This is a genomic window from Aeromonas sp. ASNIH7 (genome assembly GCF_002903485.1).
Taxonomy (GTDB): Bacteria; Pseudomonadota; Gammaproteobacteria; order Enterobacterales; family Aeromonadaceae; genus Aeromonas; species Aeromonas caviae.
Genome location: NZ_CP026226.1, coordinates 4,412,430 through 4,469,485, shown reverse-complemented (window position 1 = coordinate 4,469,485; position 57,056 = coordinate 4,412,430). Strand labels below are relative to the sequence as shown.

The window sequence follows — 57,056 nt, the reverse complement described above, 5'->3', positions numbered from 1 at the left end:
CTGGATCGGTCTCATCGGCCTGCTGGTGCTCTTTGTCACCAACGCCGGCATCATCCTGCTGCGCCAGCACACCCGGCTGCAGATGGCCGAACAGCTCCAGTACTCCCAGTCCCAGCGGCTGGAGGCGTTGCAACTGCTCTCCGCCATCGCCGACAGCTCGGAAGACGCCATCTTCGCCAAGAACAAGGAGGGCAGATACATCCTCTTCAACCGGGCCGCCAGCCAGTTTGTCGGCAAGCCGGTTGACGAGGTGCTGGGCCAGGATGATCTGACGCTCTTCCCGCCGCAGCAGGCGCAGATGCTGATGGCATCCGGGCGCCAGGTCATAGAGCGCAACCGGGTGCAGACCGAGGAGGAGTACCTGACCCTGCCCGATGGCGAGCATGTGTTTCTCGCAACCAAGGGTCCCTTGCAAGACAGCGAGGGGCAGGTGATCGGGATCTTCGGCATCTCTCGGGACATCACGAACTTCAAACGGGCCGAGGCCGACTTGCGAGAGCGGGAGGGGCTGTTCCGTGCCCTGGTGGAGCAATCCCTTGCCGGGATCTACATCATCCAGCAGGGTCGGCTCTGCTACATCAACCCCTGTTTTGCCCGACTGTTTGGCTATGACACCCCGGGGGCGCTGATCGCCGTTGGCCAGTTACACGCCCTTGCTGCTCCCAAGGACAGCACCCGGGTCGCCGAGCTGGTGCACGCGTGCGAGCAGGACGCGCGCGATATCCACACCCGCTTCAGTGCCCTGCATCAGCACGGGGAATCCCTGGAGGTCGAGCTGTACGGGCGGCGCGTCGACTACCTCGGCCAGCCCGCCATCATCGGCATTCTGCTCGATGTCACCGAACGGGAGCAGGTTGAACAGGCCCTGACCCGCCAGGCCAGCGAGCTGCGCCAGCAGAACCATGAGCTGGAGCGGTTCAACAAGGTGATGGTGGACAGGGAACTCGCCATGCTGGCCCTCAAGCACCAGATCAACGGGCTCTCCCGTCAGCTCGGAGTGCCGCCCCCCTATCCCCAGGCCCCCATGCCTCCGGAGGATCTCCCATGATGAGCTGGTCACCCCTGTGGCATGTGCGCCCCTCCACCCAGCGCTGGGGGATCTCCCTGCTGGCCGTGCTGCTGCCCGTTCTGATGTTGCAAATCCGGGTCCAGCTGCCCATCGCATTTGGCGAGCGACCGCAGCTGGTTCTCTTCATGCTGCCCATCATCGTTTGCGCCCTGTTGGGGGGCTTGTTGCCAGGTCTGCTCTGCACCCTGATCACCGCCCTGGTCACCAGCTATTTCATGCTCCCCCCCATTTATTCACTGAGTGTCGAGGCTGGCCAGGATCTGGTGCAATGGTGCCTGCTCATCGCCAACGGTCTGCTCATCAGCGTGCTCAGTGCCGCCTTTCATCGCGCCCGGGCCAGAGAGGTCCTGCGCTGGCAGGAGCTGATGAACACCCAGAACCAGTTGCAGCAGAGCGAGAACCGCTTCCAGGTCACCTTCGAACAGGCGGCGGTCGGCATCGCCCTGGTCTCCCCCGATGGACACTGGCTGCGTGTCAATCAGCGACTGTGCCACATCCTGGGCTACCGGGCCGACGAGCTCACCGGGATGACATTCCAGCAGTTGACCCACCCGGACGATCTCTACCTCGATGAGGTCCACATCGCCCGGGTGCTGGCGGGGACAATCCCCCACTACACCCTGGAGAAGCGCTACCTGCACAAGGGGGGCGAGATCATCTGGACCACTCTGACGGTGGCCCTGGTGCGCGACGCCGAAGGCAATCCCGACTACTTCATCTCCATCATCGAGGACAACCGGCAGAACAAGGAGACCGAGGAGGCGCTGCGCCGCAACGAAGCCATACTGCGCGAGTCCCAGCGTCTCGCCAAGATAGGGAACTGGCGCTGGCGCGTGGCCGATGACAGCCACTTCTGGTCACCGGAGATCTATCGCATCTATGGCCGGGATCCGGCCCTCCCCCCGCCGTCTATCCCGAGGTCAGAAAATACTTCACTCAGGAGGGGTGGCACACGGTGGCCCAGGCCGTCGAGCGCTGCAGGATGGACGGGCAGCCCTACGAGTGCGATGCCGAAGTGATCACGGAGCAGGGGGAGACCGCCTGGGTCATTGCCCGCGGGGCGGCGCTCAGGGACAGGGATGGCACCATACTCGAGCTCTACGGCACTGTGCAGGACATCACGGAGCGCAAGCTCGCGGAGCAGCGCCTGCAACACAATCAGCAGATGGCGCTCGATACCCAGCGTCGTGCTCGCCTCGCAGCCCTGAACCTGATGGACGACGCCATCAGTGCACGGGTGCGCGCCGAAACCGTCAGCAGCGCCCTGCGCGAGAGCGAACAGCGCCTGCTGATGGCCCAGGAAGGAGCCCATGTCGGCATCTGGGAATGGGACATGGTCAGCAACCGCCTCTTCTTCTCGCCGGAATGCGCCCGCCTCTATGGCCGCAGTGCCGAGGCGCTCGGCGAGCTGGCCGCCTGGCAAGCCTGCCTGCATCCGGATGACAGGCCCCGCATCGAGCAGTTGCTGGCGGAGCGGGCGGTCAGCGGCGCCCCCGTCGAGCTGGAGTTCAGGATCCTGCTGCCAGATGGCGGCATCCGCTGGCTGGTGAGCAAAGGGAGTGTCTACCGGGACGCCCAGCAGCGGCCCGTGCGCCTCCTTGGCATCCATCTGGACATCACCCAGAGCAAGCTGGCCGAGCAGCAGTTGCGCCAGTTGTCCCTGGCCCTCGAACAGAGCCCTGACGGCGTCTTCATCACCGACACCCGGGCGCGCATCGAATACGTCAACCCCGCCTTCCTCGCCGCCAGCGGTTACCAGCAGCACGAGGTGATAGGCCGGACCCCGTCCCTGCTGCGCTCTGGCCTCACCCCGGATGCCAGCTATGTCGCCCTGTGGGATGCCATCAACCACGGCCAGCGCTGGCATGGCGAATTCATCAACCAGCGCAAGGATGGCTCCCACTACCAGGTGCTGGCCACGGTGTCGCCGATCCGCCAGGAGAGCGGCGAAATCACCCACTACGTCACGGTCCAGGCCGACATCACCGAGAAGAAGCAGCTCGGCGAGGAGCTGGACCAGTATCGCTACCACCTGGAGGAGATGGTCAACGAGCGCACCCGGCAGCTGGCCCAGGCCCACCAGCGGGCCGAAAGCGCCAACCACGCCAAGAGCGCCTTCCTTGCCAATATGAGCCACGAGATCCGCACCCCCATGAACGCCATCCTGGGGCTCACCTATCTGCTCAAGCGCGACACCCGGGATCCCACCGACCTCGAACGGCTGACCAAGATAGACACTGCCGCCCAGCACCTGCTCAGCATCCTCAACGACATCCTGGATCTCTCCAAGATAGATGCGGGCAAGATGACGCTGGATCTGACCGATTTCTCCCTCACCGCCATGCTGGACAACGTCCGCACCCTGATGAGCGACCAGGCCAGGGCCAAGGGGCTCACCATAGTGACGGACATCGGCGATACCCCCGCCTGGGTGCACGGCGACATCACCCGCCTGCGCCAGGCCCTGCTCAACTATGCGGCCAACGCCATCAAGTTCACCGAGCAAGGAACCGTCACCCTGCGCGTCAAGCTGGCCCGCCCCCTCACCACCGGCTACCTGCTGCGCTTCGAGGTGGAAGACACCGGCATCGGCATCACCCCTGCACAGCGCGAGAAGCTGTTCCAGGCGTTCGAACAGGCGGATGTCTCCACCACTCGCAGATATGGCGGCACTGGCCTTGGCCTTGCAATCACCAGCCGGATCGCCGCCCTGATGGGGGGGGAGGTCGGAGTCACTAGCGAGCCTGGCCAGGGAAGCTGCTTCTGGTTTACCGCCAGGCTGTTCAAGGCAAAGGAGGACGCCCCTTCCCGGACCCCGTCCGAGCAGGGGAACCAACAGTCCTTCAGCTTCCCTCGCCACGCCCGAGTCCTGCTGGTGGAAGACAACGCCATCAACCGGGAAGTGGTGCTCGAGCTCCTGTGCCACAGCGGCCTCGTCATCGAGACGGCCGTCAACGGCCAGGAGGCCCTGACCCGCGTCAGCCAGCACCCCTTCGACCTCATCCTGATGGACATACAGATGCCGGTGATGGATGGCTACAGCGCCACCCGCGCCATCCGGGCCCTGCCCGGCATGGACAGGCTGCCCATTCTGGCGCTCACCGCCAGCGCCTTCGAGGAGGACAGAAAGGCGAGCGCATCGGCCGGCATGAACGATTTCATTGCCAAGCCCGTCACCCCCGCCAAGCTCTTTGACGCCCTGCAGCGCTGGTTGCCCCAGGGCAAGGTCCCCGAGCTTGCCCCTGACGACAGCACTCGTCATCCCGTGACAGACTCCCTTGCCCGCCTGCAGGCACACCCGGGTCTGGATCTCGACCAGGGGCTGGCGACCCTCAACGGCAATCAGGAGAAATACCTGGCCCTGCTTCGCTACTTCATCCATGAGCATGGCCAGGACATGGCCCGGCTGCACTGCCACTTGCAGGCCGGGGAGCACAGCGATGCGACCCGCATGGCCCACAGCCTGCGCGGCGTGGCGAGCACCCTGGGGGCACATGAGCTATCGCGCCACTGCCTGGCCCTGGAGCAGGCCATCGCGGGCGGCGACACTGAGCCCACCGGACTCATGTCATCCATCGATGAGGAGATTGCCACCCTTTGCGCTCTGCTCGGGGACGATCTCGCCGCCCCGACCACCGATCTGGTGCCCCTGGGAGATCAGTGGCGCCAGCAATTGCTGGGCCAGATGGAAGCCCTGCTGGTGCAAAGCGACACCGCCGTGATCCCCCTCTACGAGCAGTATGCCGGTCCCCTTCGCCTCATGCTGGGGTCTCGCAGCGACACCCTGACCAGGCAACTGAAGGCGTTTGATTTTGATGCCGCCCTGCTCACCCTGCGCCAGCATATGGCAACGGACGAGACCCACCCGGACGATCGGGCTCCCCTCCCCGAGGCGCCAGCCTGCCATCCGGGGCAGGTGAAGGGCGACAAAGGGTTGAATCACTGAATGAAGTCATGCATATAGTGGGGTGCCCAGAGGCGACTAGACGGCCTGCCGGGCCTGTCGTTTCCCCCGTCAGGGGCCCCCGTTCAAGGCATGCCAACCCTGTTCCCGTCCGCCGCCCGGGCCAACGCCGGCGGCAGAACGACGTTTCTTTAACCGTGCTTTACATGGAGCAATGAGCATGTTGTCAAAGCGTATTATCCCCTGCCTCGACGTCAAAGATGGCGTGGTGGTCAAGGGCGTGCAGTTTCGCAACCACGAGGTGATGGGCGGCATTGTCGACCTCGCCCGCCGCTACGCCGCCGAGGGCGCCGATGAGCTGGTCTTCTATGACATCACCGCCTCGAGCGACGAACGGGTAGTAGACAAGAGCTGGGTAAGCCGGGTGGCGGAAGTCATCGACATCCCCTTCTGCGTCGCCGGCGGCATCAAGAGCGTGGAGGATGCCCGCCAGATCCTGGAATTCGGTGCCGACAAGGTCTCCATCAACTCCCCCGCCCTGGCCGATCCCACCCTGATCACCCGGCTCGCCGAGCGCTTCGGCGTGCAGTGCGTGGTGGTGGGTATCGACTCCTACTTCGATGCCGCCCTCGGTCAATATCAGGTCAAACAGTTTACCGGCGACGAGAGCCGCACCCGCACCACCACCTGGACCACCCTGGAGTGGGTACAGGAAGTGCAGCGCCGGGGCGCGGGGGAGATAGTGCTCAACGTGATGAACCAGGACGGCATGCGTCAGGGATACGACCTTGAGCAGCTCAAGCTGGTGCGCGCCGTGTGCAAGGTGCCCCTCATCGCCTCCGGCGGCGCCGGGGCCATGGCGCACTTTCGCGATGCCTTTACCCTGGCCGACGTGGACGGGGCGCTGGCCGCCTCCGTGTTCCACAAGGGCCTCATTCCCATTCCCGAATTGAAACGCTGGCTGAAAAACGAAGGAGTCGCCATCCGTGAATAATCAAGCAGTAGACAATGCATTGCCGCTGGCCGAGCGCCTGGACTGGGCCAAGTGTGAGGGCATGATCCCCGCCATCGTCCAGCATTCCCTCAGCGGCGAAGTGCTGATGCAGGGCTTCATGACCCGCGAGGCGCTGGAAAAGACCCAGACCACCGGCCAGGTCACCTTCTTCAGCCGCAGCAAGCAGCGCCTGTGGACCAAGGGCGAGAGCTCGGGCCATGTGCTCAAGCTCGTCGCCATCACCACCGACTGTGATCAGGACTCCCTGCTCATTGCCGCCGACCCGGTCGGCCCCACCTGCCATCTGGGCAACCCCTCCTGCTTCGACGGCCACCCCGTGCCGCCGCTCGGCTTCCTGGCCGAGCTCGAACAGATCCTGGCATCACGCAAAGGGGCAGATCCCGCCACCAGCTACACCGCCAGCCTCTATGGCAAAGGCACCAAGCGCATCGCCCAGAAGGTGGGTGAAGAGGGGGTGGAAGTGGCCCTGGCCGCCATGGCGAAAGACAGAGAAGAGCTCATCAACGAATCCGCTGACCTGCTCTACCACCTGACCGTCTTGCTGCAAAACGAAGGCTTGGGTTTGAAGGATGTGGTGCAGCGCCTGCATGAGCGCCACACCAAGTGATCTGATAATAAAGCCGGGATTTCCCGGCTTTATTTAGTCAAGGTGTACTGCCAGCTCTACTAAATTCTTATACGTTGCTAAACGTCGCTCCAACTGTGACAGCTCTTTTTCGGCCAATATAGTATTTTCTTCTACAGTCAAATTTCGCATTCGCTTAGCACAATCTTTTGCCAACGTGATTAAACGATAAGAACATTCATCATCTGAACCCGGTTTGAATAGGTTTTCATAAGACATGAGCAAAACGTTCTTTAATGAAACCATATATTCACCATCTCTAAATGGATTTAAATATCGTTCATAATCGACATCCTCAACATAACTTCCTATGGCACTTCCTGCTTTTATAAAGCATTGAAAGTATTGCTCTCCATACTCATTCATTAGTGTATTGAAACCTTTTAGCTTTGGATGGTTATCTGTCGTAGGCATTTTGCCATCCGCTACAGCGCGATAATCTTCATTGTTTTTCTCGCACAGAGAGAACAAGTAAACAAGAAAAATTAGATTTAATGTGCATCCTTGATAATTCACGATGGAAGCAAACGTTCTATCCAACACTTGCTCTGTTTTTCTTAAGCTCAATAAAAAATGATCACTGACAGCTGTCAATATATTTACCAATACTTGGGTATCAGTTATCTCCGGCCATACCTTGACATGCTCAAAATGCAATTCTTTATCTGCTATTGTCTGTTGAATAAACTCTCGCCGAGAGATACTGCCTAACGTAAATCGTCTATGAAAAAATCGTCCAAGATAGCTCTCCGCATCAAAGCCTTCACCATAAATTACCTTGATAGCATGCTGAAGTTGTTCGGTATCCGTTGCGAGCACAAACACCACACCAGAGATATCGAAGATATGCTTGATGGTTTCCAGCATTTCTACCGCATAGGAGGGACGACAGCGATCCAGCTCATCAATCAAAATAAAGGCGGGATAATCCAAACGACCTTTGTCATCCAATTGATCCAAGTTAGCAGAAACAGCGGCCTCAACCCATTGCCGGATCTCTTTTTTAAGATACTGGATAGATTCATAACGCTCTCTATGATTACTACAGAGAGTGGCGTTGTTGCCCAAATCGATGCAGCTTGAATGGAACTAACTGAGGACTTGGTGATCTGATCACCACCATCTCCTTCAAGTCTGCATCATGAGCACGTCGCTTCACCCCATCACCAACTGGCCTACATACAACAAATCTTTGATTAACCGTGGTTCACTCACCTTCTGGGTTGATGCCGAGGCCATGAACAACTGGTTTCACCACGGCCATCATGGGCGGCGGGGCCGCAGCCAACTATACACTGACCAGACCATCTGCACCTTCCTGATGCTCAAGGGGATTTTCAACCTCACTCTGCGGGCCACCCAGGGACTACTCGACTCCCTGTTCGAGTTGATGAACGTACCGCTTTGTGCCCCCGATTACAGCTGTGTCAGCAAGCGAGCACGCACGGTGGCGGTGGCTTATCGACAGCCCTCTAAGGGGCGCATCACTGACTTGGTTATCGATTCGACGGGCCTGAAGGTATTTGGTGAAGGCGAGTGGAAGGTCAGAAAACACGGCGCCGAGAAGCGGCGAGTGTGGCGCAAGTTGCATCTGGCGGTAGACCCGGTGACCCACGATATCGTGGCGGCGGAAGTCTCGCTGGAAAATGTCCATGATGCCGAGGTGTTGCCGACCTTGCTCAACCCACTGCGGCGCAAGCTGGGACGTGTTTATGCGGATGGCGCCTATGACAGCAAAGCCAGCCATCAGCTAATCTCGCGCAAAGGGGCGACAGCCTGTATCCCGCCTCGCAAGAACGCTGGGCTATGGGAAAAAGGACATCCAAGAAATGAGGCTGTGCTGGTGATGCGCAAGGAAGGGCTGGCGCACTGGAAGAAGATATCGGGGTATCACCGTCGCTCGCTGGCGGAAACGGCGATGTATCGGTTCAAGCAGTTGCTGGCAGGGAGAATCAGTCTGCGTAACTACAATGGCCAAGTGGGAGAAGTCATGGCGTATGTCAGTGCCATAAACAAACTGAATACCCTTGGTCTGCCTGTCAGAAAGCCCCGAGTGTAACGGTCACTTGGGGCTGGGGCAGTTGTGGCTTGATGGTTGATTTGGGAAACAGCGCCACAGAGAGTATCAACTAACTGATCTGCATCTTCACTTTCCAAAGAGAAATCACCATCCTCCAGCCCAGCCTTTTTAATGGCTGACTTGATCACCAATTTTCCGCCGACCTTAAGCAACCCCAATAGCCTGGACTTGATGCCATCAGGTACGGCAACATTATTTCCGGTGGCGTCTCTCAATTGTTCAATAATCGACGAGATCACCGTCAACAAGGGATCATCGGAAAAGTCCTGCTGCCAGGCGTCGATATAAACGGTGGGATAGCACTCTTTAAGTTCCATATACCAGCGCTTGATAAACCAGGTCTTGCCTGCACCCCATTCGGCATTGAGGTTCAGCACATAGTTGCGCTGCTTGCCCTCTGCCGCCAGATAGTTGCTCAAAAACTCGGCATAGCGAGCGCGGCCCAGCCTGTCACCTGCCAAATCCTCCACCACTCCGTCGATGGCTCCCGGGCCAGCCCATGGAAGTGGCTCACTCCAATCAAATGCTGCAACCGTCATAGTGTTTTCCTGTTCCGATACTGAGCAGGATATTACCAGAGTGAGATCCAAAAGAGTTTGATGAACATAGGAATTGGCGCCATATCACCCCGAGGCAATATGGCGCCAGCTTAAACCTTCACATGACTGTGACTTCCCGTTCTACTCCAGCTGCTTGCGCAGCATAAATTTCTGCACCTTGCCGGTGGAGGTCTTGGGCAGCGGGGTGAAGATGATGCGCTTGGGGGCCTTGAAGTGGGCCATCTGCTCGCGGCAGAACGCAATGAGCTCGGCCTGGGTAAGCTCGCGCCCCTCCTTGAGCTTGACGAAGGCGCAGGGCACCTCCCCCCAGGTCTCGTCCGGCATGGCAATCACCGCGGCTTCTTCCACATCGGGGTGGCGATAGAGCACATCCTCCACCTCCAGGCTGGAGATGTTCTCCCCGCCGGAGATGATGATGTCCTTGGATCTGTCCTTGATCTCCACATAGCCGTCCGGGTGCCAGACCGCGAGATCCCCGCTTCGAAACCATCCCTGTGCCATCTCCTCTTCGCTCGCCGCCGGGTTCTTGAGGTAGCCCTTCATGACGATGTTGCCCCGCAGCACTATCTCTCCCAGGGTCTTGCCATCCATGGGAACCGGCTCGCCGCTGACGGGGTTGATGACCCGCATCTCCCCTTGCAGGGGGGAGGCCACCCCCTGGCGCGCCTTGAGACGGGAGAGGGTGGCGGCATCCTGCCCCTGCCAGCGTCTTTGCGGCTCGCACACCACGCAGGGGCCATAGGTTTCGGTGAGGCCATAGACATGGGTCACGGCGATCCCCATGGCCTCCATGCCGGCGATCACGGTGGCGGGTGGCGCTGCCCCCGCCGTCATCGCCTTGACGGGGTGGTCGAGTCCCTGTTTGAGGGCCGGATCGGCATTGTTGAGCATATTGAGCACGATGGGGGCGGCGCAGAAATGGCTCACCTTGTGTTCGCGCAGCGCCCCGTAGATGGCCGCCGCCTGCACGTGGCGCAGACAGACGCTCACCCCGGCGGTGGCCGCCAGGGTCCAGGGGAAGCACCAGCCGTTGCAGTGGAACATCGGCAGGGTCCAGAGGTAGACCGGGTGCTTGGGCAGCTCCCAGGAGAGGGCATTGTTGATCGCATTGAGGTGGGCGCCGCGATGGTGATAGACCACCCCCTTGGGGTTCCCCGTGGTGCCGGAGGTGTAGTTGAGGGAAATGGCCTGCCACTCGTCCGCCGGCAGCCAGCCGGGTTCGTCCCCGTCCCCCAGGGCGATGAACCCCTCGTAGTCGAGCTCGCCGACCAGCTCCCCTTCCCGGTAGAGGGGATCGTCGATGGCGATCACCAAGGGCTGGCTGTCAATGAGAGAGAGCGCCTTTCGCACCACGGCGCCGAACTCCCGGTCCACCAGCACCACCTTGCTCTGGGCGTGCTGGAAGATGAAGGCCATGGCGTCCGCATCGAGCCGGGTGTTGATGGTGTTGAGCACGGCGCCGCTCATGGGTACCCCGAAGTGCGCCTCGAACATGGCCGGCACATTGGGGGCGACGATGGAGACTGTGTCCCCCTCGCCAATGCCGCGACGGCGCAGGGCCGAGGCGAGCTGGCGGCAGCGCCGCTCGGTCTGGGCCCAGCTCTGGCGCAGGGTGCCGTGGATCAGCGCCGGATAGTCGGGATAGACCCGGGCGGCCCGCCCCAGAAAGCTCAAGGGGGTCAGCGCCTCGAAATTGGCGGGCGTCTTGCCAAGGCCGGCGTCGTACATGTTCTGCTCTGTCATCGGATCCTTCCTCACAGGGACACAAAACGGGGTGGCTCTCGCGGTTCACCACGACCGGCATTGCGCCCTGATGCGGGGCCAGGATGCCGGCTGGAACCGGATGAAAGGGTATCAAGGGGGGCAGATCCCAGGTATTAGCGAAACGTCTTAGGGGCCCTCGGCCCTGCTCCCCCTGTCGCCAATCGCCGACGCTATTTTTGCGCGGTCACTTTTTGCGCAGTCAGCCCCTGTCGCGATCCCGTGGCCCTTGCCTTGAGCCTGCGGCGCAAAATGCCAAGAATGATCCCAAGCCCTCAACGGGTATGAGTACGAGGAGAAGAGTGATGAACAAATCCATGTTGGCAGGTGTCGGGATCGGTGTGGCCTCTGCGCTGGCATTGTCGGCGGTCGCCAGCGGATCCCTGTTTTCATCAGAGCCCCAGTTTGCCGAGGTGCTGGCCAGCAAGCCGGTGACCGAGACCATCAAGACGCCGCGTCAGGAGTGCCGCAACGTCACCCTGACCCACCGCAAGCCGGTGCAGGACGAGCACAAGATCCTGGGTACCGTGGTTGGCGCGGCCCTGGGCGGCGTGGTCGGCCACCAGTTTGGCGGTGGCAGCGGCAAGAAGGTGGCCACCGCCGCCGGTGCCGTGGCAGGGGGTTATGCCGGGAATCAGGTGCAGGGCAACATGCAGGCGGGTGATACCTACACCACCACGGAGCAGCGCTGCAAGACGGTGCAGGAGAGCAGCACCCGCACCATCGGCTATGACGTCACCTACCGCCTCGCCGGCCAGGAAGGGGTGGTACGCATGGAGAAGCAACCCGGCCCCACCATTCCGGTCAAGGATGGCAAGCTGGTACTGAGCAACGCGCAGGGTTGATACTCCGTTAGGAGCGCCCTGCCATGAAGAAGGCCCACCACGATGGTGGGCCTTTTTCATCTTCGCAACCCAACCTGTCTGCAACAGGTCTTCCCAACAAAAGTTTTCTCAACAGAAAGGGGCCCGCAGGCCCCTTTCTTGTTGCTCAATCATCCTCAGTGGCGACCGAAGGGCCACCAGGACTTGTCGTTGTCCAGAATGTCGACCCGGGTCTGCTGGACGGCGCCCGGCTGGGCCCCTTTCAGCTTCTCGAGGCTCACGCTGAACTGCTCGGTGGGCTCGACGAACCAGTCATCGATGACCAGCACCTTGACCGACTTGCTTCCCCCCTCGCCCGCGGCCCAGCTCACCGACTGGCCGAGCCAGGGCAGGAAGTCCAGCCCCCAGCGCGCCGTGATCCCCTCAAGGCTCACCCTGGCACGGGCGGGCTTGCTGAGATCGCCGGTGCGCACCAGGGGGATCTCGGCAAACCACTGCTCCTCGTTCACCGTCATGGTGGGGTGAGCCAGCGCAATGGTGGACGGCGCCAGCTTGTCCTTGATGGTCACCAGGGTCTGGTGCTGATCCCCCAGGGCCGCGCCGCTCGCATCATAGAGCTCCAGGGTGAAGGTCTCGTCCCCCTCGCGCAGGGTGTCGCTCTTCACCGGGATGCTGATGGTCTGGCTGTCGCTCTGCCCGGCGGCCCAGTGCAGGGTGCCGGTAAGCGGCGCCACGTCGTTGGCATCGGCGCTGCCGTAGGCGATGCGATAACTCACGCTGGCCTCCCCATGGCTGCCATCGCTGCGGCTGACGGTCAGGGACAGGGTGTTGCCCTCCTCCACGCTGGCGGCGGCGCTCTCGAGGCTCAACACCCCGGCGGGGGGCAGCGGATACTGGATGGCCACCAGCACGGGGTCGTGATCCGAGGCGCTGAAGGGCCCCTCGGATTTCGCCAGCTGGCCGCTGTACTTGCTGCCGTACTCGAAGAAGTTGCTCTCGGCGGAGTTGATGTGCCAATCCTCGATGCCGATCACCTTGGCCGCGAGGCTCGGATTGGCCAGGGCGTGATCTAGGTTGCCGAGCTCTCCCTCATAGCTGTAGGAGTAGGTGTCGGTGCCGTGGAAGCGGGTGTTGAGGTTGATAAGGCCATATCCCTTGCCCAGGGCGCTGCCGCTCTCTTCGAAGGGCTGACCCGCCAATGTGGTGAAGGAGGCGCTCATGATCTGGCGCGACTGGGCGGCCGGATCATAGTCGGTCAGCACCCGGATGGGGTCCTCCATGCCGTAGGCGTTCATGTCGCCGATAAGCAGCAGATCCCCGGCCAAATCCTTGAGGGTCTCCCCCAGCACCTTGGCGGCGGAGACCCGCAGCGCGTTGCAGTGGCCCTGGCCATCGAGGGGATCGGCTGTGGCGTAGTCGGGGTAATCCTCGAAGCAGGCGGAGCCCTTGGACTTGAGGTGGTTGACCACCAGGGTCAGGGGCGCATCCCCCTTGGGCGAGCTGAAGCGCTGTACCAGCGACTCGCGCATCCCCTGGTTGATGGTCACCGGCTTGCCGCTGGCGTCCTGCGCCTCGGCCTGCTGCACCGGCAGCGCGATGAGGCTGGCGGCCCCCTCCGGGGTCACCTTGGCGGGCCGGTAGATGAGGCCCACCGTGATGGCGTCGGTGCCGATGGGCTTGCCATCCGGCGAGGCAATCCAGCGGTAGTGATCCGCCTCGTCCGGCTGGGCGGCGTTGAGGGCCCCCACCAGGTTGGCGATGGCGGAGTTGTCGCCATAGCCGTTGTTCTCGATCTCCATCAGCCCCACCACGTCGGCATTGAGGCGGGTAATGGCGCTGACTATCTTGGTGCGCTGCAGCTCGAACTCCGCCACCGTGAGGGCGCCCCGGTTGCTGCCGGTGGGGTTGGCATCCCCTCCCACGACAGTGGTGAAGAAGTTGAGCACGTTGAAGCTCGCGACCCGCAGATCCCCCGCCTCGGCGAGCTCGGGGGTTTCCACCCGATCCCAGCCGCTGTGATCTATCTGGCTTGCGTCGATGCGATTGTTCGCCACCAGCCTGAACAGGTTGTAGGAGTAACCGAGGGCCCCCTCCAGCCCGTTGAGCCTGTCGCCGATGCGCAGGTAACCGTCCTCGGCATTGAAGCCGGGGAACCAGGGCAGCACGCCATCCGGCGCCTTGGCGTCGGTCTCCACCACCAGCTGGTTCTGCTGGTTGCGCAGGGCCCAGTTGCTTGCCTCCTCGCTTTGGGCCGCAAATTTCTGGGTCGACTTGATAAGCGGCGCACCATAAGAGAGCACCAGGTTGTTGCGCTTGCCGTCGTAATCGAAGCTGAAGTTGCGGGTCACCACCAGGCTGGATTCGGGCACCAGCCTCACCTGCATTCCCTCGTGACGCTCCAGCAGCTGGCTCAGGCTCTCCCCCGCCACCGGCACCAGATCCACCGCCGCCGGCACGGCGCCGGCAGGCTGGGTCACCGCCAGTTCGTCGGCACTGAGCTGGGTCTGGTTGAAATACTCCTTCACCTTGCCCGAGACGCACACCTCGGCCCCCGGCACGACGGCAGCGTTGGCCTTGGTGCTGTAGACGAAGAGACCGTCGGAGGTGGCCGGCTCCCCGTCCCCCTGCACGTCCTGAATGAAGAAGCCCTTGTAGAGGCCGCTCACCACCTGGGTCACCACGCCGCGGGTGGCATAGGCCTGTTCGGACTCAAACTTGCCGGCCGGCACCAGCGGGCTGCTGCTGCCGGGGCCCTGAATGGCGGGCACGGGCACCAACTGATCCACCGGGCAGACGAAGGCGGGCGGCTGGGTGCCATCGCAGGGACCATCGCCGCTGCAACCCAGACCGCTGGCGTCATCCTTGGGAGCAGCCACATATTCGAGCGCCGGATCGAAAGGGGCGGTCGCATCGACCCGGCCCGTGGTGACGGTGGCCTTGCGGCGCAGGGTCATGTCCAGGGTCGAGACGCCGCCCGAGACCCAGGCCGTGCCCGGATCCACCCCCACCTGGCCGAAGCTGTCCACAAGCTCGCTGCCGCGATAGAGCACCAGGGCGTCGTCACCGTTGAACACCAGGTTGCCGCTGGTCTGATTGGCCTTGGCCAGGATCTCGCTGCTGGCGGAGGGATTGGCCAGCACCAGGCTGGCCCCCGGCGCCAGGGTGCCCTGCAGCGCCAGGCTGTTGGTGGGGGCCTCGGTGAGGGGTTTGCCGTTGGCATAGAGCGCCAGCCGGTATTGGGAGAGATCGACGGCGTCGCTGCCGAGGTTGCTCAGCTCCAGCGCCTTGTTGTTGCCGGACCCTTCCAGGTATTCGGTGATAAGCAGTTGCGCCTGCGCCTGTCCAGCGAGCGCCAGCCCGACGGCCAGCGCCACGAGAGAATGTCTTCCTGACATGGTCAGTTTCCTTTTTTTATTTGCAGTTCGTGTTATTGGCGCCCCGCGCAAGGCGGGCCGCAGCACCTTGTTGCCGGCGAGATCATGACGATTCGGTGCCATGATCCCGCGGCGGGCCTACTCTGCCCCTTTGACGGCGGAGCCGCTGGGAGCTGGCTAACAATGACAACAAAATGTTGCGTGCAGGTGACGGGCAATACCCGAATGGACAGTGTCCGTCATCGGTGCGCAGGAAATCGTCGCCACCTCTGGCGGTGCCATGCCAGGGAGACTAGACATCGGACAGACTCCAGGGTTGAGAGCGCGAGAGGTGCGGCGGCCAGTACCCTGCTCCACACGCGGCAAGATGGGCACCACGGGCCACCCTTTTTCCATGCAAACAGAGAGAGGGCTTCTATTGGAGCAGGGTGTTGTGCCGCGGTGGCATGGGTTCCAGTAGTGACATAAATAACAAGAGAGGGGATGGCACAAAGGTTTGTTGCTTTTGCGCTCGCGAATGGCAATAGTTCTCACTTTCTTTTTTTGACCGTCTCTATTCCCGAGGTGCTACAAGATGTTTCGTCACCCCCTGGCAAAGTTGCTGCTGCTCGGCCAGCTCGTCCTGGCGAGCTGGATGGCGCAGGCCGCCCCCCCCGTTGAAGTGGAAGATGTGATGGGCCGCAAGGTCTCCCTGAGCCTTCCGGCCAGCCGCATCGTGCTCGGTTTCTATCCCGAAGATTACCTGGCCGTGGCCGGTGAAGGCGGCGCCGAGCGCCTGGTGGGCATGTCCCTGAGCTGGTTCATGAAGTCCCGTCCCGCCATCTGGTCTCTCTACGTGGCCAGCCAGCCACAACTGGCCAAAGTGCCGGACCTTGGCAACGTGCAGGATCAGAGCTTCTCCATCGAGAAGACCCTGGCGGTCAAGCCCGATCTGGTGATCCTGGCGAAGTGGCAATACGAGGCCCTGGCCGCGGACCTGCCGCGCCTCGAGCAGGCGGGGATCCCGGTGGTGGTCATCGACTACAACGCCCAGACCCTGGCACAGCACATGGCGAGCACCCTGCTGCTTGGCAAGCTGACCGGCCAGGAGGCCCGTGCCCGGAAGATGGCCGACGAGTACAAGGCCAAGATTGACACCATCACCTCGCGCATCGCCGCCGCGAAGCGCAAGCCGCCCCGGGTCTACATCGAGCTGGGTGACAAGGGCCCGGCCGAGTACAGCTACACCTATGGCAAGGACATGTGGGGCGCTATGGCCCTGCTGGCGGGCGGTGAGAACGTGGCCGCCCCCTTCGTCGATCGCTGGGGCCCCATCCACCCGGAACAACTGCTGGCGAGCAAGCCCGAGGTGATCCTGATGGCGGGCTACGAGAGCGTGAGCAGTGCTGTCGCCATGCAGGTGGGCCAGGATGTGTCGGCCAAGACCGTGCGCCAGCGCCTGCAGGGCTTTGCCGCCCGTCCGGGCTGGCGCGAGTTGCCTGCGGTGAAGCAGGGTCGCCTCTACGCGGTCTATCACGGCGCCACCCGCAGCATCATGGATGCCGCCCTCATCGAGTTCATGGCCAAGGCCCTCTATCCGGACCTCTTCCAGGATCTCGACCCCCTGGCCACCTATCAGGCGTTCTACCAGCACTACCTGCCCATCCGTCCCCAGGGCACCTTCATGCTGGGCATCAAGCAGGATGACGCAAGCTAATCCCGGCACTTCGGGTGCGGCCCACCTCGGCCACCCCCTCTTCAGCAACCCTCTTGGATTGTGTGGGCGCCTCTTGCAGCGCCCGTTTCAGGATTGACATCATGAATGATTTGGCTGCCCTGCAGCAGACCCTCGCCCGGCAGCGGCAACGGGAGCGCCGTCGCTGGCACTGGCTCCTGCTGCTCGCCCTGGTCCTGTGCATTACCCTGGTGCTCGACATCGCCACCGGCCCCTCCCTGCTGGCCCTGCACGACGTGATCGATGCCCTGGTTTCCCCCGCCCAGGCCGATCCCATGACCCGCACCATCGTCCACGACATGCGCCTGCCCATCGCCCTCATGGCCCTGGTGGTCGGCGCCTCCCTCGGTCTTGGCGGCGTGCAGATGCAGACCCTGCTGGACAACCCCCTCGCCAGTCCCTATACCCTCGGGCTCGCGGCGGCGGCGGGCCTGGGCGCGGCGCTGGCCCTCTACACCGGCGGCCTCGGGCTTCCTCCCCTGGTGGCCATCCCGGCCGGTGCCTTCATTGTGTGCATGTTTGCCGCCTGCCTGCTGTTTGGTCTGGCCATGATGCGCCATGTCAGCAGCCAGACCCTGATCCTGGCGGGCATCGCCCTGCTGTTCCTGTTCCAGTCCCTGCTCTCCCTGCTGCAGTTCCTCTCCTCCCCCGAACTCAACCAGCAGATCCTGTTCTGGCTGTTTGGCAGCCTGATGCGCACCACCTGGGACTCCCTGATCATCACCGCCGTCGTCACCCTGATCTGCACCCTGCTCATCTACCGGGATGCCTGGGCCCTCACCAGCCTGCGCCTCGGGGAAGCCCGCGCCCGCAGCCTCGGGGTCAATGTCGACAGACTGCGCATGAAGACCCTGGTGCTGGTCGCCCTGCTCACCGCCACCGCCACCAGCTTCGTCGGCGTGATCGGCTTCGTCGGCCTGGTGGCCCCCCATATCGCCCGCATGCTGGTGGGGGAAGATCAGCGCTTTTTGATCCCCCTCTCCGCCCTGTGCGGCGCCTGCATGCTCTCGGCGGCCTCGGTGCTCTCCAAGTCCATCATTCCGGGGGCCCTCTTCCCCATCGGCATCGTCACCGCACTCATTGGCGTGCCCTTCTTCATCTGGTTGATCCTCGGCAGGGGGCGTAAACGTGCTTGAAATATCCCGACTCTCCCTCTCCCTCGGCCAGCAGACCTTGCTGCGGGATCTCAGCCTCACTCTGCATCCGGGTCAGGTCCATGTGATCATCGGCCCGAACGGGACCGGCAAGACCTCCTTGATGCGCACCCTCTTTGGTGAACTGACCCCGGACAGTGGCGACATTCGCCTCGGGGACCAGAGTGCCCGCCAGATGACGCAGGCCAGGTGGCGCCAGCAGTTTGGCTACATGCCCCAGAACATCCAGCTGGAGCTGGATCTCAGCGTCATCGAGGTGGTGGTGCTGGGGCGCCTCGACAGCCTCTCCATGCGCCTCGCGGACGAGGACATCCTGGCCGCCGGCCGTGCCCTGCAGGCGCTTGGCATCGCCCATCTGGCGGATCGCCCCCTCTACTCTTTGAGCGGCGGCCAGCGGCAGATGGTGCTCTTCGCCCAGGTGCTGCTGCGCGACCCCCGCATCATGATGCTGGACGAGCCGGTCAGCGCCCTGGACCTGCACCACCAGATGCAACTGATGGAGCACCTGTGCCAGCAGACCCGGGAGCAGCAGTGGATCACCCTGGTGGTGCTGCACGATCTCAACCTGGCCGCCCAGTTTGCCGATCAGCTGATCGTGCTGGCAGGGGGAGATCTGCAGGCCTTCGGCCCCCCCGCCCGGGTGCTCGACGCGGCCCTCATCGAGCGCCTCTACCAGGTGCCGGTGGAGATAAGCCACGATCAGCACGGCATCCCCTTCCTCAGAACCCTGCGAAAGACATCATGACACAGTCCTGCGCCACCCCGGCGACCACCTCCCCACGCACTGGCGGGAGGCGACCATGAACGGCGCCTCCTACTGGCGGGACTGGCAGGGCATGAGCCCGGCCGCCCGCCTGCTCATCACCAATGGGCTCGCCTTCAACCTCGGCTTCTACATGATGATGCCCTTCCTCGCCCAGCACATGGGCAGCGGGCTCGGCCTGGCCGGCTGGGCCTGTGGCCTCGTCATGGGGATGCGGGTCTTCAGCCAGCAGGGGCTCTTCCTGCTGGGCGGCACCCTTGGGGATCGCATCGGCTACCATCCCGCCATCGTCTGGGGCTGCCTGGTACGATCTTTAGGCTTCGTGCTGCTGGGCTGGGCCGAGTCCCTGCCCATCCTGCTGCTGGCCGCCGCCCTCACCGGCTTTGCGGGGGCTCTGTTCACCCCCTGCGCCCAGGCCTACCTTGCCAGCGAATGCCACAACCCGAGCCAGCGTCAGCGCGCCTTCGCCCTGCACAATCTGGCCAGCGAGGCGGGCATGCTGCTCGGCCCCCTGGTCGGCCTCACCTTGACCCAGCAGAGCTATACCCTGACGGGGATCCTGGCGGCGAGCCTCTTCGCCCTGCTCGGAGTGCTGCAATACCGGGTGCTGCCTAAACGCCCGGTGAGCAACCCGAGCCCCCGTGGCGCCATCTTGCGCCAATGGGGGGAGATAGTGCGCCAGCGCCCCTTCATGGGGTTCACCCTGCTGGCAGGCAGCTACCAGATCCTGTTCCACCAGCTCTACCTCGCCCTCCCCGCCCATATCCAGAGCCTGCCGGACGCCACCCACCTGCTCGGCGGCGTCTTCACCCTCTCGGCGGTGATCGGCGTTCTGCTCCAGCTCCCAGCCTCCCGCCTGGTGGAGCGCCGCCTGGGAGTACCGCTCGCCATGGGGCTGGGGATAGGCATGATGGGCCTGAGCTATCTCGCCCTGCCCCTGCTGGCACCCTGGCCGACGGCAGGCGTGTTGACGCAGGTGGCCCTGCTTTCCCTGGGCTCCATCCTCTGCTTCCCGCTCTTCGCCGCCCAGCTGCCCCGCTACGCGCCCCCTGAGCAGCTCGGCAGCTACTACGGCTTCTATGCCAGCGCCGGGGGCTGCATGGCGCTCTTTGGCAACCTGCTCATCGGCTTTATGCTGGGGGATGCGGGCAGCCGCCCCGCCACCGCCATCTGGTGGCTGCTGGCCCTCGCCGGCCTGCTGGCGGGGTTTGGTCTCTATACCCAACTGCGCAAGGATGGCCAGGTTCAGCCTGCTCCCCATCAATAAACAGGGCGGCCAAGGCCGCCCGGTTTTATTCCCTTTCTCCCCCTTCCACTCTCTGCCTTATCCGGCTAAACCGGCTTCAAAACCTTGTCAGATACGCGAGCAAGCTCGGCTGTACTCGATGAGCAAAACAACATCGGACATGCACGATAGCAATAAAAAGGACGCCATCGGGCGTCCTTGAAGAGGAAGACAGAGCAGGGTCAACTCCCCAGATGCAGCGCCAACCAGACCGCCAGCGGGATCACCACCACCGAGAGCGCATTGCCGCCGAGCACAATACTGGCCACCTTGTCGGGCTGACACTGGTACTGCTCGCACAGGATGTAATTCAATACCGCCGGGGGCAGCGCCACCGACAGCATCAGGAGTGGTATCCAGTCAGGTTCGAGGGGCAGCAGCCAGACGGCGAGCCCCAGGGAGAGGCCCCCCGCCAACAGGTAGAGCAGGTTGCACTTGATGGCCAGCCCCAGATGATCCAGCTCCCCTTCCATCAGCCGGATGCCTAAGGCAAACAGCATCAGGGGCACCGCTATCTGGCCGAGCAGAGCGGCGCTGGTCACCAGGTATTCCGGCAGCGGGATATGCAGGTTGGCCACCAGCAGCCCGGCGAAGGCGGCCCAGAGCACGGGGCTTCTCAGCCAGAGCCAGCGGGAGCTGCTGGCGGAGAGGATGAACATCCCCACCGAGAAGTGGAGCAGGTTGGAGAGCACAAAGAGGATGACGATGGCGCCGAGCTGCTGCTCGCCAAAGGCGAGCACCATCAGCGGAATGCCGAGGTTGCCGGTGTTGCGAAACATGGCGGGCAGGATCAGTGCGGCCCGCTCTATCTCCTTGAGTTTGAGCAGGGAGAGCAACGAGCCGGGAAGCAGGATCACCAGGGCACCGGCCCCCACAAGGGGCAGGTGCGCCGCCAGATCCAGGGGGTATTTCACCAGGGCTGAGAAGACCAGCGCCGGGGTAAAGAGCTCGATATTGGCCCGGTTGACATAACCCAGGGCCCCGCCCGGTCGCAGCCGTCCATAGAGGGCGCCAAGGCCCACCACCGCAAACACGGGAATGACGATATTGAGCAGGGCGCTGAACATGGGTATCCCGTTTACAGTTCGCGGGCCGGGCGTCCCATCAGCACCACGGGGTCCAGCGTCACCTCCTGGCTGCCGTTGCTGACCCAGAGCTGGCCGTCGGAGATGGTGCAGGTGAGCTGCATGGTGCGCTCCACCATGGCCGCCAGGGGCAGGGTCTGGCTGTCGGAGAGTTCGATGACGCTCAGGTTGTCGTGCAGACCGAGCTTGCCCTGGTTCTGCTTCCACCAGACGCTGGTGCCACGACCGCCATAGAGGTAGAGCACCACCTGGCGAGAGCGGTTGCATGCCTTCTTGAGGCGGCGCTCGTCCGGCTGACCCAGCTCAATCCAGAGTTCAATCTCATCGGAATAGTTCTTGCACCAGAGCTCGGGCTCGTCGTCGGCAGAGAGCCCCTTGGTGAACTCCAGCCGCTCGGCGGCATGCCAGGCGAAGGCCGCTAGGCGGATCATCATGCGCTCGTCGGTCTCGGAGGGGTGACGGGCCAGGGTGAGGGAGAAGTCCTGATAGAGATTGCGATCCATGTCAGACAAGCTGATCTGGGCCTTGAAGATGGTTGCCTTGAGCGCCATAGAAGTCGTGAATACCTGATAAAAGAGAAGGGGGCGGACATGCCGGGCGTCAGTGTAATCAAAATGGCCGCCGGGTTCGACCGTCTTGCGCTCCCTTTACCCCATCAGGGGCGGGCAAGTGCTTCAGAAGACACAAAAAACAAATGCCAGTCGTGAGACTGGCATTTGGCGGCATGAACGAGAGTGACTCACTTCTCGGCGGACTTGACCCCGAAGGCATTGAGCAGCAGGCAGCAGGTCACTGCCACTGCCACGAACCCGCTCAGGAAGATAAAGGGCATGGCCCCATACCCCAATACAGTCCAGATGGTGTGTTCAAGCAGACTCATAGTGTGTCCTTCATCCAGTGAAATGGGTGTCCCTTTCGTGACGGGGTCGCCCCCGTTCCTGATAAGACTATTTGACCTCAACCCGCGCCTGAGTCCTATGCCACCAAAGTAATAAATGGGGCACCTGTTTGCGCCAGATCAAGGTTTTACCCCTCTCCGCCCCGTTTTTCTTCGCTCCCCCGCCCCAAACCGGAAAGGTACGCCCAACAAAAAGCGAGGCGACCTTGGGGTCGCCTCGCTCGATGCATGCCGTCGAGAGCCATCAGTAGAAGGTCTGCTGCTCCGCCGCCATCGCTTTCAGTCGCGCACAGGGGGCGAAGCGGTCGCCAAAGCGCTTCTGATGGTGCTCAAGACGCCCCACCAGATAGTCGATGCCGAGGCTGTCCATGTAGCGGAACGGACCGCCCAGGAAGGGAGGGAAGCCGATGCCGAAGATGGCGCCGATGTCGCCGTCCCGGGCCGAGGCCACCACGCCGCCATCCAGGGCCATGGCTGCTTCGTTGAGCATCAGCAGCACGCAGCGCTCGGCGATCTCCTGCCTGGCAAGCTTGGCCTGGGGCTTGACGCCCAGCACGTCGTAGACGCTCGCGTCCACCGTCTTCTTGCCCTCCTTGCCGGTGAGCTTGTTGCGCGGGGCCGCCTTGCCATAGAGATAGAAGCCCTTGCCGTTCTTGCGCCCCTTGCGATCGTCCTCCAGCAGCTTGTCAAAGGCCTTGGGCGCCTGGAACTGCTCGCCACCCAGCTCTTTTTCGAGGATGGGGGAGATCTTGGCTCCCACGTCGATCCCCACCTCGTCCAGCAGGGTGATGGGGCCGACCGGGAAACCGAAGTCGAGCAGAGCGCCGTCCAGTACCTCCACCGGCTCCCCTTCCAGCACCAGGCGCGCCGCCTCGTTCATGTAGGGCGCCAGGATGCGGTTGACGTAGAAGCCCGCCTCGTCCTTCACCACGATGGGGGTCTTGCCCTGGGCCCGGGCGAAGGCCAGGGTGGTGGCCACCGTCTCGGCACTGGTGCCGGCGTGGGGAATGATCTCGGCCAGCGGCATCTTGTCCACCGGGCTGAAGTAGTGCAGCCCCACCACCCGCTCCGGATGCGTCGCCGCCGAGGCGATCTGGTGGATGGGCAGGGAGGAGGTGTTGGAAGCAAACACGGTGTGCTCCCCGCACTCGCGCTCCACGTCCTGCACCATCTGGTGCTTGAGGTTGATGTCCTCGAACACCGCTTCCACCACCATGTCCACCCGGTGGAAACCGGAATAGTCCAGGGTGCCGGTGAGCAGGCTCATCTGTTTCTCCAGCTCGCTGCGCAGCAGTTGGCGACGCTTGAGTTTCCTGGCGAGGAGGTCGTAGCTGTAACGCATGGCATTGCCGATGCCGGCGCTCGCCACATCCTTGATCCGCACCGGTACCCCCGCCTTGGTGGCGGTGACGAAGGCAATACCCCCCCCATCAGGCCGCCCCCCAGCACGGCGGCATGACCCACCTTGCGCGGCTCGGCCCCCTGATAGCTCACCTCTTTCTTCATCTCCGTGGTGGCGAAGAAGAGGGAGCGCAGGGCGGCAGATTCCGGCGTCATCACCAGCTCGCCGAAGTGGCGGGCTTCGGCCAGCAGGCCGGCCTGCATCCCCTCCTCCACGCCGATGCGCACCACCTCGATGATGCGCTCCGGCGCCGGGTAGTTGCCCCGGGTCTTGGCCTTGACCCCCTTGCGGGCCTGATCGAACAGCACCTTGCGACCAAATTTGTTGGTCTCCAGCACCTTGCCCTGCAGATCCCGTTTCAGGTGGTGGCGCGGCTTGCCCTTCTTGGCAAGCTTGATGGCAGCTTCCAGCAAAATGGACGGGGGCACCATGTCATCCACCAGCCCGAGCTTCCTGGCCTGTTTGGCCCGCACCTGCTTGCCGGTCAGCATCAGATCCAGTGCCTTGGCCACCCCGATGAGGCGCGGCAGGCGCTGGGTACCGCCGGAGCCCGGCAGCAGGCCGAGCTGCACTTCCGGCAGGCCCAGCACGGTTTTACCGTGATCGGTCACCACCCGGCCATGACAGGCGAGCGCCAGCTCCAGCCCGCCGCCAAGGCAGGGGCCGTGAATGGCGGCGATCACCGGGATCCCCAGGGTTTCGATCTCGGCGAACACGTCCTGTCCGGCCCGGGACAGCGCTTCGGCATCCTGGGCGCTGGTGCAGGCCGCCAGCATGGCGATGTCGGCCCCGGCAACGAAGGAGTCCTTCTTGCCCGAGACGATCACCAGACCGATCAGATCCCCGTTCCCCTTTACCTCGGCCAGCAGAGTGCGGATCTCGTCCGCAAAGGAGGCCTTCAGGGTGTTCATGCTCTCACCGGGCACATCCATGGTGAGGATGCCGATGCCGTCTTTGCGAATATCCAGAGAAAAAGTCTTGGCACTCATCATTCCACCTCCAGCACCATGGCCACACCCAGCCCACCCGCCGCACAGGCGGTGTTGAGCCCCAATCCCCCACCCCGGCGCCGCAGTTCATGCAGGGTCTGGGTGATCATGCGCGCCCCGGTGGCGGCAAAGGGGTGACCAAAGGCCAGCGAGCCGCCGAGCACGTTGAACTTCTCCATGTCCACCTCGCCGATGGCCTGATCCCGGCCCAGCTTGTCACGGGCAAATTCGGCGCTTGCAAACATCTTGAGGTTGGCGAGCGTCTGGGCAGCAAAAGCTTCGTGCATGTCGATGAGGGTGAGATCCCCAAGGGTGATGCCGGCACGGTCCAGCGCCAGCGGCGTGGCATAGGAGGGGCCCATCAGCATGTCCTGCCAGACATCGATGGCGGAAAACGCGAAGCTGCGGATGTAACCCAGCGGTTCCAGACCCAGCTCGCGGGCCCGCCCTTCACGCATCATCAGCACGGCGGCGGCGCCGTCGGTGAGCGGGGTGGCGTTGGCGGCGGTCACCGAGCCGTGAGCCCGGTCAAACACCGGTTTGAGCTTGGCGTAACTCGCCAGATCGGAGCTTTCGCGGATGTTGTTGTCCCGTTCCAGCGGCGACTTGTAGGGGGGCACGTGGGCGGTGAACACCTCGCCACTCAATTTGCCCTGGGCCCAGGCTTCGGCCGCCAGGGTGTGGGAGCGGTGGGCCAGCGCATCTTGCGCCTCGCGGCTGATCTGGTGGGTCTTGGCCATCTGCTCGGCGGTCTGCCCCATGGAGAGACCGGTGGAGTACTCGGCCACGGCCGGGGGCACCGGCAGCAGGTCCTTCAGGCGCAGACGGCGCAGAATATTGAAACGCTGCTGGAGGTTGCGCGCCTTGTTGAGATCCACCAGGGCGCGGGCCAGAGACTTGCTGACCCCGATGGGCAGCACGGAAGAGGAGTCGGCACCGCCGGCGATGGCGATGTCCACCGTGCCGGCCATGATGGATTCGGTGACATTGGCCACCGCCTGGAAACTGGTGGCGCAGGCGCGCGACACGCTATAGGCATCGGTGCTGACGCTCATGCCAGTGCCAAGCACGATCTCCCGGGCGATGTTTGGCGCTTCCGGCATCTGCACCACCTGGCCGAACACCAGCTGGTCGATGAGCTTGGGGTCGAGATCGGTGCGGGCGAGCATCTCGCTCACCACCAGTTTGCCCAGATCCACCGCAGGCACGCCGTGAAAAGCGGTGGCCTGCTTGGCAAAGGGGGTGCGCAGACCCGCCACGACGGCTATCCGTTCGCCCTGGCGAGTCGTCAGTTTCAATGGCTGTTTCATCCTGGCTCCTTGGGTTAAAAAGGCAGAGGTCTGACCTCATTGCGCCACATCTTAACAATCCAATCACAACTTTCATACGGCTGATTGAAACTAAATTGTCCCCATCTTGCCACCCTCCCTCGCCCTTGTGAGCCAACTGGGGTATAAAAAGATCAACTTCCATAAAAACAACGGGTTTATCGCATGGCAGCGGCCGAGTTCAGAGCACTTGGAGACTATCTGGGCAGCCAGATCCTGGGACAGGGCCCCCTCATCGAGGGGCTGCTGATCGCCCTGTTATGTGAAGGACATGTGCTGATCGAGGGGGCCCCCGGTCTTGCCAAGACCCGGGCGGTCAAGGCGCTGGCCGGTGCCGTGGAGGGGCGCTTTGCCCGTATCCAGTTCACCCCGGATCTGCTCCCTGCCGATCTCACCGGCAGCGAGGTCTTCCATCCCCAGGATGCGAGTTTCGTGTTTCAACCCGGCCCCCTGTTCAATCACCTGGTGCTGGCGGACGAGATCAACCGGTCGCCGGCCAAGGTGCAATCCGCCCTCTTGGAGGCCATGGCCGAGCACCAGATCACCGTGGGCAAGAAGAGCTGGCGCCTGCCCTCCCTCTTCATGGTTGCCGCCACCCAGAACCCCATCGAGCAGGAAGGGACCTATCCCCTGCCGGAGGCCCAGCTCGATCGCTTCTTGCTCAAGCTGCTGGTGGATTACCCCAGCCCCGCCATGGAGCTGGCCATCCTCCAGCTCAACGCCCGCGGCGACGCCCTGCCAACGCCGCCGGTCACCCTCAGCCAGTCCGACCTGCTGGAAGCCCGCACCGCCGTTCAAGGGGTACAGATGCAGGGGCGCCTCGAGCACTATCTGGTGCAGCTGGTGTGCGCTACCCGCCCCGGCAGCGGCCTGTGCCCCGAGCTAGACCCCCTGGTCGCGGTGGGGGCCAGTCCCAGAGCCAGCATCGGCCTCGCAAGAGCCGCACGGGCCCGGGCCTGGCTCGTCGGGCGCGACTTCGTGCTGCCCGAAGACATCCAGCAACTGGCGCCTGCCGTGCTGCGCCACCGCCTCATCCCGAGTTATCAGGCGCTGGCGGACAACCTCGATAGCGAGGCGCTCATCACCCTGCTGCTGAATGCCATCCCATGCCCCTGAGCCGACCCCCACAGGCAGCCCTGTCGCCATGACCCCCGTCGCCGAGCCCCGGGATCACCCCGACATCGCCCTCCCCCTCGAGCGGCTGCTGGCGGTGCGCCTCTGGACCCGCCAGGGCGAGCGTGCCCGCATTCATCAGGCGGCCCAGGGGCGTATCGGGCGCCAACCCGGGCTCCATTTCAGGGAGCTTCGCCTCTATCAGGCCGGTGACGAGGTACGCCACATCGACTGGCGGGTCACCGCCCGCCTCGGCCGCCCCCACACCCGCCTCTACGGGGAAGAGCAGGATCAGGCCCACTGGTTGCTGCTGGATCTCTCACCCGCCATGTACTTTGGCTCCCGCGCCCAGCTCAAGGCCCGCCTTGGCTGCGAGCTGGCCGCCGCCCTGCTCTGGCAGGGGGAGAAACAGGCCAATACCTTGATCTGCCAAGGCGCAGTCCCCCACACAGAGCACCAGCGCGGCTCTCTCATGCCTCTGCTGGAAGCGCTCTGCCGCCATTACGAGGCTGGGCTGGATCGCGCCCCCCCGCCCTGGACGCTGGCCCAGACCCTGGCACGACTCACCCTGCCCCACGGGGCCAGATTGACCCTGATAAGCCATCACCAGGCACCGGACAAGGCCCTCTGCCAGCAGTTGCAACGCCTTCGCCCGCGCCACGATATCCACTACTGGCAAATCCGCGATCCCCTGGAAGCCGCCCTGCCCGAGCAGGGGCAGCTGGCAGTGCAGGCAGGCAGACACAGCGGTTGGCTCGCGGGAGAAGATCCCCGCTTTCGCGCCCGCTATCAGAGGGCGGCCGACGAACAGGCCGAGGCCTGTCGCCAGCAGTTGCTGCCCCTGGTGACGCGCCTCTATCGCCTCGACAACGGCGCCACCCTGCAACGCCAGTGGCAGGAGGGCGGATGCCGTCTGTTTTGAGGGGGGAGCAGGGCGTGCCCGCACCGGATGCATATCGCCAGCCCTCGTCCAGCGAGTCCTTGCAAGCCATCCGTGCCGAGCTGCGTGACATCCACCAAGGCCCCGCTCTCGAGCCTGCACAGGATCCTCGCCTGATGGCCCTCGGGGGGCTGCTGATCGCGGCGATCGCCGCTTGCCTGATCGCCACGACGGCCCTCACCCTGTTGCGCCAGCGCCGCTGGGCGCACCGGATAGACTGGCAGGCAGACGATCTCGTCCCCAGGCTGCAGGATGCCCTGCGAGAAGCGGCCATGGCCCGCTGGCCCGAGGCGGCCCCCCTGCAAGGGGAGGCCTGGCTCGCCTGGCTGGACAGCAAGGGGGGGAGCGATTTTTCCCGGTTTGCCGCCCAGTGGCCACTCTGGCTCTATGGGGGCAGCGTGCCCGATGAGGCGCAGCGCAAAAGATTGCGTCTCGCCTATCTCGCCTGGGGGCGACGCTGCGTCAGTGCGCCGCGATTCCCGGCAAGCAAGCGGGGGGCACCTCCCCCGGAGGGTACGCGATGATCCTCGCCTGGCCCTGGTTTTCCCTCGCCCTCGCCCTGCCGCTACTGGTGCGCTTCGGCCTGCCTCCCATGAAGGGGCGCAAGGGAGGAAACCGGCTCGTTCACGGAGGTTTTCCCCTGCTCCAGCCCCAGGCGGGGCAGCCCTTGTGGCGCATGATGCTCTGCTGGTGCGCCCTGGTACTGGCCCTGTGCCGCCCCCAGTGGCAGGAGCCCCCGATCATTCACTACCAGAGCAGCCGGGACCTCATCCTGGCGGTGGATCTCTCCGACAGCATGCGCACCCAGGACATGCTGGATGACGGAGAGCAAACGGACAGGCTTGCCGCGGTGCGCCAGCAGATAAGCAACCTTGTCGCCTCCCGCCCGGGGGATCGCATCGCCCTCGTCGTCTTTGCCGATCACGCCTATCTGCTCTCCCCCCTCACCCAGGAGACCGGGGCTCTGCTCACCCTGGCCAGGGAACTCGACTTCGATCTGGTGGGGCGCACCACGGCCCTGGGGGAAGCCATCCTGCTGGCACGCCAGCACGCCGACCCCACCCGCCCCACCGCTCTGCTGCTGGTGACGGACGGGCGCAATACCTCGGGCAATGCGGATCCCCTGACCGAGGCCAGGCTCGCCGCCAAAGCCGGCATCCGTCTCTATACCCTGGGGGTGGGCGCCGACCCCGACACCTTCGCCGCGCCCGCAGGGGACGCCGATCCCAGTGCCGAACTGGATGAAGCCCTGTTGCAGCAGCTGGCGACACTGGGAGGAGGCCGCTATTTTCGCGCCCGCAACCGGGGCGATCTCGCCGCCATCAACCAGGCCATCGACACCCTGGAGCCCCTCGCCCGGCCCCAGACCCTCTCCCGGCCCCACCAGGAGCTCTACCCCTGGCCACTGGCCCTGGCCTGGCTGCTGCTCTGCTGGCCAGCCCGCTGGCGCAGCCCGCTGTCACACAGGCCATCCCATGAATAGGCAGGCCATGATGGTGGCACCATGGAGCTGATCTTGCTGCGCCCCCTCTGGTTGCTGGCCCTGCTCCCCTGGCTGTGGCAGGGGTGGCGCCGCCGCCGCGATCCCGGCTTGCTCTCCCCGGCCATGCAGGCCTATCTGCTGCCGAGCCGCTATCGGGCCATCCCCTGGCGCTGGCTTGCCTGTCTGCCGGTGATCCTGGCGCTCTCGGGCCCCGCCCTGCGCCAGCAGAGTCTCCCCATGCCGAGCCCGGCCCTTGATATCTGGCTGCTGGATCTCTCCGACTCCATGCTGGCACAGGATCTGGCGCCGGACCGGGCAACCCGGGTGAGACTGGGATTGCAGGAGATGCTGGCCGACATAGCGCGGCAGGACGCGGCCCATCCCATCGCCCTCATCCTGTTTGCCGGGGATGCCTACCTCGCCATGCCTCCCACCCGGGATCATCAGGCCATCGCCCTGCTGCTGCCGGACCTGCGCCCGGCCATCATGCCTGTCCAAGGCAGCGCCCCCGAGCGCGCCGTTGCCCTGGCCCTCACCCTGATCCCGCCGGGCCAGTCCGCCCGTCTGCTGCTCGTGACCGACGGCCTCTCCGGGACAGCGCGCGATCGCATCGCCGCCCTCTTGCCCTGCCTCAACGACCTGTTCTGCAAGGCAGGCTCAGCCCCGCGGCTCGACATCCTGCTGGCCAGCGGGGGCAAGGAGACCCGGCTGCCCGGCGTGGCTGCAGAGCGCTGGCAGCTCGGCAGCCCGATCGGCCACACCTTGCCGGCGCCCGACGAGGAGGCCATGACCGCCCTTGCCGCCAGTACCGGAGGCAGGCTGGCCTGGCTCGATTCCGGCCTGCCCCGCTTTGCCCCCCTGCCCATGGGCCAGGCCCTGACGCAGGGGCAATCCCGGGATCTCGGCCCCTGGCTGCCCATCCCCTTGCTCCCCCTGGCGCTGCTGGCGCGGATCGGCGCCCACTGGCTGCTGGTGATCCTCGTCATTGGCTTCGCGCCCCCTTCCCTGCAGGCGGCCTCCCGACAAGATGAAGCAGGCTGGCAGGCTTATCGCCAGGGACACTATCGGGAAGCGGCCAACGCCTTCCAGGATCCGGTCTGGCAAGGCAACGCCTGGTATAGATCCGGGGATTACGCCAGGGCCGTCGCCGCCTATGGCAGGGCAAACAGCGCCACCGCCCACTACAACAGGGGCAATGCCCTGGTCTGGCTCGGGGATCTTGCCGCCGCGGAGCAGGCCTATCTGAGCGCCCTTCGCCTTGAACCTGGGCACAGGGATGCCTTGCACAATCTGGCCCTGCTGCGGGCCAACCCGCCGCAGACAACGCCCTCGGCAAATACCCCGGAGCAGGCCGACACTCCCGACCCCGCCCGCGCCTCAGAGGCTCCCCGCCCCCCGGCGCCCCCCGTGCTGCTGCTGGAGCAGCGTCTTCGCAAGGAGGCCCTGCGCCGCCCCCTGATCAAGGTGGAGGAGCCCTGGTGATCCTCGTGCTGCGCTTGCTCTCCCCCCGGATCGGCTGCTGGCTGCTGCTCGCCCTGTGCGCCATGCGGGTGCAGGCCGTCCCTGTCGAGGCCGAGCTGTTGCCGGGGGCGAGCGAGCGCGACTGGCTGCTCGTCATCGAGGCCGACGGGCTGCACCGCGATGAGGATCTCAACCTGCAACCGCTGCTGCGCCAGTTTGCGGTCGGGCGGGTCAGCATCCAGCGGGTCAGTGCCCAGAGCCGCAGCCTGACCCGCTGGCAGATCCCCCTGCACCTGCTCGATACCAGCCCGCGCCAGGTGCCCTCCCTGCCCCTTGGCGCCGATCTCACCCCCTCCCTGGCGGTACCGACACGTTCCCTGGACGACACCCTGATGCCGACACAAGACCCGGTATTCTCTCCGGTCGAGCTGCAGGCCCGGGTGCTCCATGAGGGGAATCTCTACCCCGGCCAGCCCTTCATCTATGAGCTGACCCTCTGGCTGCCAGCCAACCTGGAGGCCCCCAACCTCGGCGAGCCCATCACCCCGGCCTTTACCATTCGCCGCCTCGGCGAGGATCGCTGGGACTCTCCCGCCAGCCCCGGCCTGCCCGGGCGTCTCACGCGAAAATGGCTGCTGCAGGCCAAAGGGCCCGGACTCCATCCCGTCGAATCCCCCCGCTTTCAGGGGCGGTTGCCGCCCCAGGACGCGGCCGGTGCGACCGCGCCGGGCAACGCGGGGGATCTGCTGTCCGTCAGGGCGGCGACCCTCTTCATCAAGGTGGACAAGGCCCCCCTGGAGCCGGTGGCGAGCAGCCTGGTGCTGCGCCAGCAGTTCAGCCCGGCCCAGGCCAGGGTGGGTGAGCCGGTGATCCGCACCCTCACCCTGGTAATGGAAGGGGGGGATGGCAACCGCCAGCCCCCCTTGCCGGCCCCGCCCCTGCCCGCCGGCCTCTCCATGAAGCCGGACGGCGAGCAGCAACAGGAGCGATTCGTGGCCGAGGGGGCGCTTCGCTTCGAGCGCCAGTGGCGCCAGGCCCTGACCGCCGACGAGGCGGGGCGCTATGTGCTGCCCCCCCAGACCCTGCGCTGGTTCAACACCCAGAGCGGCCGCATCGAGGAGGCGCGCCTGCCCGCACATTCTCTGGTGTTCACGGCAAGGGAGAGCGCCACTCCCGCCTCCCCCGCACCAGGGGTCCAGTATCTCTATTGGGTGCTCCTGGCCATCCTGCTGCGGGCATTCATGCGCCGCTGGCCGCGCTGGCGCGCCTTCTATCGCCTGCAACGGGCCCTCGCCACGGGCTCTCCTGACGAGGCCAGGGAAACCCTGCTGACCTGGGCCGTCCTGCGCTGGGCCCCCCCCTGTCTTCATCTGGCCAGGCTGCCCTGTCACCGCGACCCCGCCATGGGGGCGCTGCTGGACGACCTGGATCGGGCCTGTTTTTCCCCCAAGCGAGTCCCTGGCGAACACCTGCCCAGACAGGCGCTCGCCAGGGAGTTGTGCACCTGGGAGAGCTTTGCGATAGCCTATGGTCTTCGAATACTGGCGTGGATGCGTGCATGATGCGCCCCTCATGAAACAGGACACCCCTTTATGGCGTTAGGTTTTTTCAGAAGAAAAAGGGCCGACACGGGAAAGGATCCCTGCACTTCTCCGGTCTATGGGGAGATGGCTGACAAACAAACCAAGTACGAAGCCCTGGTGCACGCCCTGCACGGGGACATCTACCGCTACGCCTACTGGCTGTGCCGGGATCCGCAAATCGCCGAGGATCTGGTGCAGGAGACTTTCCTGCGCGCCTGGAAGGCGATAGATACCCTGCTGGACGACAAGGCTGCCAAGGCGTGGCTCATCACCATATTGCGGCGGGAGAATGCCCGCCGCTTTGAGCGAAAGCAGTTCGATCTCGTCGACCTCGACGAGCACCCCCTACGGGATCAGGGTGTCCTGCCAAGCGAGCAGGAGATGGAGCACGAATGGCTCAGGCGTCACATCGCGCGCCTGCCTGCCGAGTATCAGGAGCCGCTGCTGCTGCAGGTTCTGGGGGGATTCAGCGGGGAGGAGATCGCCGAGCAACTCGGCCTGAACAAGAACACCGTCATGACAAGGCTGTTTCGCGCCCGCAACCAGATAAAAGAGGCCATGGAGTCTGCGAAACAACAGAGAGGACACACCAATGGATGAGCTTGAATTTCGCCGCCGGGCCATCACTCACCCCTCGGACAGGGATCCCGCCTTCTTGAAAGCCGCCGAGGCGTCACCGGCCAATCGCAAGCATCTGGACGAGATGCAGCAGCTCGAGCGCCAGGTGCGCAGCACTCTGGAAGTGGACGTACCAGCCGGTCTTGCGGAGCGGATCCTGCTCAGGCAGGCGATGGCAGCCGAAGAGGAGCAGGTGGTCCCGCTGCCCGTCACTCCTGCACGCACGCCATGGCGCGCTCTGGCCATCGCGGCCTCGGTCGCCTTCCTGCTCGGCATGAGCACCCGCTGGATCAGCTGGCCTGTGGCACCGGACACCCTGTCGCTGGCTCAGGTCGCCATGTCCCACGTTTATGGGGAAGAGCCCTTCATTCATGCGGTGGATGAGCGGGTCAGCCTGCACACCATCAACGCGAAAATGGAGAAATATGGCGCCACCCTGAGCGAGATGCCGGGCATGAAGGTAACCTATGTCAACCACTGCGCCTTCTACCAGGGACCGGCCCTGCACATGGTGCTGCAGGGCAAGATGGGACCGGTCACCCTGTTCCTCGTCCCCAAGCACCTGCCACTGACGATCCAGTCCGATTTTGCAGACGGGACCCTCAAGGGGGAGATTCTGCCGCTCAAGGGGGCCAACATGGTGCTCATCGGAGACATGCAGGAGCCCCTCGCCCCGGTTGCCCGCCAGCTTGAGTCACGCCTGCACTGGTCCATTTAACAGACCTTGACCCAGGCTGACTCGTCCTCCGCCTCAGCCACATCACAGGCAGACATCCTCATTGTCTGCCTGTTCATCCCCACATCCCCGCATGTTCCCGCCCATTGCCCGCGCGAAGTCACATTTCTACCATTTATTTTAAATGACGCAAACGGCACCATTTGTGCTTTATTTATCCAATAATAGATAAATCAGCCTAATAAAACGGCAAGTTAAAACAAATGATTAACACAATAGAAACTTTTATGTATTCTGCTGTCACTGGTCTGATTTCTTACCTCCTACCAGATCCATAGAATCACGCCAGCAATGAATGGGAAGAAGCTGACATAACAACAGATCATGTCGTCAATAGCCGCCAAAGAGCCGCGATGTCGACAGAAAATCTGCTTACAAAGAGAGAACACTATGACAACTGCCTTTTTCAAGAAAAGCCTGATCGCTGCGGCCGTGACCCTGGCCAGCACCCAGACCTTCGCCGCCGCGTTCCAGCTGAACGAGCACTCGGCCTCCGGTCTGGGTCGCGCCTTCGCAGGTGAAGCAGCCATCGCCGACAACGCGGCCGTGCTGTCCCGCAACCCGGCGGCCATGACCACCTTCGACAAGATGGCACTGTCTGTATCCGGCACCTATATCAAGCCCGACGTGGATGTGGCTGGCGACATCTATGCCGGCCCCACCAAGCTGGCTCCGTCCAGCGAAAGCGACATCGCCCCCGATGCCTTCGTGCCGGCCACCTACTTCATCCAGCCCCTGAATGATCAGTGGGCCTGGGGGATCGGCCTCTTCTCCAACTACGGCCTTTCCACCGAATATTCCAAGACCTTCGCGGCCGGTGCCGGCGCCGGTGACACCGAGCTGCTGACCTTCAACATCAACCCCAACATCGCCTATCGCATCAACTCCAGCTTCAGCGTCGGTGCCGGCATCAATGCCGTCTACGCCGCCGCCGAGCTGAACCGTTATGCCGGTGCGCTTTCCGCCGCCATTCCGGGCGCCAACTCCGATACCCGTCTGGCTCACCTGAAGGGCGACACCTGGGGCTTTGGCTGGAACGTCGGCACCCTGTACGAGATCAACGACAACAACCGTCTCGCCCTGACCTACCGCTCCCAGGTGGACTTGAGCTTTGACGGCGACTTCCAGGGTGCCACCTCCGGCAACCGCGTCGTCGATGGCAACCTGAAGCTGGATCTGCCGGCCCAGGCCGAGTTCGCAGGCTACCACCGCCTGAACCAGCAATTCGCTGTCCACTACTCCGTGAACTGGACCGACTGGAGCGCCTTCCAGGAGCTCAAGGCCACCAGCAGCAACTGCGCCGGCGGCGTGTGCCTGCAAAAAGACGAGAAGTTCAAGGACTCAGCCCGTTACGCCCTGGGCGGTACCTGGTACGTCAACCCGTCCTGGGAAGCCCGTATCGGCTTCGCCTACGACAACAGCCCCATCGAGCCGGAATACCGCAGCCTGAGCATTCCTGACTCCGACCGTATCTGGTACAGCGCCGGTGCCACCTACCACATCAATCCGGACATGAGCCTCGACTTCGGCATGGCCTATCTGGACGGTAAGGAAGTGGACGTGAACGAAGGCCTGCGCAACCACAGCGATGCGCTGCGCTGGAAGGGCACCTCCCACGGCAACGCCCTGCTGGCTTCCGCCCAGTTCAACATGAAATTCTGATTTTCATGTCATCATCGAGAGCGTCCCAGGGCGCTCTTTTTTTATCCAATTTCGCCAATTGAGCGCACAGCTGTAGTAAACAACTGTACTCTTTTCTTTTTTTATCAAACTGTTATGGGTATTTCTTTCAGCATTTAATCCCGTTTTGCCGCACGTTCCCCTCTCCCCGTTGCCTTGCTGGTCATACCATATAAAATCCCGGCCCCAACCGAATAACAGAATGAACACCCAGTTCATCCCGAGGAAAGACCATGCATCCGACGTTCAACCCCTCCCTCATAGCCCTCTTGCTGCTGTCGAGCCAGGTACAGGCTGCCGGCTTCCAGCTCGCGGAGCAATCCGCCACCGGCATGGGGCGTGCCTTCGCGGGTGAAGCCGCCATCGCCGACAATGCCAGCGTGCTCTCCCGCAACGCCGCCGCCATGACCCGGTTCGATACCCTGGCCTTCTCCGGCGGCGTCATCCACGTGCACCCCGACGTCAACATCGAGGGCACCACCCGGGTGCCTACCACCCTGGGGCCGGTCAGTCTGGATGCCGGAGCCCACGACATTGCGGGTGACGCCTGGGTGCCCAACGCCTATCTCATCGTGCCCCTCAGCGAGCAATGGCGCCTCGGACTTGCCGCCACCTCCTATTACGGACTCGGGGTCAAGATGCCGGACAACTACAACGCCGGTCACTTCGGCAACGTCTCCGACATCAAGACAGTGGATCTGGGGGCCTCCCTGGCCTATCGCATCAACCGCATCTGGTCCGTCGGGGCCGGTCTCTCCGCCATTCAGGGGGAAGGGGAAGTGGGCGGCACTTTCCCCTCCAACAACCAGATAGCCAAGCACCTGAAAGGGGATGGCTGGGCCATGGGCTGGAACCTGGGCACCCTGCTTGAGTTGTCGCAGGCAACCCGCGTCGGTCTCTCCTATCGCCACGACGTGACCCTGACCCTCTCCGGTGACGCCATCGGCATCGATCAAAGGGGCCAGCCCTTCACCGATACCGGCAGCCTGGATCTGCCCCTGCCCGCCACCGCCGAGCTGGCTCTGTTCCATCAGCTCACCCCGGCCCTGGCGCTGCATTCGAGCATCAACTGGACCAACTGGAGCAAGTTCGTGCAGCTCGAATCCGAGCTCGACCACCACGGCACCATGCACATCAAGGAGGAGCACTGGGAAGACAGTTGGCGCTATGCCCTGGGGATGACCTACCAGCTGGCCCCCCAGTGGCAACTGCGCTCCGGTATCGCCTACGACCGCAGCCCGGTCCCGGCGGATCGCCGCACCATCTCCATCCCCGACTCGGATCGGGTCTGGTACAGCGCTGGCGTGGGCTACCAGATTGACCGTCACCTCTCGCTGGATCTGGGGCTGACCCTGATCGACGGCAAGAAGGTGGACGTGAGCGAAACCATGCAGCTCAGGCCCGGCATCCCCCAGACCACCTCCACTTTCAATGGCACCTCGGAAGGGGATGCCTGGCTCGCCGGCCTGCAGCTCAACTACCTGTTCTGACACCCCGGGTTTCCTGACAAATAGTATGCCAGTTGTTGACCTTCCCGACCGGTCGGCACTGGCATAGTGATCCGCTTCACCATAGAATCAAGCCTGTAACCATGGTGGAGAGATGCATGTATTCCTATGTAGCAAGGCAGCCCATTCTGGATCGGGAGTTGAACACCCAAGCCTATGAGCTGCTGTTTCGCGACAGCCTGGACAATGTATTTCCCTCCGTCTCCGCACAGCAGGCCACTTCCAGGCTGGTTGCCGAGCAGTTCTTGCAGCAGAACATCGATCAGCTCATCGGAGATCACCCCTGCTACATCAATTTCCCCCACTCCCTGTTGCTGGACGGATTGGCCGAGTGCCTCCCCCGTGACAAGGTGGTGATCGAGATCCTGGAGGATGCCGAGCCCGACGATGCGCTGCTGGAGAAAGTGATCCAGCTCTATGGGCTGGGCTATCGGTTGGCGCTGGATGACTTCACCATGGTCTCAGACTGGGACAGGTTCCTCCCCTACATCCATATCATCAAGTTCGACCTGCGCAGCACGCCGCAACCCTGCATCGAGCACTTCATGGCGAATCATCGCCACCTGCCCCTCACCTATCTGGCCGAGAAAGTCGAGGATCAGGCCGAGTTCGAGCGGATGAAGCAGCTCGGCGTCACCCTGTTCCAGGGATTTTTCTTCAGCCGCCCCCAGATGGTGCAACAGCCCACCATACCGCCGGCCCAACTAGTGGTGATGCAGCTGCTCGAGGTGGTCAATCAGACCGAACCGGATCTGGACAAGATTGAGCAACTGCTCAATCAGGATCTCACCCTCTCTCTCAAGCTGCTGCGCTACATCAACCACCTCAAGCGCTTCCCACAACCCATCGCCTCGTTTCGCCAGGCCGCAAGCTCCCTGGGGCACGCCCAGCTCAAGCGCTTCGTCGCCCTGATCGCCGCCACCAGTGCGGGAAGTGAAAAGAGCGCCGAACTCCACCAGATGTCCCTCATCAGAGCCCGGTTCTGCGAACTGCTGGCCCAGACCCATGCGCCCGCAGAGCAGGCACAGCAAGCCTTTGTCACCGGCCTCTTCTCCCTGCTGGACGTGCTCATGGGAGAACCGCTGGATCAGCTGCTCGGCTCCATTCCCCTGACCGATGACATTCGTGCCGCCCTGCTCACCCGCAAGGGCAAGCTCGGGTTCTACCTCGCGTTCTGTGAAGATTTCGAGAAAGCCGACTGGCAGCGGGTCGCCGCCAACACCGTCCGGCTCGGCCTCAACGAAGAGAAAGTCAGCCACCTCTATCTGAGCGCCACCGCCTGGGTCAACCAGCAGCTTCAGGCCATGGAAGCGCAACCGGTCCACTCCCGCCAGAAATGACAACGTCCCTCTTGAAGGGACGTTGTCATTTCATCAACCCGCAGCAATCTCACCCACGCATTCAGCCTGCCTCGATGGCGATGGCCGTTGCCTCCCCTCCCCCGATGCACAGGCTCGCCACCCCTCGTCTGAGCCCGCGGGCACGCAGGGCATGGATCAGGGTCACCAGGATGCGGGCGCCACTGGCGCCAAGAGGGTGCCCCAGCGCACAGGCCCCGCCGTTCACGTTCAACTTGTGATGGGGGATGCCGCACCCGGCCATCGCCAGCATGCTCACCATGGCGAATGCCTCGTTCACCTCGAACAGGTCCACCTCCTCCACCGACCAGCCCACCCGTGCCAGCAACTTGTCGATGGCGCCGACGGGGGCACTGGTAAACTCCGCCGGCAAGGCGGCGTGACTCTGGTAACCCACTACCCTGGCCAGCACCGGCAATCCGAGCCGGGCAGCGCTCTCGCCCCGCATCACTACCAGGGCTGCCGCCCCGTCCGAGATGGAACTTGCATTGGCCGCCGTGATGGTGCCGTGCTTGCTGAAGGCCGGCTTGAGGCCGCGGATCTTGTCGGGCCTGGCCTTGCCCGGTTGCTCATCCTCGGCCAGCAGCAGGGTGTGGTCAGCGGTCATGACGGGAGCCAGTTCCGCGGCAAATGCACCGCTGCGCTGCGCCGTCAACGCCCGCTCCAGGGAGGCGATGGCAAAGGCATCCATGTCGGCCCGGGTCAGTCCGCTGCGATCAGCACTCAACTGGGCGTAATGACCCATCAGATGGCCTTCGTAGGCATCCTGCAAGCCGTCCAGGAACATGTGATCGAGCACGCTCTGGTGCCCCATGCGAAAACCGCTGCGCGCCTTGTCCAGCAGATAGGGGGCGCGGCTCATGCTCTCCATGCCCCCCGCCACCACGACCTCGGCCTCCCCCAGGCGCAGGCTGTCCGCCGCCAGCATCACCGCCTTCATGCCGGAGCCGCACACCTTGTTGATGGTGGTACAGGGCACGCTGTCCGGCAGCCCACCCTTGAGCGCCGCCTGACGGGCTGGCGCCTGGCCGACCCCTGCGCTCAGCACGTTGCCCATATAGACCTCATTGACCTGCCCCCCCGTCATCCCGGCCTGCGCCAGCGCGGCGCGGATGGCGCAGGCGCCAAGCTCGGGGGCACCGAGCGCGCTCAGGGCCCCCTGGAAGGCCCCCATGGGGGTACGTTTGGCCGCCACAATCACGATATCCATCGATAGCACTCTCCTTGTTACATCGGGATAACATATGCCGCGACCGCGACGGGAACAAGACTTGCGAGGAAGTTGACGTTTGGGTAAGGTGCCAGCCTGCATTGACAACCAGATGGCAGCCAAGACAGCCCCATGACCAAATCCAGGGACGACACCCGCACCTTCAGCATCAGCGAACTGGCTCGCGAGTTCGATGTGACCACCCGCAGCATCCGCTTCTACGAGGATCAGGGCCTGCTCAACCCGACCCGCCAGGGACAGCACAGGATCTACAGCCGTCAGGACAGGGTGCGGCTCAAGCTGACCCTGCGTGGCAAGCGTCTGGGCTTCAGCCTCGCAGAGATCCGGGAGCTGTTCGACCTCTACGATGCGGACAAGAGCAGCCGCTCCCAGTTGCAGACCATGCTGGGGCTGGTGGCCGACAAGCGGGAGACCCTGCAGCAGCAGCTGGAAGATATCCAGATGGTCCTGCTGGAGCTGGAGGCGGCCGAACAGCGCTGCCGCCAGGCCCTGGCACACCTCTCCCCCTGAGGCACGCAGACGGGCGAGGCGAGCGGGGAACACCGCCAGCAAATAGACACAAATGAAAGAGGGAGGCTTGAAGCCTCCCTCTTGTCATGCATCGTGGACGACCGATATCAGGCCTCCTTGCTCCAGCGGTTCGGATCGTAATCCGGGCTGTAGCGATCGACGATGATGGCACAGGCCGCATCGCCGGTGATGTTCAGCGCGGTCCGGATCATGTCGAACAGACGATCCAGCGCGAACAGCAGCGGCAGACCCTCGATGGGAATCCCGGCCGCCAGCAGCACGGCAACCACCAGGAAGCTCGGGCCCGGCACACCGGCCTGACCGATGGCACCCAGGGTGGAGGTGACGATGATCGCCGCCCAGGCCCCCATGGAAAGATCGATGTTATAGACCTGGGCGAAGAAGATGGCGACCAGGCCGTAATAGATGGCGTTGCCGCTCATGTTGATGGTGGCGCCCAGCGGCAGCACGAAGGACGCGGTGGCGTTGGTCACCTTCAGATCGCGCTCGCAGGTCTCCATGTTGACCGGCAGGGTCGCCATGGAAGAGGCGGTGGAGAAGGCCACGATCTGCGGTTTCTTCATCGCGGAGAAGTACTTGCGTACCGGCGTGTTGGAGAAGAACGCGATCAGCAGCGGATAGACCACGAAGCCGAAGATGAGGATGGCGGCGATATAGACGACGAACAGCTTGAGCACTAGGGTCAGCACGTCGAAGCCGTAGGTGCCGATGGCGTCGGCCATCAGGCCGAAGACGCCGATGGGGGCGATCAGCATCACCTTGTTGATCATCCAGACGAAGGCGTCCACCAAGGTGTTGAGCCCGTCCACCAGCGGCTTGGCGCGCTCGCGGGGCTGCTTGGCCAGGGCGATGCCGAGGAACATGCAGAACACCAGGATCTGCAGGATGTTGGCCTCGTTCAAGGCGCTGAACACGTTGGTCGGGATCATGCCAAGCAGGGTGGCCACTGCATCGGGCAGTGCCCCCTTGTCGGCGTAGTCGCCGGAGAACATGGCCGCGGTGGCGCCAAAGTCAACACCCACACCGGGTTTGAACACCTGACCCATCACCAACGCCAGGAACACCGCCAGTGCGGAGGTGACGAGGAAGAAGGCGAGCGTGGTGACGCCAATCTTGCCAGCAGCGGGACTGGCCCCCAGGTTGGCGGCCCCGGACAGGATGGCCACCGCTACCAGCGGGATCACCAGCATCTTGATCAGCTGGATAAACAGGGTGCCGAGCGGCGCAAACACCGTGGCTTGCTCTCCCATGAGCGCCCCGACCAGCGCGCCCAGCACCATGGCCACCACTACCTGGAAGCCGATGCTTTTGATTAATCCTTTTGTTAACACAGAATGTTCCTTTATTTAGCAATTACTCACACTTTTACAGCGTAAATGACCACCCAGAGCGTCAAATCCTCTCCATTGCTCTGGCGGTGCGCTTTATCTCATATTTGCGCCCCGTTTTACATTAGAATCCGTTAACGAAATGCATTGATAACTTTATGAGAAAGTAAAACCTCAAAAGAGACACGGCTGTTTTTGCTCCTTTTACCATGACAACATCCAAAACAGTGTGCTACGTTGGCTCTGCAAACGTGCATACAGGGAAGAAAAGATGCTGAAAGTTAACGAGTATTTTGACGGAAATGTTAAATCCATCGGTTTCGAGCAAAAAGGCGAGAAAGCTACCGTTGGTGTGATGGAAGCGGGCGAGTACCTGTTCAATACCGCCGCCCCGGAGCGCATGACGGTGATCAAGGGCGCCCTCACCATCCAGCTGGCCGACGAAGATGAGTGGCACACCTACCAGCAGGGGGAATCCTTCGACGTGGCCGGTCACTCCTCCTTCAAGCTGGAAGTGAAGATCGCCTCCGCCTATCTGTGCGAGTTCCTCGACTGATGTATCACGGGCGCCATGGGATGCCGAGCGGCTCCCCCATGGCGCGTCTCTCCCGCGCCCATTTCCCTACCGCCATCACACCCCGCTATCTCCCCCCTTTTCAACGACTACAAAAAATTTACAATGTTTAGACGAAATCCATAATTGGAGTACGTCATGATCAGTGTCTTCGACATGTTTTCCATCGGGATAGGCCCCTCCTCCTCCCATACCGTGGGACCGATGCGGGCCGCCTGCGCCTTCATCCAGACCCTCAAAGCGAACGCACTCCTCTCCCGTACCGGACGCGTTGTCGTCGAGTGCTACGGCTCACTGGGCCAGACCGGCAAGGGGCACGGCACCGGCAAGGCCATCATCCTGGGACTGGCCGGATTTGAACCCGAATCCGTGGACATCGAGGCCATTCCCGCCTTCCTCGCCCAGGTAGAGCAGACCCAGACCCTCTGCCTGGGCGGTGAGCAACCCAGCGAATTTCCCCGCATCGGCGCCATCCTCTTCAACCGGCGCAAGACCCTTCCCGCCCACTCCAACGGCATGACATTGCGCGCCTATGAGGGTGACACCCTTGTGTTCGAGCAGACCTACTACTCCATCGGGGGCGGTTTCATCATCGAGGAGAGTCACTTCGCCAACGCCCGGGAAGAGGCGGCCCGCTTCGATGCCGCCCACCCCATCCCCTATCCCTTCGAGAGCGGCGCCGAACTGCTGGCCCAGTGCCAGGAGAGCGGCCTCTCCATCTCGGGGCTGATGCTGGCCAACGAGAAGGTGTTTCGCTCGGAAGCGGAGATCAAGGCCGGGCTTCGCAAGATCTGGCAGGCGATGCAGGGGTGTGTGGAGCGTGGCTGCAAGAGCGAGGGGGTGCTGCCAGGCGGTCTCAAGGTCAAGCGCCGGGCTCCCGCCCTCTATCGCCAGCTCTGTGGCGAGACCAATTTCAACAAGGATCCGCTGATGGTGATGGAGTGGGTGGATCTCTTTGCGCTGGCCGTCAACGAGGAGAACGCCGCCGGAGGCCGGGTGGTGACGGCGCCGACCAACGGCGCAGCGGGCATCATCCCCGCGGTGTTGCACTATTACGATCGCTTCGTGCGCAAGGTGGATGACGAGCTGCTGATGCAGTACTTCCTCACTGCCGCCGCCATTGGCATCCTCTACAAGAAGAATGCCTCCCTCTCGGGGGCCGAGGTGGGCTGTCAGGGCGAGGTCGGCGTGGCCTGCTCCATGGCCGCTGGTGCCCTGGCCGAGCTACTGGGCGCCAGCCCCGCCATTGTCGAGAACGCCGCCGAGATCGGCATGGAGCACAATCTCGGGCTGACCTGCGATCCCGTCGGTGGCCTGGTGCAGGTGCCCTGCATCGAGCGCAACGCCATGGGCGCAGTCAAGGCGATCAATGCCGCCCGCCTCGCCCTGCGCGGCACCGGCGAGCACAAGGTGTCGCTGGACAAGGTGATCAGAACCATGTGGGAAACCGGCAACGACATGAAGACCAAGTACAAGGAGACCGCACGGGGCGGCCTTGCCGTCAACATCACCGAGTGTTAAGCCGCTGTGATAAAGCCGCATATGGCACTCGAATACCCGGCATCGCCGGGTATTTTTTTGCAAAACGTTTGTCTGACGCTTAACAAAATGGATAACCATCAAAATAAATTTTATACTCGCGCCACGAATTCAACAAAAATAGATCTGTTTCAACTTTTTTTAGGCATTGAACCGTTACACTGTGGTTATCCGGTTCCCTGGCCTTTGTGACGACAGACCCGTCCCATGGATCCCTTTTCTGCGAGTGGGCATGGCGCCCCCTTCTACCCTGAGGTAATTGTTACATGATCAGCGTTTTTGATATCTTCAAAATCGGTGTTGGCCCCTCCTCTTCCCACACTGTCGGCCCCATGAAGGCAGCCAAACAGTTCGTGGATGAACTGCGTGCTGGCGGCAAGATCCGTGACATCACCCGGATCCAGGTCGATGTCTATGGCTCCCTCTCCTGGACCGGCAAAGGCCACCACACGGATACCGCCATCATCATGGGTCTGGCGGGCAACCTGCCGGAGAACGTCGACATCGACGCCATCCCCGAATTCATCTCCCGCGTGGAGCAGACCGGTCGTCTGCCCATCGGCCTGCACTGCCACACCGTCAGCTTCCCCAAGGGCGCCATGATCTTCCATGACGAGGCCCTGCCCCTGCACGAAAACGGCATGAGGCTGACTGCCTTCATCGAAGATGACGCCGTCTACAGCAAGACCTACTACTCCATCGGCGGTGGCTTCATCGTCGACGAAGAGAACTTTGGCAAGGGTGACAGCGGCGACATGTCCGTGAGCTATCCCTTCAAGAGTGCCGCCGAGCTCATCGCCCACTGCAGCCAGAGCGGTCTCTCCATCTCCGCCCTGATGATGGAAAACGAGAAGTGCTTCAACACCCCGGAAGAGATCTACAAGAAGCTTGGCAAGATCTGGACCACCATGCGGGAAGGGATCGAGCGCGGCTGCCGCACCGAGGGCGTCCTCTCCGGCCCGCTGCGCGTACCGCGCCGCGCCGCGCCGCTCTACCGCCAGCTGACCACCAACGAGAACCTCTCCAACGATCCCATGAACATCGTGGACTGGGTCAACATGTTCGCCCTGGCGGTGAGTGAAGAGAACGCCGCCGGTGGCCGCGTCGTCACCGCACCGACCAACGGCGCCGCCGGGATCATCCCGGCCGTGCTGGCCTACTACGACAAGTTCATCCAGCCGGTGAGCCGCGACGAGTACACCCGCTTCTATCTGGCCGCTGCCGCCGTCGGTATGCTCTACAAGATGAACGCGTCCATCTCCGGCGCCGAAGTGGGCTGCCAGGGTGAAGTGGGCGTCTCCTGCTCCATGGCCGCCGCCGGCCTGACCGAGCTGATGGGCGGCAGCCCCGAGCACGTCTGTGAAGCCGCCGAGATCGGCATGGAACACAACCTGGGTCTGACCTGCGACCCGGTGGCCGGCCAGGTACAGGTACCCTGCATCGAGCGCAATGCCATCGCCGCCATGAAGGCGGTCAACGCCTCCCGCATGGCCCTGCGTCGCACCTCCAAGCCGCGTGTGTCGCTGGACAAGGTGATCGAGACCATGTACATCACCGGCAAGGACATGGACTCCAAGTACCGCGAGACCTCCCGCGGTGGCCTGGCCATCAAGGTGATGCAGGTCGCCTGCGACTAACGCCGAGTCGCGATGACATGAAAAAAGCGGGATATATTCCCGCTTTTTTTTTGGTCGCGATTTAAAGGGCAGCGTTCGTGGATAAAGGGAGGCCGACAAGGGATAAAAAGAGACGGGCATATCACCTCCACCCGTTCGCCGTGACAGGAGAACGGGGGAGAGCTATTTCACGATGCGATCGGCCAGGGTGCCGACGGCCACCACGAAATAGGGGGAGCGATTCCAGTGACGCAGTACCCGGTAATTGTCATAGGCAAGGTAGCTTCGCCCGTGAATATCGTCGGGGCGGATGAGGGAGGCCTGCATGTCGACCGCAGGCAGAGGTGAGCCGTCCTGCTGGCGAACCCCGAGGGCCTGCCAGGTCGCCAGGGACTTGCGGGTATCAAGCCCCAGCAAGGCGGGGTCCAGGCGTTCTGGCACCCTCACCCGCCGTCCCCAGGTCTGGTCTTCACGCCAGCCGTTCTGGCTCAGATAATTGGCAGCCGATCCAAATACATCCGCGAGATTGCCCCAGAGATCCTTCTTGCCGTCCCCGTCCTGATCCACCGCGTATCGCAGGAATGACGAGGGCATGAACTGCACCTGTCCCATGGCCCCCGCCCAGGATCCCTTGAAGTTGGCGGGGTTCACATGTCCCTGCTCCAGAATGCGCAGGGCATCGAACAACTCGCCTTTAAAGAAGGCTTCACGGCGACCGTCCCAGGCCAGGGTCGAGAGAGAAGAGATAAGGGGATAATGGCCGGTTATTTTGCCGAAATTGGTTTCAATTCCCCACAAGGCAACAATAAAGCGGGGTTGAACCCCATATTCCCGGCCTATTTTTGTAAGCAGCGGCAAATGCTGGCGATATAAGGTTTGGGCTTGCTTGACTTTCCATTCCGGCACCGCCCGGGGAATATATGTGTCCAGGGTCAGTTTGAATTCCGGCTGATTTTTGTCGTGCCTGATGGCAGCATCGACAAGATGTACATCCGCAAAGGCCGCACTCACCGTCTCGGGCAACATGCCCGCCGCCAGCGCCTGCTCTTTGAGGCTCGCCACGTACTGGTCAAAATCGGGGCCGGCCTGCACCGGCGATCCCGACAGGGCGCCTGACAACAGCAGTGCCAGCCGCCCAGCCCTCATCGTGCACCCTTTAATTGCGCCTTGTGCTGCTCCAGCAAGTTTTCCGGTGGCGGTGGCACCTGCAGATAAAAGCCCTGGCTCTTCAGGGCGGCCATCACCCGCTCCGTGGAGGCCAGCCCCAGGGGCTTGGCCGGGTCCAGCTTGGTCATCAGGACCAGTTCGGGACGCCCGAAGGTACTCATCAGCACCTCGGGAACACGGGAAAAGTCCTCTCTTCGTTCAATAAAGAGATAGGTCTCGGCTTTTTTGCGACTTTTATAGACTGCACACAACATGGAAATTGATATAATCCGACGGGTTTATTGCCTCTGGTGGTGGCAAACTATAACATCAGGAATTGAATAACAATAACGTATTACCGTCTCGGTTCGGGGAAGATTCATGGTTGAACGCGATAACGAATTGAAAGGGACCACCTTCACTATTTCTGTGTTGCATCTCAGCGATGGCAATCCGGCCCGGATCCGACAACTGCTGGAGGCCAAGGTCGCGCAGGCCCCCCAGTTTTTTAATTGTGCCCCCCTCGTCCTCAATGTGGAACGCCTCGAGGCGATCCCCGATTTCGAACAGCTCAGGGAGCTGGTCGAGTCGGAAGACTTCGTGCTGGTCGGGATCACGGGGGCGCGGGACGAGGCGATGAAGACGGCCGCCAAGGCGGCAGGCCTCGCCGTCATGGTGTCAGGCAAGAGCCGCAAGGCAGAACCTGAGCCGACGCCGCCAGCACCTGAGCCCAAGCCAGTGGAGGCCGCACCGGTTCCCCCGGTGCCAGCGCCCGTGGAGGCAAGCAAGGTCCACGTGGGCCCGGTGCGCTCCGGTCAGCAGATCTATGCAGCCGGCACCTCGCTGGTGGTGCTGGGCTCGGTGAGCCCTGGCGCCGAAGTCATCGCCGATGACAGCATCCATGTTTATGGTGCCCTGCGTGGCCGAGCCATCGCAGGGGCCAAGGGCAATCCCAAGGCCCGCATTTATTGCCAGCAATTGCAGGCCGAGCTGCTCTCCATCGCGGGCACCTTCCAGCTCAGCGATGCATTGCCTGCAGGCGTGATACAAGAGCCGGTCCATATCCGGCTCGACAATGAACAACTTCGTATAGACCGAATCAAATAGAGTTACAAGGAAGCGAGAATGGCGCGAATCATAGTCGTTACATCGGGCAAGGGTGGCGTTGGCAAGACGACAACCAGCGCGGCACTGAGCACCGGTCTGGCCCAGCGTGGCCACAAGACCGTGGTCATCGATTTTGACATTGGTCTGAGAAACCTGGACCTCATCATGGGTTGCGAGCGGCGCGTGGTCTATGACTTCGTCAACGTCATCAACGGGGAAGCCAACCTCAACCAGGCCCTCATCAAGGACAAGCGTTGCGAAAACCTGTTCATCCTGCCCGCCTCCCAGACCCGGGACAAGGATGCCCTGACCCGTGAAGGGGTGGAGAAGATCCTGGATCAGCTGGCGGAGATGCAGTTTGACTACATCGTCTGCGACTCCCCCGCTGGTATCGAATCCGGCGCCCTGATGGCGCTCTATTTCGCCGACGAGGCCATCGTCACCACCAACCCGGAAGTCTCTTCCGTGCGTGACTCGGATCGCATCCTCGGTATCCTGGCCTCCAAGTCCCGCCGTGCCGAGCGCGGTGAGGATCCCATCAAGGAGCACCTGCTGCTGACCCGCTACTGCCCGACCCGCGTCAACCGCGGCGACATGCTGAGCGTGCAGGACGTACAGGAGATCCTGGCCATCAAACTGCTCGGGGTGATCCCGGAGTCCCAGGCGGTGCTGCGCGCCTCCAACTCCGGCGAGCCGGTCATTCTGGACAAGGAGTCCGATGCCGGTCAGGCCTACGAGGACGCCGTCGCCCGCCTCTTGGGTGACACCAAGGATTTCCGTTTTCTGGAAGAAGAGAAGAAAGGCTTCTTTAGCCGACTGTTCGGGAGTTAAGCATGTCATTATTGGATTATTTTCGTTCCAACAAGAAACAGAACACCGCACAACTGGCCAAAGAGCGGTTGCAGATCATCGTGGCTCACGAGCGTTCATCCAGAGGGGGGCCGGATTACCTGCCCCAGCTCAAGCAGGACATCCTCGACGTGATCCGCAAATACGTGCAGATCGACCCGGACAAGATCACCGTCCAGCTTGATCAGAAGAGTGACGAATTGTCGGTGCTGGAGCTCAACATCACCTTCGCCGACGACCAGAAGAAGGGATGAGCTGACGCACCATGCGCGACCCCTTCCCCCAATGAAGACCGGATCCTTTCCCAGGATCCGGTTTTTTAATGCCTGGCGTCCCGGCATCTCGCCAAGGGCATCAGGGCCAGCTAGAATACCGCGCACCCCGAGGCGCTGCCGACGGACTTTCCCTCCCCCCTTATCTGGAACACGGCTTTTATGTCTTTGAATGACGAAATGCACAGCGTCGAGGAACTGCTCGACACCGCCCTCGAACTCTTCATGGAGCTGGCCTCCGACAACCTGCCCGAGCAGGAGATCGTCCGCTTCAATCAGGAGTTCAACGACCGCGGCCTGCTGGCGGAGACCGATCCCGCCGACGACTGGGCGGCCGACGTGGGATTTGAGGTGAGCGACGCCGACTATGCCGAGATCTGGGTCGGCCTTGGCAACGAACAAGAAGAGTACGAGCACCTGTTTGCCCGCATGCTGCTCTCCCGCCGCGTCGACGAGAAGTTCTGCCACATCGAATGGCTGCCCCAATAATTCCGGATCCCGATGATCCTGGCCACTATGACTGGGACGGCGGGCCCGAGCCCGTGAGGCCTTCGCGCAGACGGCGACTGCTGGGCTGGCTCGGCAAGCTGCTGCTGGCCGCCTTTGCGAGCACCATCGTCTCGGTCGCGCTGCTGCGCTTCATCGACCCTCCCATGTGGACCTGGCGCCTCGAACGCGCCCTGTTTCCCCCTGCCAAGATGGCCGAGGTGAAGCACGACTGGGTGCCGCTTGAGCAGATTTCCCGGGAGCTGCAACTGGCGGTGATCGCCGCCGAGGATCAGCGCTTTGCCGAACATCACGGTTTTGACATGGACGCCATCAGCTCGGCCCTCAGGCACAACCAGCAAAGCGGGCGGGTGCGCGGTGCCAGCACCCTCAGCCAGCAGACCGCCAAGAACCTCTTCATGTGGAGCGATCGCAGCTTCCTGCGCAAGGGGATAGAGGCCTGGTTCACCCTGTTGATGGAGCTGGGCTGGGACAAGTCCCGCATTCTCGAGGTGTATCTCAACATCGTGGAGTTCGGACCCGGCATCTATGGCGCCGAGGCGGCCGCCAGGCACTACTTCGGCAAACCGGCGATACGCCTCACCCGCTACGAGGCCTCCCTGCTCGCCGCCGCCCTGCCCAATCCCTGGCGTTATCGGGTCAAGCCCCCCTCACCCTATGTGCAACAGCGCTCGGCCTGGATCCGTCGTCAGATGGGTCAACTCGGGCAAGTCACCCTGAACCGGGTCCACGGCACAGAGTAGCGCCATCCTGCGGATCAGAGGCGGGCCCCAGATGGCCGCCGACGGTTTCCCGATGAAGGGGCAGATAGTGCCACCACCAGGTTTCGCGCCGCCGCTTGATCTGCCTTCTGTACTGTCGTCGCTTCATCTTGCCAGGCCGCCCCGTCACGCCGCCCCTGCTGGCGGCTCTGTTAACCTTATCCCCTGATCCCGCCATTTGACAGCACGGCGTCACCGCCCCCGGGCTGGCTGCCCATCCCAATACTTGTTAAAGTGGCGAACCTGGACGTATCTGGAGTGATTTCATGGAACAACGTAGCCCGGATCAGCTGGTCGAGTGGGCCTATGATCAGTTTCTGGAGCAGGCCGCCGACATGCTGGCACCCGAACAAATCGTCGACATCACCCTCGAGTTCGAGCAACGTGGCGCGGTGGAGGCAACCCTGCCCAATGCCGACTGGTCGACCGAACTCGGCGAGCCGGTGGACATGGCACGTTGGGCCGAGGTCTGGGTCGGCTTGCTGGATCATCAGGACGAGTTCGAGGTGATCTACGCCACCTTCCTCCTCCCACGGGATCAGAGCGAGCACGACGTGCATATCCGCTGGCACCGCCAGCAACAGGCATAAGAAAAGGCGCCCCAGGCGCCTTTTTCGTTTTTTGCGCTGCCCGAGTCAGGGGCGTGCCGAGATGGCCTTGGCCAGACAGCGGCGACACCAGCAGGCGCTGGCATCGCTCATGGGCAACGCGGGAAGCTGGTTGCACCAGCAGCGCTCGATGGGTTCCCCCGCCGACACGGCGCAGAACGCCGGCTCGCCGCAGCCCGGGCAGGCATGAGTGCTCTTCGAGCCATCGAGTTCGGCCATGCGGGCCAGCTGGGCCTCGCTGTCCATGGTGGACCACTGGCCTATCTCGGTCACGGTGCGGCCACAACCGAGGCAGAGCCCCTCTTTGGCCCGGCAGTCACCGATGCAGGGACTCGGCAACTTATTCGTCCCCTGCCGGCGTGTCGGAGCCCACGAGGCGGATGCTGTGCTCCTCGATGACGATCTTGCCCTGCTTGTAGAGGCCGCCGATCGCTTTCTTGAAGGTGCCCTTGCTCATGCTGAACATCTTGTAGATGACGTCAGGCTCGCTCTTGTCTCCCACCGCAAGGCTGCCCCCCTGCTTTTGCAGGCGCAGCAGGATGCGCGCACCAGCGTCATCCATCCGGGCCAGCCCCGGCTTTTGCAGGGTCAGGTCCAGTTTGCCATCTTCGCGCACCTGCTTGACCCAGGCGGTCAGCGGCCGGCCCGTCATCACGCGGCCGAACACCTCGTTCTTGAACAGCATGCCGGCGTACTGGCCATTGACCACGGCCTTGATGCCAAGGGGGGTGTGTTCCCCCGGCAGCACCGTCACCTCGTCACCGCTCTTGAAAGGGGGGTCGATGCGCAGGAAGCGCTCCAGACGGCTGGTACCGACCATGCGCCCTTCGTTGTCCAGCATCAGGTGCACCAGATAGACATGGCCCACCTGCATCGGCTTGTTCTGCTCGCGGCTTGGTACGAAGAGATCCTTCTTCATGCCCCAGTCGAGGAAGGCACCAATCTTGTTGGCATTGACCACCTTGAGACCGACGATGTCCCCCACCATGGCGAAGGGCTTGTCGGTGGTGATCACCGGCTCGCAATCCGCATCCAGATAGAGGAAGACGGACACCTCGCTCTCCTCGGCAACGCCTTCCGGCAACTGGCGCCTGGGCAGCAGCAGCTCGCCGTATTCCCCCGCCGCCAGCCAGGCGCCGCGCTCCTCGATCTCGACGACGGTCAGGGTGTTCATCTTGCCAATCTGTAACATGGTGATCTCTTCTTTCAATATCCGGATGGGCCCATCTCATGGAAGACCCGTCATATAGAGGTGCATCGCCTCCGTCGGATGAGAGAGGACGGGGCCGATTTATGTCATGCAGGCGCGCATGTTACCCCAGAGCGGCAGCAGGACCTAGCCCCTCCCCCCTGTGTCTGACCTCTTTTCCCGCTACCGGGCGGCCAGATTGACGATATTAGCAGCATTCAGTTCCCCCTTTGCTGCAAATAACCCCACTTTTAGGTAGACTTCGCGGCCGTCAAATCCAGAGGAAGCGTCGATGAACCCAGCCACTCGTACCCGTCATCTCAATCATTGACATCCTCCCCCACCTTAGCGCTTCGCGTCACAGGAGGGGGATCCCCATTACTGGGTGATAGCTGCTCGCGCAGTACCGGGTTCCTGCTTCATCGGGCGGCCTGATTGCACCGCGCCTCCACAGGCTAAAACGGCGTGTCCCGCCGCTAAAATATTGCGAGCGCCATTCACATCGGCGTTCGCCTCATAACCACACGCAGCGCATTTAAACTGGCTTTGCGTCTGGCGGTTATCCTTCGCAGTATGCCCACAACAGGCGCACTGCTGGCTCGTGTAGGCCGGGTTTATCGCCAACACCTGACCGCCTCGCCATGCCTGCTTATATTCGAGCTGGCGGCGCAGCTCAAACCAGCCCTGATCTAATATCGAACGATTCAGCCCTGATTTTGCCCGGACGTTGCGCCCCGGCTGGCTGGTCGTGCCCACTGCTGATTTTGACATGCTGGCAACCTTCAAATCCTCAATGACGATCATCGCGTGGTTTTTGCTGATAGTCGTTGTGACCTTGTGAAGGTAATCGCGGCGGGTATTGGCGATATGTGAATGCAGCCGCTGGATCTTGGCTTTTTGTTTCTTCCAGTTGCTGCTGAACTTGACCTTTTTGCTCAACTGGCGTTGGAGCCTTGCCAGCTTGATCTGATTGGTTTTGAAGCTGTTGACGGGCTCAAACACCGTGCCATCTGACAGGGTTGCGAGCTTGGCGATCCCCACATCTAGCCCGACCATTGAGCCGGAGGGGTGAATTGGCTCAAGCGTCTCCTGCTCGACCTGAAAGGAGATATACCAGTGCCCGGCTGCTTGGCTGACGGTCGCGTTTTTAATTTTCCCTTCAACTGGCTGGGACTGACGGAACTTGACCCACGCCAGCCCGGCAGGCAGCTTCACTCGACCCTTTTCAAGGCGGCAATACTTGTCGAAGTTGACGAACCGGATAGCGTCGCGGTTGTCGCTTTTTTTCTTGAATACGGGTGCCTTGGCGGCGAGTTTCTTATCAAAGCAGCGCATCCACGCGCCATGCAAATCCTTGAGCTTCTGCTGGAGGTTGTCGGTATATGCCTCGGCCAGAAAGGCCATTTCTGGGTCTTTCTTCCAACTGGTGAGCATCCTGTTCAGCTCAAAGGCAGAAGGCAGTTTTTCGCCAGCATCCAGAATGCGTTTGGTTTCTGCCAGCCCGTGATTCCAGACATAACGAGCACAACCGCCCAACTGGCGCAGGCGTTGCGCTTGTTGTTCGGTCGGTTCGAGTCGGAATTTGTAGGCTTTCAGAATTTGCATTTAGCGCTCAGTGTGTAGCATTATTGCCATATCTATTAAGCCCGATTGAGTGACAGAATGCAATTCACTAAAATTAATAAATCACGCCATGCGGCCTACGTTTTGCACGTACATTTGGTGTTTATCACCAAGTATCGAAAGCCGATATTGGGGGATCTGCATCACGCTTCCTTCGGTCAGTGTGCGGCAGAGGTTTGCAGAGATTTTGGTGCGGAACTGAAAGAGTGTGACGGAGAGGCTGATCATGTTCACATGCTGATAGAGTACGCGCCAACGGTGCAGCTATCGGTACTGGTGAACTCGTTAAAGGCGGTCACATTAAGGCGACTGCGTAATGAATTTCTGGACTTGAGAGGTGCTTACAGCAAACCCGTACTCTGGTCACGCTCTTACTTTGCGGGCTCTTGCGGCGGAGCACCGTTGGAGGTGATCAAGCAATACATTCAAAACCAGCGGGGCTGACGCCCCGGCGAAATTCCCCTCCCACCTACGTCGGAGGGAGTCCCCTTTCGCATTTAAGATGGATCCAGACCCACAGCCAGCAGGAGATGAGTTACCCCGCCCTGCACGGCTTCCTGTGCGCCCGTCTGGCGGGGCCCGTAGCCCCCGACTGGCAAGATCCGCTGGCCGGCCTGCTGCCTCATGATGCGGCGCTGGACGAGAAGAGTGCCGAGGCGCTGCATCACCTGATCGCCGAGCTGGAAGCCCAGGCCGACGACGCGCAGCTGGCCCTGCCGAGCCAGTGTCGCCTCTCTACCGACAACCCGGAGCAGGTGTTTGACAAGCGCCATCCTCTGGGCCAATGGAGCTATGGCTTCAGTCAGGGGGTAGCCTGCTGGCCGGCGCCGACCGACCTGAACGATCCGGCGACCCGCTATCGCTTCAGCCTGGTGGCCGAGCTCTGCCTGTTTCGCGACAAGCCCATGGCCATGATGCTGCACCAGGCTACGGCCAGCGAGCCCCCCTTCCTCGATTTTTGCAAGCGTCAACGCCAGCAGATGAAGACGGCCCTCAACCTCCTGCTCGGCCAGGATCACTACGAGGCCGAGCCTGAAGAGAGCCCGTCCCTGGACAACGAGCAGACTCGCCAGTGGCAGCAGTGGTTCGAGCTGGCGGCAGAGAGCCGCGATCCCCTCGCTCGCCTTGGCTGGTTCGAGCGCATCATTGCCGATGCCAACCTCCTGTTCGATGAGGCATTCTGGCAAGCCCACGCGGGCCATGGCTGGCAGGTCCCCGAGGCACGCCCTCTGATCGCGGCCAGGGCCGGTCGAGCCGATTGCCTGCTGCGACTTGGGCAGCTTGGGCAGGCACGGGATGAGTACCTGGCCCTGCTCGCCCTCTGTCGCGCCGACGAGCCCGCTTGCCGCCACCCCCTCTCCACCCTCTATGCCTGGCAAGGGGAATGGGATGCCCTGCAACAACTGCTGGTGCGCTTTGATGAAGCCTCCTGCTGGCTGCTTTACAACAAGGCCTTGATGAGCTTTGTCTGCGAAGGGGAAGCGGCGGCGCGCCCTCATCTGGCGGCGGCAATGGAGGTCAATCCCCATGTGCCCGCCACTTTGCTGGGCCAGCGCCGCTTGCCCAAGCAGGAGCCTCGCCGCTGGCAGGGAGGCAGCCGTGACGAGGCGGCGCTCTACGCCTTGCAGAGTCGCGAGGCCTGGCTGACCCACAACGCCTTGATATGGCTGCGAAAGAGTGCGGGCAAGCAGGCCAGTTGAGACCCCAATTGCCGATTCGATGACAGAACACGTGCGCAAACGCACATTTTTCTGGTGACTGGTCAGACAAATGCCCCTGTGTTACGTATCATCAAGGCCAAAGTATCAAGAGAAACTGCACCCGATGCAGCCGCCACAGCAGGATGTCATATGTCGAAGATCATTGAGCTGCTCGCGCACTACCCTCCTTATCAGCTGGTTCACGCCGCTGAGATGGTGCGCGATACCTTTGAACAGTTTTATCAGCAGCGGTACCAACTCACCGTGCCCCAGTGGCGCCTGATGATGGTGCTCGGCCCCCACTACCCCATCAGCCAGAAGGAGCTGGTGGAGGCGAGCGGCATGGACAAGGTACGGATCTCCCGCGAGATCCATCGTCTGGTGGAGAAAGGCATCCTGTTCACCGAGAACAGCGTGCAGGACAAGCGCATCAGCCTGGTCTCCTTCACCCCGGCGGGGCTCACCTTGTTCCAGCAGCTCAAGACGGAGGCGGGAAGCTGGCAGCACACTCTCACCGACTATCTGCCGGCCGAGGCGCGCCAGAGCATTCGCCTGCACCTGCAGAGCGTCAGCGATGCCATCGAACAACTTCACCTGCTGGACAACGAGCAACCCTCATGAAGCTGAACAACTTTGCCACCATGGATGTCAACATGCTGCTGAGCCTGGTCAACATGCAGTTGCGTGATCACTACGAGGATCTCGATGATCTCTGCCGGGCGCAGGATCTCGATCAAGAGGCCCTGGTTGCCAGGCTGGCCAGTGGCGATTTTCACTATCAGGAAGATCAGAAGCAGTTCAGATAGGGATCCGGATCACAACCCGACCCATGCCGCTGGCTCCGTCGGCAAAAGCTGCTAAGGTGGTGGCTACCCGGTCCGTTGATGTTCGCAAGAGGTATGGATACATCTTGTTGTCACAGACCGCGGTTAGCCTCTTGTTCACCACCCGCAGCCAAGGATGACCCATGATGCGCCTCATTCGACCAACCAGCCTGATCACCCTCTGCACATTGCTGGTGATCAGCCTCTTCCTCCCCCAGGTCCCCAACAGCGCCGAGCAGTGGCTCACCACCCTGCTGCTGGCCTCCCTCGTGGCGGTCTTTCTGATGGTCGGCAGCGGCTGCCGCCACTTCCTGCGCGAATAACGACGCCAGAGCGCGATGACTGCCCAAAAACAACAACGCAGCCCGAGGGCTGCGTTGTTGTTTCAGGATACTGGGGAGGCCCCGAGTCGCATCAGTAAGCCAGGGTTTCCAGCTGCTCCTTGGCCTGCTCGATCCCCTTGGCTTGCGCCTCCGGCCCCATGCCCATGCCTTCGGCATAGATGAAGTCCACTTCGGTGATGCCGATGAAGCCCAGCACGGTACGCATGTAGGGGGTCACCAGGTCGGTGGCATTGCCCACGTGCATGCCGCCACGGGGGCTGACCACCAGGGCGCGGGTGTTCTCCACCAGGCCGACCGGACCGGTCTCGGTGTAACGGAAGGTCACGCCGGCACGGGCCACCAGATCGATCCAGTTTTTCAGCTGGGTCGGGATGTTGAAGTTGTACATGGGGGCCGCGATGATCACCAGATCGCTCGCCTTGAGCTCGGCGACCAGCTCGTCGGACTGGGCCAGCACCGCTTGCTGACGCTCGTTCAGGTTCTCGCCACCACGCAGGCCCATGGCCAGCTCGCCGTCCAGCACCGGCAGGTTCAGGGTCGCCAGATCGCGTACCTGGATGGTGTCACCCTGGCGCTCGGCCAGGTAGCCGTCGATCAGGGCGTTGGATTGGGAATACTGGCCCAGGATGCTGGACTTCAGAACGAGGATATTGGCCATGGTGAAACTCCATTTGATTGTCAATTGAACAGCCAGGCTGTCGATGGAGGTCACTATAAAGACTGGCATTAAAGCCTGATAGCGAAAATAGATGCTCAAGTCATTCAAAAAATTTGATGTCTGTGCATTTCCTCGGCAGAGAGGGGCTCATCAAACTCCGCACCCTTGGCATGACAAACGATTGCCGTTATGATCCGCCGCACTTTTTGTACGTGATCCGGATCTCATGACCTCCTCCCGCAGGCACTCCCCCTTTGCCGGCGCCGTCTGGATGATGGTGGCAGGCCTCTGCTTCGCCGCCGTCAACAGCCTGAGCCAGTATGTCAGCTTCACGCTCGG

Annotated in this window: 52 protein-coding genes and 2 pseudogenes (2 of these 54 cut by a window edge); 37 read left to right on the top strand and 17 right to left on the bottom strand. The window is 62.6% G+C overall.

Translation table 11 applies throughout. From position 1 onward, the window contains the following. The 4 genes and pseudogenes from C2U47_RS20930 to hisIE form a co-directional block, all read left to right on the top strand. On the top strand, positions 1-1,048 hold the 3' end of the coding sequence (locus tag C2U47_RS20930; RefSeq protein ID WP_010674687.1) for a PAS domain-containing protein. It extends 1,106 nt beyond the left edge of the window; the window shows 1,048 of its 2,154 coding nt (coding positions 1,107-2,154); the start codon falls outside the window, past its left edge; it ends in the stop codon at positions 1,046-1,048. Then, positions 1,045-5,015 (top strand): annotated as a pseudogene (locus C2U47_RS20925) (PAS domain S-box protein). The gene C2U47_RS20930 and the pseudogene C2U47_RS20925 overlap by 4 nt, the downstream one beginning before the upstream one ends. Before the next feature lie 178 nt (positions 5,016-5,193). Further along, positions 5,194-5,967: an imidazole glycerol phosphate synthase subunit HisF gene (hisF, locus tag C2U47_RS20920; RefSeq protein ID WP_010674684.1), complete on the top strand. Its 774-nt coding sequence runs from the start codon at positions 5,194-5,196 to the stop codon at positions 5,965-5,967. After that, entirely contained in the window at positions 5,960-6,595 is a 636-nt protein-coding gene (hisIE, locus tag C2U47_RS20915; protein WP_029314506.1) for a bifunctional phosphoribosyl-AMP cyclohydrolase/phosphoribosyl-ATP diphosphatase HisIE, read from the top strand. The genes hisF and hisIE overlap by 8 nt, the downstream gene beginning before the upstream one ends. Before the next feature lie 33 nt (positions 6,596-6,628). Here the strand turns inward: hisIE and C2U47_RS20910 are convergent, their stop codons facing one another. After that, positions 6,629-7,681: a KAP family P-loop NTPase fold protein gene (locus tag C2U47_RS20910; protein WP_010674682.1), complete on the bottom strand. Its 1,053-nt coding sequence runs from the start codon at positions 7,679-7,681 to the stop codon at positions 6,629-6,631. A 73-nt stretch (positions 7,682-7,754) separates the two neighbouring features. On the opposite strand from C2U47_RS20910, the gene C2U47_RS20905 reads away from it, so the two are divergent. Continuing rightward, the gene (locus C2U47_RS20905; RefSeq protein WP_005345606.1) at positions 7,755-8,672 is read left to right on the top strand and encodes an IS5-like element ISAs13 family transposase; all 918 of its coding nucleotides are present in this window, start codon (positions 7,755-7,757) and stop codon (positions 8,670-8,672) included. Here the strand turns inward: C2U47_RS20905 and C2U47_RS20900 are convergent. Together C2U47_RS20900 and C2U47_RS20895 are read right to left on the bottom strand one after the other, a co-directional pair. Further along, entirely contained in the window at positions 8,579-9,232 is a 654-nt protein-coding gene (locus tag C2U47_RS20900) for a KAP family P-loop domain-containing protein (RefSeq protein ID WP_010674680.1), read from the bottom strand. The genes C2U47_RS20905 and C2U47_RS20900 overlap by 94 nt on opposite strands. Positions 9,233-9,373: 141 nt before the next feature. After that, positions 9,374-10,996 carry an acyl-CoA synthetase gene (locus C2U47_RS20895; RefSeq protein WP_010674679.1) on the bottom strand — a complete coding sequence of 541 codons (1,623 nt, stop codon included), beginning with the start codon at positions 10,994-10,996 and terminating at the stop codon, positions 9,374-9,376. Positions 10,997-11,319: 323 nt separating this feature from the next. On the opposite strand from C2U47_RS20895, the gene C2U47_RS20890 reads away from it, so the two are divergent. Next, entirely contained in the window at positions 11,320-11,859 is a 540-nt protein-coding gene (locus C2U47_RS20890) for a glycine zipper 2TM domain-containing protein (RefSeq protein ID WP_010674678.1), read from the top strand. A gap of 155 nt (positions 11,860-12,014) precedes the next feature. Here the strand turns inward: C2U47_RS20890 and C2U47_RS20885 are convergent, their stop codons facing one another. Next, on the bottom strand, positions 12,015-15,233 hold the full coding sequence (locus C2U47_RS20885) for an ExeM/NucH family extracellular endonuclease (protein ID WP_029314502.1): 3,219 nt from the start codon (positions 15,231-15,233) through the stop codon (positions 12,015-12,017). Positions 15,234-15,786: 553 nt separating this feature from the next. Between C2U47_RS20885 and C2U47_RS20880 the strand changes: the two genes are divergently transcribed. From C2U47_RS20880 to C2U47_RS20865, 4 genes are all read left to right on the top strand, one after another. After that, positions 15,787-16,908, top strand: coding sequence for an ABC transporter substrate-binding protein (locus C2U47_RS20880; protein WP_010674676.1), 1,122 nt, complete (start codon positions 15,787-15,789; stop codon positions 16,906-16,908). Between the two features lie 101 nt (positions 16,909-17,009). Continuing rightward, on the top strand, positions 17,010-18,062 hold the full coding sequence (locus tag C2U47_RS20875) for a FecCD family ABC transporter permease (protein ID WP_010674675.1): 1,053 nt from the start codon (positions 17,010-17,012) through the stop codon (positions 18,060-18,062). After that, positions 18,055-18,825 (top strand): ABC transporter ATP-binding protein, encoded by a 771-nt coding sequence (locus C2U47_RS20870; protein ID WP_010674674.1) that lies wholly within the window; start codon positions 18,055-18,057, stop codon positions 18,823-18,825. The genes C2U47_RS20875 and C2U47_RS20870 overlap by 8 nt, the downstream gene beginning before the upstream one ends. A 55-nt stretch (positions 18,826-18,880) precedes the next feature. Continuing rightward, positions 18,881-20,110 (top strand): MFS transporter, encoded by a 1,230-nt coding sequence (locus tag C2U47_RS20865; RefSeq protein ID WP_010674673.1) that lies wholly within the window; start codon positions 18,881-18,883, stop codon positions 20,108-20,110. 200 nt (positions 20,111-20,310) lie between these two features. Here C2U47_RS20865 and C2U47_RS20860 read toward each other — a convergent pair whose 3' ends face one another. From C2U47_RS20860 to fadI, 5 genes and pseudogenes are all read right to left on the bottom strand, one after another. Further along, on the bottom strand, positions 20,311-21,195 hold the full coding sequence (locus C2U47_RS20860) for an AEC family transporter (protein ID WP_010674672.1): 885 nt from the start codon (positions 21,193-21,195) through the stop codon (positions 20,311-20,313). Between the two features lie 11 nt (positions 21,196-21,206). Beyond that, positions 21,207-21,764, bottom strand: coding sequence for a YaeQ family protein (locus C2U47_RS20855; protein WP_010674671.1), 558 nt, complete (start codon positions 21,762-21,764; stop codon positions 21,207-21,209). Positions 21,765-21,952: 188 nt separating this feature from the next. Next, positions 21,953-22,093, bottom strand: a complete 141-nt coding sequence (locus C2U47_RS20850; protein WP_010674670.1) for a TIGR02808 family protein — start codon at positions 22,091-22,093, stop codon at positions 21,953-21,955. A gap of 262 nt (positions 22,094-22,355) precedes the next feature. Continuing rightward, positions 22,356-24,502 (bottom strand): annotated as a pseudogene (fadJ, locus tag C2U47_RS20845) (fatty acid oxidation complex subunit alpha FadJ). Further along, a complete protein-coding gene (gene fadI / locus C2U47_RS20840; RefSeq protein ID WP_010674668.1) occupies positions 24,502-25,812 on the bottom strand; it encodes an acetyl-CoA C-acyltransferase FadI in 1,311 nt (436 codons plus the stop codon). The pseudogene fadJ and the gene fadI overlap by 1 nt, the downstream one beginning before the upstream one ends. A gap of 183 nt (positions 25,813-25,995) precedes the next feature. Between fadI and C2U47_RS20835 the strand changes: the two genes are divergently transcribed. The 11 genes from C2U47_RS20835 (at position 25,996) to C2U47_RS20785 (ending at position 38,292) form a co-directional block, all read left to right on the top strand. Continuing rightward, positions 25,996-26,946 (top strand): AAA family ATPase, encoded by a 951-nt coding sequence (locus tag C2U47_RS20835; RefSeq protein ID WP_010674667.1) that lies wholly within the window; start codon positions 25,996-25,998, stop codon positions 26,944-26,946. Between the two features lie 28 nt (positions 26,947-26,974). Next, positions 26,975-27,865, top strand: coding sequence for a DUF58 domain-containing protein (locus C2U47_RS20830; RefSeq protein ID WP_010674666.1), 891 nt, complete (start codon positions 26,975-26,977; stop codon positions 27,863-27,865). Beyond that, a complete protein-coding gene (locus tag C2U47_RS20825) occupies positions 27,850-28,407 on the top strand; it encodes a DUF4381 family protein (protein WP_109422669.1) in 558 nt (185 codons plus the stop codon). The genes C2U47_RS20830 and C2U47_RS20825 overlap by 16 nt, the downstream gene beginning before the upstream one ends. Beyond that, a complete protein-coding gene (locus C2U47_RS20820; RefSeq protein WP_010674664.1) occupies positions 28,404-29,366 on the top strand; it encodes a VWA domain-containing protein in 963 nt (320 codons plus the stop codon). Before C2U47_RS20825 ends, C2U47_RS20820 begins: the two co-directional genes overlap by 4 nt. Positions 29,367-29,387: 21 nt before the next feature. After that, positions 29,388-30,848 (top strand): vWA domain-containing protein, encoded by a 1,461-nt coding sequence (locus tag C2U47_RS20815; RefSeq protein WP_103261880.1) that lies wholly within the window; start codon positions 29,388-29,390, stop codon positions 30,846-30,848. Between the two features lie 5 nt (positions 30,849-30,853). Then, positions 30,854-32,389 carry a BatD family protein gene (locus tag C2U47_RS20810; RefSeq protein ID WP_029314500.1) on the top strand — a complete coding sequence of 512 codons (1,536 nt, stop codon included), beginning with the start codon at positions 30,854-30,856 and terminating at the stop codon, positions 32,387-32,389. A 30-nt stretch (positions 32,390-32,419) separates the two neighbouring features. Further along, the gene (locus C2U47_RS20805) at positions 32,420-33,010 is read left to right on the top strand and encodes a sigma-70 family RNA polymerase sigma factor (RefSeq protein WP_029314498.1); all 591 of its coding nucleotides are present in this window, start codon (positions 32,420-32,422) and stop codon (positions 33,008-33,010) included. Then, positions 33,003-33,746 carry a DUF3379 domain-containing protein gene (locus tag C2U47_RS20800; protein ID WP_010674660.1) on the top strand — a complete coding sequence of 248 codons (744 nt, stop codon included), beginning with the start codon at positions 33,003-33,005 and terminating at the stop codon, positions 33,744-33,746. Before C2U47_RS20805 ends, C2U47_RS20800 begins: the two co-directional genes overlap by 8 nt. Positions 33,747-34,154: 408 nt before the next feature. Next, a complete protein-coding gene (locus tag C2U47_RS20795) occupies positions 34,155-35,426 on the top strand; it encodes an outer membrane protein transport protein (RefSeq protein WP_010674659.1) in 1,272 nt (423 codons plus the stop codon). A 251-nt stretch (positions 35,427-35,677) separates the two neighbouring features. After that, positions 35,678-36,934 carry an outer membrane protein transport protein gene (locus C2U47_RS20790; RefSeq protein WP_010674658.1) on the top strand — a complete coding sequence of 419 codons (1,257 nt, stop codon included), beginning with the start codon at positions 35,678-35,680 and terminating at the stop codon, positions 36,932-36,934. 116 nt (positions 36,935-37,050) lie between these two features. Beyond that, positions 37,051-38,292 (top strand): EAL and HDOD domain-containing protein, encoded by a 1,242-nt coding sequence (locus C2U47_RS20785; protein ID WP_010674657.1) that lies wholly within the window; start codon positions 37,051-37,053, stop codon positions 38,290-38,292. A 61-nt stretch (positions 38,293-38,353) separates the two neighbouring features. Here C2U47_RS20785 and C2U47_RS20780 read toward each other — a convergent pair whose 3' ends face one another. Then, complete coding sequence (locus C2U47_RS20780) at positions 38,354-39,520, bottom strand: thiolase family protein (protein ID WP_010674656.1); 1,167 nt, start codon at positions 39,518-39,520, stop codon at positions 38,354-38,356. A gap of 132 nt (positions 39,521-39,652) precedes the next feature. On the opposite strand from C2U47_RS20780, the gene C2U47_RS20775 reads away from it, so the two are divergent. Beyond that, complete coding sequence (locus C2U47_RS20775) at positions 39,653-40,051, top strand: MerR family transcriptional regulator (protein ID WP_010674655.1); 399 nt, start codon at positions 39,653-39,655, stop codon at positions 40,049-40,051. A gap of 107 nt (positions 40,052-40,158) precedes the next feature. On the opposite strand, the gene C2U47_RS20770 is transcribed toward C2U47_RS20775, so the two are convergent. Next, positions 40,159-41,403: a dicarboxylate/amino acid:cation symporter gene (locus C2U47_RS20770; protein WP_029314496.1), complete on the bottom strand. Its 1,245-nt coding sequence runs from the start codon at positions 41,401-41,403 to the stop codon at positions 40,159-40,161. A 268-nt stretch (positions 41,404-41,671) separates the two neighbouring features. On the opposite strand from C2U47_RS20770, the gene ppnP reads away from it, so the two are divergent. The 3 genes from ppnP (at position 41,672) to C2U47_RS20750 (ending at position 45,150) form a co-directional block, all read left to right on the top strand. Then, positions 41,672-41,956, top strand: a complete 285-nt coding sequence (gene ppnP / locus C2U47_RS20765; RefSeq protein ID WP_010674653.1) for a pyrimidine/purine nucleoside phosphorylase — start codon at positions 41,672-41,674, stop codon at positions 41,954-41,956. Between the two features lie 156 nt (positions 41,957-42,112). Continuing rightward, positions 42,113-43,495, top strand: a complete 1,383-nt coding sequence (locus tag C2U47_RS20760; protein ID WP_010674652.1) for an L-serine ammonia-lyase — start codon at positions 42,113-42,115, stop codon at positions 43,493-43,495. A gap of 284 nt (positions 43,496-43,779) precedes the next feature. Then, entirely contained in the window at positions 43,780-45,150 is a 1,371-nt protein-coding gene (locus tag C2U47_RS20750) for an L-serine ammonia-lyase (RefSeq protein WP_010674651.1), read from the top strand. A gap of 162 nt (positions 45,151-45,312) precedes the next feature. Here the strand turns inward: C2U47_RS20750 and C2U47_RS20745 are convergent, their stop codons facing one another. Both C2U47_RS20745 and C2U47_RS20740 read right to left on the bottom strand, forming a co-directional pair. Beyond that, positions 45,313-46,275 (bottom strand): lytic murein transglycosylase, encoded by a 963-nt coding sequence (locus C2U47_RS20745; protein ID WP_010674650.1) that lies wholly within the window; start codon positions 46,273-46,275, stop codon positions 45,313-45,315. Beyond that, positions 46,272-46,550 carry a YcgL domain-containing protein gene (locus C2U47_RS20740; protein WP_029314494.1) on the bottom strand — a complete coding sequence of 93 codons (279 nt, stop codon included), beginning with the start codon at positions 46,548-46,550 and terminating at the stop codon, positions 46,272-46,274. Before C2U47_RS20740 ends, C2U47_RS20745 begins: the two co-directional genes overlap by 4 nt. Positions 46,551-46,656: 106 nt before the next feature. Here C2U47_RS20740 and minC point away from each other — a divergent pair, with 106 nt between their 5' ends. The 6 genes from minC (at position 46,657) to C2U47_RS20705 (ending at position 50,361) form a co-directional block, all read left to right on the top strand. Further along, positions 46,657-47,382, top strand: coding sequence for a septum site-determining protein MinC (gene minC / locus C2U47_RS20735; protein WP_029314493.1), 726 nt, complete (start codon positions 46,657-46,659; stop codon positions 47,380-47,382). Between the two features lie 18 nt (positions 47,383-47,400). After that, complete coding sequence (gene minD / locus C2U47_RS20730; protein WP_010674647.1) at positions 47,401-48,213, top strand: septum site-determining protein MinD; 813 nt, start codon at positions 47,401-47,403, stop codon at positions 48,211-48,213. Positions 48,214-48,215: 2 nt separating this feature from the next. After that, positions 48,216-48,485, top strand: a complete 270-nt coding sequence (gene minE, locus C2U47_RS20725; protein ID WP_010674646.1) for a cell division topological specificity factor MinE — start codon at positions 48,216-48,218, stop codon at positions 48,483-48,485. Between the two features lie 180 nt (positions 48,486-48,665). After that, positions 48,666-48,992 (top strand): HI1450 family dsDNA-mimic protein, encoded by a 327-nt coding sequence (locus C2U47_RS20720; RefSeq protein WP_029314491.1) that lies wholly within the window; start codon positions 48,666-48,668, stop codon positions 48,990-48,992. A gap of 53 nt (positions 48,993-49,045) precedes the next feature. Next, positions 49,046-49,753 carry a monofunctional biosynthetic peptidoglycan transglycosylase gene (mtgA, locus tag C2U47_RS20715; protein WP_029314490.1) on the top strand — a complete coding sequence of 236 codons (708 nt, stop codon included), beginning with the start codon at positions 49,046-49,048 and terminating at the stop codon, positions 49,751-49,753. A 284-nt stretch (positions 49,754-50,037) separates the two neighbouring features. Next, a complete protein-coding gene (locus C2U47_RS20705) occupies positions 50,038-50,361 on the top strand; it encodes an HI1450 family dsDNA-mimic protein (RefSeq protein WP_010674643.1) in 324 nt (107 codons plus the stop codon). A 45-nt stretch (positions 50,362-50,406) separates the two neighbouring features. Here C2U47_RS20705 and C2U47_RS20700 read toward each other — a convergent pair whose 3' ends face one another. The 3 genes from C2U47_RS20700 to C2U47_RS20690 all read right to left on the bottom strand — a co-directional run bounded on the left by C2U47_RS20700 (position 50,407) and on the right by C2U47_RS20690 (position 53,173). Then, positions 50,407-50,718, bottom strand: a complete 312-nt coding sequence (locus C2U47_RS20700; protein WP_010674642.1) for a DUF1289 domain-containing protein — start codon at positions 50,716-50,718, stop codon at positions 50,407-50,409. A gap of 1 nt (position 50,719) precedes the next feature. Continuing rightward, the gene (locus C2U47_RS20695) at positions 50,720-51,589 is read right to left on the bottom strand and encodes a CvfB family protein (protein WP_010674641.1); all 870 of its coding nucleotides are present in this window, start codon (positions 51,587-51,589) and stop codon (positions 50,720-50,722) included. Positions 51,590-51,946: 357 nt separating this feature from the next. Then, positions 51,947-53,173: an RNA-guided endonuclease InsQ/TnpB family protein gene (locus C2U47_RS20690; RefSeq protein WP_102949310.1), complete on the bottom strand. Its 1,227-nt coding sequence runs from the start codon at positions 53,171-53,173 to the stop codon at positions 51,947-51,949. A 57-nt stretch (positions 53,174-53,230) separates the two neighbouring features. On the opposite strand from C2U47_RS20690, the gene tnpA reads away from it, so the two are divergent. The 5 genes from tnpA to C2U47_RS20665 all read left to right on the top strand — a co-directional run bounded on the left by tnpA (position 53,231) and on the right by C2U47_RS20665 (position 56,038). Beyond that, positions 53,231-53,635, top strand: a complete 405-nt coding sequence (gene tnpA, locus C2U47_RS20685) for an IS200/IS605-like element ISAs26 family transposase (protein ID WP_102949309.1) — start codon at positions 53,231-53,233, stop codon at positions 53,633-53,635. An 86-nt stretch (positions 53,636-53,721) separates the two neighbouring features. Next, positions 53,722-54,891: a UPF0149 family protein gene (locus C2U47_RS20680; protein WP_010674640.1), complete on the top strand. Its 1,170-nt coding sequence runs from the start codon at positions 53,722-53,724 to the stop codon at positions 54,889-54,891. Positions 54,892-55,041: 150 nt separating this feature from the next. Further along, complete coding sequence (locus tag C2U47_RS20675; RefSeq protein ID WP_010674639.1) at positions 55,042-55,512, top strand: MarR family winged helix-turn-helix transcriptional regulator; 471 nt, start codon at positions 55,042-55,044, stop codon at positions 55,510-55,512. After that, positions 55,509-55,697: a DUF4250 domain-containing protein gene (locus C2U47_RS20670; RefSeq protein ID WP_010674638.1), complete on the top strand. Its 189-nt coding sequence runs from the start codon at positions 55,509-55,511 to the stop codon at positions 55,695-55,697. The genes C2U47_RS20675 and C2U47_RS20670 overlap by 4 nt, the downstream gene beginning before the upstream one ends. 161 nt (positions 55,698-55,858) lie before the next feature. Beyond that, a complete protein-coding gene (locus C2U47_RS20665; protein ID WP_010674636.1) occupies positions 55,859-56,038 on the top strand; it encodes a hypothetical protein in 180 nt (59 codons plus the stop codon). Positions 56,039-56,129: 91 nt separating this feature from the next. Here C2U47_RS20665 and C2U47_RS20660 read toward each other — a convergent pair whose 3' ends face one another. Next, a complete protein-coding gene (locus C2U47_RS20660) occupies positions 56,130-56,717 on the bottom strand; it encodes an FMN-dependent NADH-azoreductase (RefSeq protein WP_010674635.1) in 588 nt (195 codons plus the stop codon). 226 nt (positions 56,718-56,943) lie between these two features. On the opposite strand from C2U47_RS20660, the gene C2U47_RS20655 reads away from it, so the two are divergent. After that, positions 56,944-57,056 carry the beginning of a DMT family transporter gene (locus tag C2U47_RS20655; RefSeq protein ID WP_010674634.1) on the top strand. It continues 778 nt past the right edge of the window, so 113 of the gene's 891 nt are visible here — the first part of the coding sequence; its start codon is at positions 56,944-56,946; the stop codon falls past the right edge of the window.

Bases quoted from the DNA above. Each gene is read 5' to 3' on its own strand.
- C2U47_RS20820 (WP_010674664.1), top strand. From the start codon at position 28,404: ATGATCCTCGCCTGGCCCTGGTTTTCCCTCGCCCTCGCCCTGCCGCTA.
- C2U47_RS20815 (WP_103261880.1), top strand. From the start codon at position 29,388: ATGGAGCTGATCTTGCTGCGCCCCCTCTGGTTGCTGGCCCTGCTCCCC.
- fadI (WP_010674668.1), bottom strand. From the start codon at position 25,812: ATGAAACAGCCATTGAAACTGACGACTCGCCAGGGCGAACGGATAGCC.
- C2U47_RS20800 (WP_010674660.1), top strand. From the start codon at position 33,003: ATGGATGAGCTTGAATTTCGCCGCCGGGCCATCACTCACCCCTCGGAC.
- C2U47_RS20805 (WP_029314498.1), top strand. From the start codon at position 32,420: ATGGCGTTAGGTTTTTTCAGAAGAAAAAGGGCCGACACGGGAAAGGAT.
- C2U47_RS20790 (WP_010674658.1), top strand. From the start codon at position 35,678: ATGCATCCGACGTTCAACCCCTCCCTCATAGCCCTCTTGCTGCTGTCG.
- C2U47_RS20895 (WP_010674679.1), bottom strand. From the start codon at position 10,996: ATGACAGAGCAGAACATGTACGACGCCGGCCTTGGCAAGACGCCCGCC.
- C2U47_RS20750 (WP_010674651.1), top strand. From the start codon at position 43,780: ATGATCAGCGTTTTTGATATCTTCAAAATCGGTGTTGGCCCCTCCTCT.
- ppnP (WP_010674653.1), top strand. From the start codon at position 41,672: ATGCTGAAAGTTAACGAGTATTTTGACGGAAATGTTAAATCCATCGGT.
- C2U47_RS20745 (WP_010674650.1), bottom strand. From the start codon at position 46,275: ATGAGGGCTGGGCGGCTGGCACTGCTGTTGTCAGGCGCCCTGTCGGGA.
- C2U47_RS20860 (WP_010674672.1), bottom strand. From the start codon at position 21,195: ATGTTCAGCGCCCTGCTCAATATCGTCATTCCCGTGTTTGCGGTGGTG.
- C2U47_RS20855 (WP_010674671.1), bottom strand. From the start codon at position 21,764: ATGGCGCTCAAGGCAACCATCTTCAAGGCCCAGATCAGCTTGTCTGAC.
- C2U47_RS20775 (WP_010674655.1), top strand. From the start codon at position 39,653: ATGACCAAATCCAGGGACGACACCCGCACCTTCAGCATCAGCGAACTG.
- minD (WP_010674647.1), top strand. From the start codon at position 47,401: ATGGCGCGAATCATAGTCGTTACATCGGGCAAGGGTGGCGTTGGCAAG.
- C2U47_RS20835 (WP_010674667.1), top strand. From the start codon at position 25,996: ATGGCAGCGGCCGAGTTCAGAGCACTTGGAGACTATCTGGGCAGCCAG.
- C2U47_RS20705 (WP_010674643.1), top strand. From the start codon at position 50,038: ATGGAACAACGTAGCCCGGATCAGCTGGTCGAGTGGGCCTATGATCAG.
- C2U47_RS20675 (WP_010674639.1), top strand. From the start codon at position 55,042: ATGTCGAAGATCATTGAGCTGCTCGCGCACTACCCTCCTTATCAGCTG.
- tnpA (WP_102949309.1), top strand. From the start codon at position 53,231: ATGCAATTCACTAAAATTAATAAATCACGCCATGCGGCCTACGTTTTG.
- C2U47_RS20795 (WP_010674659.1), top strand. From the start codon at position 34,155: ATGACAACTGCCTTTTTCAAGAAAAGCCTGATCGCTGCGGCCGTGACC.
- C2U47_RS20720 (WP_029314491.1), top strand. From the start codon at position 48,666: ATGTCTTTGAATGACGAAATGCACAGCGTCGAGGAACTGCTCGACACC.
- C2U47_RS20865 (WP_010674673.1), top strand. From the start codon at position 18,881: ATGAACGGCGCCTCCTACTGGCGGGACTGGCAGGGCATGAGCCCGGCC.
- minC (WP_029314493.1), top strand. From the start codon at position 46,657: ATGGTTGAACGCGATAACGAATTGAAAGGGACCACCTTCACTATTTCT.
- C2U47_RS20890 (WP_010674678.1), top strand. From the start codon at position 11,320: ATGAACAAATCCATGTTGGCAGGTGTCGGGATCGGTGTGGCCTCTGCG.
- C2U47_RS20880 (WP_010674676.1), top strand. From the start codon at position 15,787: ATGTTTCGTCACCCCCTGGCAAAGTTGCTGCTGCTCGGCCAGCTCGTC.
- C2U47_RS20660 (WP_010674635.1), bottom strand. From the start codon at position 56,717: ATGGCCAATATCCTCGTTCTGAAGTCCAGCATCCTGGGCCAGTATTCC.
- C2U47_RS20830 (WP_010674666.1), top strand. From the start codon at position 26,975: ATGACCCCCGTCGCCGAGCCCCGGGATCACCCCGACATCGCCCTCCCC.
- C2U47_RS20885 (WP_029314502.1), bottom strand. From the start codon at position 15,233: ATGTCAGGAAGACATTCTCTCGTGGCGCTGGCCGTCGGGCTGGCGCTC.
- C2U47_RS20905 (WP_005345606.1), top strand. From the start codon at position 7,755: ATGAGCACGTCGCTTCACCCCATCACCAACTGGCCTACATACAACAAA.
- C2U47_RS20900 (WP_010674680.1), bottom strand. From the start codon at position 9,232: ATGACGGTTGCAGCATTTGATTGGAGTGAGCCACTTCCATGGGCTGGC.
- hisF (WP_010674684.1), top strand. From the start codon at position 5,194: ATGTTGTCAAAGCGTATTATCCCCTGCCTCGACGTCAAAGATGGCGTG.
- C2U47_RS20850 (WP_010674670.1), bottom strand. From the start codon at position 22,093: ATGAGTCTGCTTGAACACACCATCTGGACTGTATTGGGGTATGGGGCC.
- C2U47_RS20690 (WP_102949310.1), bottom strand. From the start codon at position 53,173: ATGCAAATTCTGAAAGCCTACAAATTCCGACTCGAACCGACCGAACAA.
- C2U47_RS20780 (WP_010674656.1), bottom strand. From the start codon at position 39,520: ATGGATATCGTGATTGTGGCGGCCAAACGTACCCCCATGGGGGCCTTC.
- C2U47_RS20875 (WP_010674675.1), top strand. From the start codon at position 17,010: ATGAATGATTTGGCTGCCCTGCAGCAGACCCTCGCCCGGCAGCGGCAA.
- C2U47_RS20665 (WP_010674636.1), top strand. From the start codon at position 55,859: ATGATGCGCCTCATTCGACCAACCAGCCTGATCACCCTCTGCACATTG.
- C2U47_RS20760 (WP_010674652.1), top strand. From the start codon at position 42,113: ATGATCAGTGTCTTCGACATGTTTTCCATCGGGATAGGCCCCTCCTCC.
- C2U47_RS20670 (WP_010674638.1), top strand. From the start codon at position 55,509: ATGAAGCTGAACAACTTTGCCACCATGGATGTCAACATGCTGCTGAGC.
- minE (WP_010674646.1), top strand. From the start codon at position 48,216: ATGTCATTATTGGATTATTTTCGTTCCAACAAGAAACAGAACACCGCA.
- C2U47_RS20680 (WP_010674640.1), top strand. From the start codon at position 53,722: ATGAGTTACCCCGCCCTGCACGGCTTCCTGTGCGCCCGTCTGGCGGGG.
- C2U47_RS20740 (WP_029314494.1), bottom strand. From the start codon at position 46,550: ATGTTGTGTGCAGTCTATAAAAGTCGCAAAAAAGCCGAGACCTATCTC.
- C2U47_RS20785 (WP_010674657.1), top strand. From the start codon at position 37,051: ATGTATTCCTATGTAGCAAGGCAGCCCATTCTGGATCGGGAGTTGAAC.
- C2U47_RS20825 (WP_109422669.1), top strand. From the start codon at position 27,850: ATGCCGTCTGTTTTGAGGGGGGAGCAGGGCGTGCCCGCACCGGATGCA.